Genomic DNA, 45744 nt, shown 5'->3' with positions numbered 1-45744 from the left:
GGAATAGCTCAGTTGGTAGAGCACGACCTTGCCAAGGTCGGGGTCGCGAGTTCGAGTCTCGTTTCCCGCTCCAATTTCACAAAAACGCCGATCAGTGATGATCGGCGTTTTTGTTTGTGCGCGTTTTGTGGCGGAAATAAAAAAGGACCTTTTCTCAGGTCCTTTTTATGGTGAGCCCGGTCATCGGTAACCGGGCTCGGGCCGTGCTTACAGCTTCGGCAACTGCCCGACACGCCCCATCATTTCCGTGACGATCTGCAGATCCAGCAGGAATTGGTCGACGGTCTTGAATTCACCATCGGTGTGGCCGGTGTATTTGGCTTCCGGTCGCGCCAGGCCGAATTGCACGCCGTTCGGCAATTCGTGAACCGAAGTCGCGCCAGCGGAAGTACCGAATTCCGACTTCATGCCGAGGTTTTCGCTGGCCACGGCGAGCAGCGCCTTGACCCACTCACCTTCGGGGTTGCGATACATCGGTTCTGCCACCGAGTAATCGAACGCCACGGCAACGTGAGTCTTCTTGCTCCAGGCGTCCAGCTTTTCGGCGATCTCAGCCTTGAGCTTCTCCGGAGATTTGCCCTTCGGCACCCGCAGGTTCACCGCCAGTTTGAAGGTTTTGTCATCCTCACCGACGTAGGTCAGCGAAGTGGTCAGCGGCCCCATGAACGAGTCGGAGAAGCCCACGCCGAGTTTTTTGCCCAGGTAGTCCAGGCCCCAGTTGTCATCGGCATAACGCGCGGCGTCGGTGAACTGGTTGTGCTTGAGTGCGACTTTGCCGTCCAGGCTGTTGATGAAACTCAGCATTCGTGCGACCGGGTTGACGCCGGACTCGGGCTCCGAGGAGTGCGCAGAAACACCGGTGACGGTCAGTTTGACGTCCTTGCCATCAACCTTTGCCGCGACTTCGAAATCGCCGCCGTTGGCCTTGGCATAAGCGTCGCCGGCTTTTTGCAGACTGGTGGCGAGCTCGGCAGGCTTGGCGGTTACCAGCGTGACCACCGAGGCCGATGGGATCTGGTTGGTCGCTTTGCCGCCGGTCATCGAAACGATTTCCGCGCCGTTGCCTTCGCCTTTGCGTTTGGCAAAGTTGGCCATGACGGTGCCATAACCTTTCTCGGCAATCACCACCGGATAACCGCCGTCCAGCGCCATGTTGTAGTTCGGCGTCGGGTTGCGCTCGAAGTAATAAGGAATAGCGTCGCCGCTGGTTTCCTCGGTGGTGTCGACCAGCAGTTTGAAGTTGCGCGCCAGTGGCAGTTTCTCGTCCTTGATCACTTTCATTGCGTATAGCGCGACGACAATGGCGTTTTTGTCATCCTCGGTGCCGCGGCCGTACATGCGATCACCGATCAGCGTAACTTTGAACGGGTCGAGTTTGGTGCCGTCCTTCAGCACCCAGTTTTCCGGCGTCACTGGCACCACATCGGCGTGCGCGTGGATACCGACGACTTCGTTGCCTTTGCCGTCCAGAGAAATTTCGTAGACACGGTTATCGATGTTGCGGAATTTCAAACCGAAGGATTCAGCGAGCTTTTGGATCTCGCCGGCGATCTTGATGAATTCCGGGTTGTCGTGTTGCTCCACGCCATCCTTACGGAAGGTCGGGATCTCGACGAGTTGGCGCAGGGTTTCGAGTGCAGCCTTGCCGTATTTCACCCGGGTATAAATGCCCAGCAGACGATGAATTTCGTTTTGCTGTTCGGCGTTCAGGGTCTTGTTGTCGAGGAAGGCGCTGATGGACGGGTTGAGATTATCCGTCTTGGCCAGATCACTTTTTGCCAGGCTGCCCAGGAAGCTGCGGAAATCCGTCAAGCTCTTGCCGTCGAAGGATTTCAGGATTGCCGCGCTTTGCTCGGCAGTGATGTTGGCTTGTGCGGCACTGGTAAACGCGGTGAGGCTGGCCATGACGAGCGTGGCAGCGGCCAGTTTTTTCAGGGAAAAGACCATGGAACAGGCATTCCTTTGCAAAGGATTGGGAAATTATTTCTGACGCTTGCGACAGAAACATTTTGTAAACCTAACACTGCAAGCGCTGGGAGAGGGAGTCGTAAACATGATCTGTCGCACAGAAATGCAAAAGAGGCGCACTAATGAAAAAGTCCCGGCAGCTGCCGCCGGGACTTTTTTGGTGGGCTTACATCGACAGCATCAGGCGGCCGGCAAACAGAATCAGGATGACGCCCATGCTGCGCTCGAACCAGTGTCCAAGGCGCATGAACAGCAGGCGCACTTTGTTGCTGGAGAAAAACAGCGCGACGATGACGAACCACAGCGCGTTGACGAAGCACATCCACAATCCGTAGAACGCCTGGATCTGCAGCGGCGTGCTGGCGCTGATGATCGTGGTGAAAATTGCCAGGAAAAACAGCGTGGCCTTGGGGTTGGTGGCGTTGGTCAGAAAACCGGTGCTGAATGCCTTGAACAATGACTGTTCAACCAGCGGCTCATCGGCGGTTTTTTCGCCTTCGACGCTGCTCTTGGGTTTGCTGCGAATCAGGCTGACGCCCAGATAGAGGATGTAGGCCCCGCCGACCACTTTGGCCACCGTCAGCAGCCACGGTGTGGTGTGCATCAAGGCGCCGACGCCAAGCAGGGTATACAGCACGTGCACGGAAATCCCCGCGCCGATGCCCAGCGCGGTGCAGATGCCGACGAGGCGACCGAAGCGCACGCTTTGGCGAATGGTCACGGCGAAGTCCGGGCCGGGTGCAACCACGGCGAGAAAGTGGATGGTGGCCAATGCGAGAAACTCGCCCAGGTAATTGGAAAGCATGTCAGCTCCAGAAAGTCAGAGGGGAAGCATTGCCGCGATAGCCGACAAAGAACGACAGGCTCAAACGCGGGTCGGCCACGCCCGGTGTAACCGAGTGCATGCGCCGCGAATTGAACATGATGAAATCGCCGGGCTGGGGTCGCACTTCAAGCGCCGGCGGCCCCAGCAGCGACGGCTCGATGCCATAACTGTCGCCGCGCATTTCGTCGAATTGATCCGGGGTAATGTGGTCATTCCACATCTGCAGGGCGCCACCCTCGATGGGCATGTTCAGGTAGACGTTGCAGGCGAATTGCGCCTCGAGGCTGCGCGCCTGAAAACTGTCCGGGGCGTCCTTGGCGAAGATGTCGTGGTGAGCGAGAAAGCACACGCCGGGTTTGACCACGCGCGACAAGCCGACATACATCTTGCGCCCGTAGAGGTTTTCCAGATGCGCTCCAGCGGGCCAGGATTCGTCGAGCATGCAGCGCAAGGTGTCGATCGGCGAGGAGTAGGGCGCGCAGCGCTGGCGCAATTCGTCGATGTTGCGGGTGGCGCGTTCGAAGTAGTCCTCGATCAACAGCGGCTGGTTTTCCGCCTCGTAAAAGGCCATGCCGATACGGCCGATGCTCGGCGCGTTGATGTAGCCCTCAAAGCCCGGAGCGAGGATCTTGTCACCAATTTCGATCGCCAGCGGCTCGGGCAGAAAGCGTTTGACGCGGATGGCGAGGACTTCTTCGTTGGCCAGTTTTTTTATGCACGTCTCATCGAGACGCTCGACGTCTAGCATCATTTGTTTTAGGTCCATCTATCGATAGTCAACGGAACCGGCGAGTGCGGTTCCCCGGCGTCGGACGCTGCGCGATGGCAACGTCCGAAATGCTCAATCCACGCTGTAGTGGACGGACAACGTGCCTTTCTTCTGCGAAAGCGACGCGATCGTGACTGTGCCCAGATCCTTCAGGCTGCGTACGTGGGTGCCACCGCAGCCGTAGGCTGGAAGTTCACCAAAACTGATTTCCCGCGCGCCTTCGCGCAGTGAAGTCAGGCGCGGCAGATCGTGTTCGATCCACCGCTCGATGCCGGTTTGTACGGTTGGTGCATCGACTTCTTCAGCGCCATCACTTGGCTTGAATTGCACTCGACCTTCGTCCGGCCAGTGGTGTGCCTTGATCGGCATCCAGCCCATGGCCTGAATGAAATGGCCGATCAGGTGCCCGGCCGAGTGCATGCGTGTGTTGAAGCGGCGGCGCTCTTCATCGATGCGGATAGCGGTCATGCCCAGCGGCAGCGGGCGGTCGACGAAATGAACAATGCGCTCCGGTTCCTGCACCACTCGCGACACCTGACTCTCACCGATCCAGCCGGTATCGCAAGGCTGACCGCCGCCCTGCGGGTGAAACAGGGTGGCGCGCAGCACTACGGCGAATTCGTTCTCGTGGGGTGTGCAGTCGAGGACTTCGACATTCGCCTTGAGGTCATCACTGTGAAAAAACAGGCGAAGCGTCATATTCCATGCCCTGATCGAAGTTCTGTTTTTATTATATGAATCGTGCAATAACGTGATAATCCATCCCAACATCAAAGGACTTGTGCGTTGTGAGCATCAATCTTCCGCTGCCGCTGCTGGGTGAAATGGCGATTTTCGTCAAGGTCGTCGAGACCGGCAGCTTCTCTGAAGCGGCCCGGCAGATGGGTTCGTCACCCTCGGCGGTCAGCCGTAGCATTTCCCGCCTGGAGAAGGCGTTGGCCACGCGTTTGCTGCAACGTACCACGCGCAAATTGCGCTTGAGTGATGGCGGCGAAGAGGTGTTCAAGCGTTGCCAGGAAATGGTCAGCGCGGCCAGGTCGGTGATGGAAATCAGCGGCCAGTTCACCCACGAAGCCGAAGGTCTGGTGCGGGTCAGCGTGCCGAAAGCGGTGGGGCGCTTTGTGATTCATCCGCACATGCCGGAGTTTTTGCGGCGTTATCCCAAGGTCGATGTCGAGTTGTTGCTGGAGGATCGTCAGGTCGATCTGATCGATGATCACGTTGATCTGGCGATACGCATCACTGATCGCCCGCCGGCGGGTCTGGTCGGGCGGCAGTTGCTGACCATCGATCATTTGCTTTGCGCCACGCCGCAATATCTGGCCGAACATGGCACGCCGACGCATCCTCACGATTTGCTCAATCACAGTTGTATTTATCTGGGCGAAACGCCGAGCGATGCGCGCTGGAAATTCAAGAAGGGCAGCAAGGCGGTGACGGTCGGTGTGCGTGGGCGCTATGCCGCCAATCACACCGGCGTGCGGTTGGGAGCGGTGTTGCAGCACATCGGGATTGGCAGTCTGCCGTATTTCACGGCGCGTTATGCGTTGGAGCAGAAGCTGATTGTGCAGGTGCTGCCGGACTGGACGTTTCTGGCTTCCTATCATGGTGGGTTGTGGTTGCTGCATTCGCCGACGCGTTATCTGCCGCCGAAGTTGCGGGTGTTTATTGATTATCTGGTGGAGTGTCTGCAGAAGGAGCCGACGTTGGGCAAGCCCGGGAAGTCGGTGGGCGGGAGCAATGCGGCTGTGGCGTATGAGCTGCCGGAGAGTGAGGGGTTGCTTTGAGGTTTTTTGGGGGGGCTTGGCGGCCTTTGGGCCGACCAGGCTCTTGGGGTTTTGGGTGAATATCCGTTTCTGCGGGTGATGCGGATTACGGTTCCGCTCTTACAGCGGGTCACTTTTGCAGACGCCCAAAAGTAACCAAAACGCTTCGCTCCTGCGTTCGGCCCTCGCAGGCTCGGGTTCCTTCGCTGCGGGATCGATCCGGGCGCAGCGGCTACGGTTTGCTTCGCTGCACCTCCTTCCGCTGTGTCTGGCTGCGCCAGACGGTCGCTGCGCTCCCACGCCCGGATCAATCCCTCCACTCAGCCTTCCGACGTCGCTGGTGGATCAAGATCAAGAGCGGTACTCGAGCTAACGCTCATTGTGTTGAGTGGTGAACAGCGTGCGATTGGCTTGGGTTTTGTATTGGATTCGCCCCTCATCGGAACGCCGCCCGCCCAGCCCTCTCCCGAGGTGGAGGGGGCCGGTTTGTGGGTTGTTCGTAATCTGCATTCGACTCGGTAATTCAGGTCGACGTACCTCGTCCAAACAGCGCGGTCAGTCCTCTCTCCCTCCGGGAGAGGGCTAGAGCTAGGGGGCTTTTGATCTTGAAAAAAAGGCCCGCATGGAATCACCAGTGCGGGCCTTTTGATTACCTGTCGAAAATCAGTGCTTGCTGTCCTGCGCAGACATGGCCAGCAGTTGTTTTTCCTGGTTCCAGTCGAACGGTTCGTCGTTCTGTTCGGCTTCGTAGCGGCGTTCTTCGAGGGCCTGGTACAGGTCGATTTCTTCGTCGGAGAGGTAGTGCAGGCAGTCGCCGGCGAAGAACCACAGCAGGTCGCGCGGGATCAGGTGGGCGATTTGCGGGTAGCGGCTGATGACTTGGGTGAGGATGTCCTGGCCCAGGTATTGGCTTTCGATAGGGTCGATCGGCAGGGAGGCCAGCAGTTCGTCGAAGCGCTCGAGGAACAGGGCATGGCTTTCTTCGGGCACTTGTTCGGCCTCACCTACGGCGACCAGGATACTGCGCAGGTGGTCGAGCAACACGAGATGATCGGCAACGACGTTGGACACGAGATAAGTCCTCAAGAGCAAAACGGGCGCGGGAGTATAAAGCCCTCGCGCCGTTTTTTCACATAAACCGGGATCAGCGGACTTTGCCCGCTGCCTGGGTCAGTTCCTCTTTGGCGAAATCATCGACGTCGATCACCTTGCGGCGGGCCGCTTCGGCGTCGCGCAGGCTTTGCGCTTCGACGGCTTGCAGCACGCCGGCTTCCAGCGCAGCGTCGATGGCGTGTTCGCCGGCTGCCGGTTTGACCTGGCCGCTTTTCAGTGCGGTGTGGAGTTTTTTGTGCAGCGGTTGCGCGGCGTTGAGCAGGTCGCTGGCGTGTTGCAGCGCGCCCACGGCATCGTCCGCCGATTGCGGGCGGTAGCAGCCGGCGAGCAGTTCTTCCAGCGCCGGATCGCCTTTGGCGCGACCGATGACCGCAGCGACCTCGGCCCCCAGTTTGTCCGATGGGCCTTTGTGACGGCGACCGAACGGGAAGACGATGACCCGCAGCAGGCAGCCGAAGACCTTGTTCGGGAAGTTGCTCAGCAGTTCATCCAGCGCACGCTCCGACTGGCCGAGGCTTTCTTCCATGGCCCAGCGGAACAGCGGCTCCATGTACGCCGGCGAATCCAGGTCGTGATAGCGCTTGAGCGCGGCGGAGGCCAGATACAGGTTGCTCAGTACATCGCCGAGGCGTGCCGACAGGCGTTCGCGGCGTTTCAGTTCGCCGCCCAGCAGCATCATGCTGAAGTCGGCGAGCATGGCGAATGCGGCGGCCTGACGGTTGAGCGCGCGGAAGTAGCCTTGGCTGATCCTGTCACCCGGCGCATGTTCGAAATGACCGAGCCCGAGGTTCAGCACCAGTGTGCTGGCGGCGTTGCTGACGGCAAAACCGATGTGCTTGAGCAACAGGCCGTCGAATTCCTTGAGTGCCTGATCCTTGTCGTCGCGACCGGCCAGGGCCATTTCCTTGAGTACGAACGGATGGCAGCGGATCGCGCCCTGACCGAAGATCATCAGGTTGCGCGACAGGATGTTCGCGCCTTCGACCGTGATGAAGATCGGCGCGCCGTTCCAGCTGCGGCCGAGGTAGTTGTTCGGCCCCATGATGATCGCTTTGCCGCCGTGCACATCCATGGCGTGGCTGATGCATTCGCGACCGCGTTCGGTGAGGTGATATTTGAGTATTGCCGACAGCACCGAAGGTTTTTCGCCGAGATCCACCGCATTGGCGGTGAGCATCCGTGCGGCGTCCATCATCCAGGCGTTGCCGCCGATGCGCGCCATGGCTTCCTGGATGCCTTCGAAAGCGGATAGCGGCACATTGAACTGCTCGCGAATCTGCGCGTACTGGCCGGTGACCAGACTGGTGAACTTGGCGGCGCCGGTGCCCACTGCTGGCAGCGAGATCGAACGCCCCACCGACAGGCAGTTCATCAGCATCATCCAGCCTTTGCCGAGCATTTCCTGACCGCCGATGAGGTAGTCCAGCGGAATGAACACATCCTTGCCGGAGTTCGGGCCGTTCATGAACGCGGCGCCCAGCGGCAGATGACGACGACCGATTTCCACACCTGCGGTATCGGTCGGGATCAGCGCCAGACTGATGCCGAGGTCTTCCTCTTCACCGAGCAGATGCTCCGGGTCATATGCCTTGAATGCCAGGCCAAGCAGAGTCGCGACCGGGCCGAGGGTGATGTAGCGCTTTTCCCAGTTCAGGCGCAGGCCGATAACTTCCTGTCCTTCCCACTGGCCTTTGCAGATGATCCCGGTGTCGGGCATTGCGCCGGCGTCGGAACCGGCCAGCGGACCGGTAAGGGCGAAGCATGGAATATCGTCGCCACGGGCCAGGCGCGGCAGGTAGTGATTGCGTTGTTCGTCGGTGCCGTAATGCAGCAGCAGCTCGGCCGGGCCGAGGGAGTTCGGGACCATCACGGTGGAGGCGAGGTCGCCGCTGCGCGTCGCCAGTTTCATTGCCACTTGGGAGTGGGCGTAGGCGGAGAAGCCTTTGCCGCCGTATTCCTTTGGAATGATCAGGGCGAAAAAGCCGTGTTCCTTGATGTGCGTCCAGGCCTCGGGCGGCAGGTCCATGGACTGGCCGATCTGCCAGTCGCTGACCATTGCGCAGAGTTCTTCGGTCGGGCCGTCGATGAAGGCTTGCTCTTCTTCGCTCAGCTGCACCTTGGGATAGGACAGCAGTTTGTCCCAGTCCGGACGGCCGCTGAACAGCTCGCCGTCCCACCACACGGTGCCGGCGTCGATCGCGTCGCGTTCGGTCTGCGACATGGGTGGCAGGGTTTTCTGGAACCAGTTGAACAGCGGCGCGGTGAAATGTTTACGGCGCAGGTCGGGCAGCAACAACGGCGCAGCGACCACCGCCAACAGGACCCAGAAGACAAACAGCAGCCAGCCCGGCGCGTGACTGAAAATCCCCATGGCGACCAGATAGGCCGCAACGATGCCCAACGCGGGCAGCGGGGCGATGCGTCGATGGGCGAGATACGCCACGCCGACGATCAAAACCAGTATCCACAACAACAGCATATTCAGTCCTCCGTGAACCAAGGCAAATCGACCCTCCAGAGCTTAGACGGCATCTGCAAACAAGGGTGGTCAGAGCATGGTGATTGAAATCGTGGGAAACCCCGGATGGTTTTCGTAGGTTCGGTGGGCAACACGTGTGGGAAATCGTTCGTTGCTGCGCAGCTTTGCTTTCAGGTTTGGCCGAAACGTCGTTATCTCTGTGCTCAGGCTGTCGCTAGACTCGTGACTCATCCAGGAGATTGCCGTCATGCACGAGTATCTGAGCCCCGGCCGCTTCATCGATAGTGACCACCCGGCGGTGGTGGAGTTCGCCGAGCGGCATCGCGGTGCCAGTAATGAGCCGCGCGAGCAGGCGGTCAGTCTGTATTACGCCGTGCGCGAGGCGGTGCGCTACAACCCATACACCTTCAGTCGTGATCCGCAAACCCTGTGCGGCAGTTACGCACTGGCAGCGGGGGAGAGTTACTGCGTGCCGAAAGCCACGCTGCTTGCCGGTTGTGCGCGGCATTGCGGGATCCCGGCGCGCATCGGTCTGGCCGATGTGCGCAATCATCTGTCGACGCCGCGTCTGCTCGAGTTGTTGAAAAGCGATGTGTTTGCCATGCATGGCTACACCGAGCTGTTTCTCGACGGCCGCTGGGTCAAGGCGACGCCAGCGTTCAACCAGCAACTGTGCGAGTTGTTCAACGTCGCAGCGCTGGAATTCGATGGCATCAATGACAGTGTTTTCCACCCGTTCAACCGTGACGGCGCGCAGTTGATGGAGTATCTGCTCGATCACGGCCAGTTCACCGACGTGCCGGAAACCTTCTTCTTCGAGCACCTGCAAAAGTGCTACCCGCATCTGTTCAGTGAGCAGTTGCCGATGCTGCTGGGCGACATGCAGACCGATTTGAGTCGCACCTGATCCGGCGTATGCTGGCCGTCCACTCACTTGCAAAGAGGCGGTCATGCTGAAGATCTGGGGACGGAAAAATTCATCGAATGTCAGAAAGCCCTTGTGGGCTGCCGAGGAGCTTGGCTTGGCGTATGAGGCCATCGATGCCGGCGGCGCGTTCGGGGTGGTCGATACGCCCGAGTACCGCGCGATGAACCCCAATGGCCGGGTACCGGTGATCGAGGATGACGGTTTCGTGCTGTGGGAATCCAACGCCATCGTTCGGTATCTGCTGGCCAAATACGCCCCGGACAGCGCCTGGTATCCGGCGGATGCGCAAGCCCGCGCCGCAGCGGACAAGTGGATGGACTGGACCACTTCCAGTTTCGCCGGGCCGTTTCGCACGGTGTTCTGGGGTGTGCTGCGTACGCCTGCAGAGAAGCAGGACTGGAAGGCGATCAACGCCGCGATCAAGGAATGCGATGAACTGTTGAACATGGTCGATCACGCCTTGATCAGCCAGCCTTACCTCTCCGGCAATGACATCGGCATGGGTGACATCCCTTTGGGCAGCTTCATTTATGCCTGGTTCGAAATGCCCATCGAGCGCGCCCCGCAACCGCATCTGCAAGCCTGGTATGAACGTTTGAAGCAGCGTGCGGCCTATCAGAAGGCGGTCATGACCGCGTTGACTTGATAATTACTATCGACACACTTGACTGTACTTGTGCGGCGGCGGCAAGCACCATTGCGAACTTGCGCTGCGGTTGTTTCCCTCGCCGCCCGCCCTTATCTATTCCTTTCCTTCCTTCTTGGTGCGTAAATCCGATATGAGTTCCGCTCTGTCCATCCGGCAGCTAACCAAAACCTACGGCAACGGGTTCCAGGCCTTGAGTGGTATCGATCTGGACGTCGCCGAAGGTGACTTTTTCGCCTTGCTCGGCCCCAACGGCGCCGGCAAATCCACCACCATCGGCATCCTCTCGACGCTGGTCAACAAGACCAGCGGCACCGTGAATATTTTCGGCAATGACCTGGACAAGAACCCGGCGGCGCTCAAGCGCTCGATCGGCGTGGTGCCGCAGGAATTCAACTTCAACCAGTTCGAAAAGACCTTCGACATCGTCGTGACCCAGGCCGGTTACTACGGCATTCCGGCGAAAGTCGCCAAGGAACGCGCCGAGCAGTACTTGACCCAGTTGGGCCTGTGGGACAAGCGCGATGTGCCGTCACGTTCGCTGTCCGGCGGCATGAAACGGCGTCTGATGATCGCCCGTGCGCTGGTGCATGAACCGCGCCTGCTGATCCTTGATGAGCCGACTGCGGGCGTCGATATCGAGCTGCGCCGTTCGATGTGGACCTTCCTCACCGAGCTGAATCAGAAGGGCATCACCATCATCCTGACCACGCATTACCTGGAAGAGGCCGAGCAGCTGTGCCGCAATATCGGCATCATCGACCACGGCACCATCGTCGAAAACACCAGCATGAAACAGTTGCTGGGCCAGTTGCATGTGGAAACCTTTTTGCTCGACCTGAAACACGACTTGCACGCGGCGCCGCAATTGCTCGGCTACCCGGCCCGCTTGCTCGACGGCCATACCCTCGAAGTCCAGGTCGACAAATCCATGGGCATCACGGCGTTATTCACCCAGTTGGCGCAGCAGAACATCGAAGTGCTGAGCCTGCGTAACAAAACCAATCGCCTCGAGGAGTTGTTCGTGTCCCTGGTGGAGAAAAATCTGTCGAAGGTGGCGGTATGAGTTCCGAGTTCGGTCCCAACCTCGTCGCGCTGCAAACCATCGTTTACCGCGAGGTCAAACGCTTCATGCGGATCTGGCCGCAGACGTTGCTGCCGCCGGCGATCACCATGGTTCTGTACTTCGTGATCTTCGGCAACCTGATCGGCCGACAGATCGGCGACATGGGTGGCTTCACCTACATGGAGTACATCGTGCCGGGGCTGATCATGATGTCGGTGATCACCAACTCCTACGGCAACGTGGTCTCGAGCTTCTTCGGCAGCAAGTTCCAGCGCTCGATCGAAGAGTTGATGGTTTCGCCGGTGTCACCGCACACGATCCTGATCGGCTTCACCATTGGTGGCGTATTGCGCGGTCTGGCGGTGGGGCTGATCGTGACGATCCTGTCGCTGTTCTTCACCCATCTGCAGGTGCATCACCTCGGCGTGACCATTCTGGTGGTGGTACTGACCGCGACGATCTTCTCGCTGCTGGGCTTCATCAACGCGGTGTTTGCGCGCAACTTCGATGATATTTCGATCATCCCGACCTTCGTGCTCACTCCGCTGACCTACCTGGGCGGCGTGTTCTACTCGATCACCTTGCTGCCACCGTTCTGGCAGACCGTGTCGATGGCCAACCCCGTGCTGCACATGGTCAACGCGTTCCGCTACGGCATCCTTGGTGTCTCGGATATCCGCATTGGCATCGCCATTACCTTCATGCTGGTGGCGACCGTGGTGCTGTATCTCGGCTGTGCGCGGTTGCTGGTGAGCGGGCGCGGGATGCGTACCTGAAGCACGCGATATCGTGTAGGTCGACGTCCGACAACAAAAAGCGGCCTCCCATCGCGGAGGCCGTTTTGCATTCATTTCTGCCGACTTTGCTTGCGCCGTCGCCATTGCCGCGCCACCCACCAGCGCCAGTACAACATCACCAGAAAGTACGCGAGCACGCCCAGCACCAGACCGACAACCACCGAGCCGAGCAGAAACGGCTGCCACAGCGTCGACAGTTCGCCGCTGATCCATTCCCAGGTCAGCTCGTCCGGCAGATGCCGCGCCGGCACGTCCATCAGGAATGCCCCGGCCTGGTAGGTACAGAAGAACACCGCCGGCATGGTGATCGGGTTGGTCAGCCAGACCAGACTCACCGCGATTGGCATGTTGCCGCGCACCATCACCGCCAATGCCGCCGCTACCAGCATTTGCGCCGGTATCGGCAGGAACGCCGCAAACAGGCCGACCGCCATCGCCCGGGCGACCGAGTGGCGATTGAGGTGCCAGAGGTTCGGGTCATGCAGCAACTTGCCGAGAAAGCGTAAGGATTTGTGTTCCCTGATGCTCGTCGGGTCGGGCATGTAACGTTTGAATAAGCGCCGGGGCATAAGGCTTCTCGGTCGGTTAAGGCGGCAAGTATGTCTGGATTCTACGAACCGCCCATTCAGACTTTGTGACAATTGTTGACGACGGTGGTGCCGCAACCCGCTATGCCTAAGGGAGGGACTCTCAAGGACGGGCATATGCGCACAGGGATGATGGCGCTGGCAGTCGGTCTGCTGGCTCCGGTTTTTTTGCCGGCCTTGCCGCCGGTCGGTTGGTTGCTGTTGCTGCCAATGGTGGCGCTGATGTTGCTGCCGTTTCGCAGCTATCCATTGGCGTTTTTGCTGTTCGGTTTCACATGGGCTTGTCTCAGTGCGCAGTGGGCTCTGATTGACCGCTTGCCACCGAGCCTGGACGGCGAAACCCGTTGGCTCGAAGGGCGGGTGGTCGGCTTGCCGCAGCACGGCGACGGCGTGGTGCGTTTCGAGCTGGCTGATGCGCTTTCTCGCCGCGAGAAACTGCCATCGCTGCTGCGTCTGGCCTGGTACGCCGGGCCACCGGTCAACAGCGGCGAACGTTGGCGTCTGGCGGTGAAATTGAAGCGCCCGAGTGGCTTGCTCAACCCGGACGCCTTCGACTACGAGGCCTGGCTGCTGGCGCAACGGATCGGTGCGACCGGCACGATCAAGGATGGCCAGCGTCTGACTGAGGCCCGGCATGCATGGCGCGACGGCGTACGGCAGCGCCTGCTGACGGTGGATGCGCAAGGACGAGAGGGCGCGTTGGCGGCACTGGTGCTCGGTGATGGTTCGGGTCTGAGTCGCGAGGACTGGGCGATTCTGCAAGACACCGGGACCGTGCATTTGCTGGTGATCTCCGGTCAGCACATCGGTTTGCTCGCCGCAGTAATGTATCTGCTGGTAGCCGGGCTGGCGCGTTTCGGAATCTGGCCGGTGCGCTGGCCGTGGTTGCCGTGGGCGTGTGGCCTGGCATTCGCGGCGGCGCTGGGTTACGGCTTGCTCGCCGGTTTCGATGTGCCTGTGCAGCGTGCCTGCGTGATGGTGGCGCTGGTGCTGCTGTGGCGTCTGCGTTTTCGCCATCTCGGGGCGTGGTGGCCATTGTTGCTGGCGTTCAATGGCGTGCTGTTGTTCGATCCGCTGGCCAGTTTGCGCCCGGGTTTCTGGCTATCCTTCGCGGCGGTGGCGATACTGATTTTCACCTTCGGCGGGCGGCTGGGGGCCTGGCGGTGGTGGCAGACCTGGACCCGCGCGCAGTGGCTGATCGCGATAGGCTTGTGTCCGGTGTTGCTGGCGCTGAGCTTGCCGATCAGCGTCAGCGGGCCTGTCGCCAATCTGTTGGCCGTACCGTGGGTCAGCCTCGTGGTGTTGCCGCCGGCGTTGCTCGGCACGCTATTGCTACCCGTGCCTCATGTCGGCGAAGGGCTGTTATGGCTGGCCGGTGGTTTGATTGACTGGCTGTTTATCGGGCTGGCGCTGATTGCCGGGCAATGGCCGGCGTGGATACCAGCCGCCATTCCATGGTGGGCGTTGGTCCTGGGCAGCCTTGGCGCGATTTTATTGCTGTTGCCCCGTGGCGTGCCAATGCGTCCGTTGGGCTGGCCGCTGCTGTTGCTTCTGGTGTTGCCGCCCCGAGAGCGAATAGAGGAAGGGCGGGCCGATGTCTGGCAACTGGATGTTGGCCAGGGCCTGGCCATCCTCATCCGCACCCGCTATCACACGTTGCTCTATGATGCCGGCCCGCGTTTCGGCGAGTTCGATCTTGGCGAGCGGGTGGTGCTGCCAGCGCTGCGCAAACTGAATGTGCAAGCGCTCGACCTGATGCTGCTCAGTCATGCCGACGCCGATCACGCTGGCGGCGCCCGGGCGATCATGCGTGGATTGAACGTGCACCGCGTGGTCAGCGGCGATCCGCCGAACCTGCCGCCGGAGTTGAACGCTGAAGCCTGCGCAAGCGGCGAACAGTGGCAGTGGGATGGTGTGCAGTTCCAGCTCTGGCAATGGTCGGCGGCCGATGACAGTAACCAGCGCTCCTGTGTATTGCAGGTCGAAGCCAACGGCGAACGCCTGCTGCTCACCGGCGATATCGACGCTCACGCCGAGCGCGTCCTGCTCGACAGCCCGCTGGCGGTGCCGACGCGGTGGCTGCAATCGCCCCATCACGGCAGTCGCAGTTCATCGTCGATGGCCCTGCTCAAAGCCTTGCAGCCCGAAGCGGTGCTGATCTCCCGTGGCCACGGCAACGCCTTCGGTCATCCGCACCCGACCGTGCTGGCGCGCTACCGCAAACAAGGTCTGCGCATCTACGACAGCGCCGAACAAGGTGCCATTCATTTGCGACTGGGCAGCTTCAAGCCGCCGTGGACGATGCATCAACAGCGGCGTTTCTGGCGCGAGCCGCCGGCGCCCGGCCGTTGATCGGTGCCAGCATGGTTGCCACCTCACGGTCGTCGGGGCGGCGGGTCTTAATCGCGGATCGGTATGGTAAAGTGGCGCACTTTTTCGAGGGGACTGTCACTGTGTGGGAATTGGTCAAATCCGGCGGCTGGATGATGTTGCCGATCATTCTGAGTTCCATCGCGGCCATGGCGATCGTCGCCGAACGCCTGTGGACACTGCGCGCTAGTCGCGTCACCCCCGAGCATTTGCTGGGTCAGGTCTGGGTCTGGATCAAGGACAAGCAGCTCAACAAGGAAAAACTCAAGGAATTGCGCGCCAATTCGCCGCTGGGGGAAATCCTCGCCGCAGGCCTGGCCAATTCCAAGCATGGTCGCGAGATCATGAAGGAGTGCATCGAAGAGGCCGCCGCGCGGGTCATTCATGAGCTCGAGCGCTATATCAATGCCCTGGGCACCATCGCTGCCATGGCGCCGTTGCTCGGCCTGCTCGGCACCGTGCTGGGCATGATCGACATTTTCAGCGCCTTCACCGGGTCCGGCATGACGACCAATGCTTCGGTGCTGGCCAGCGGCATTTCCAAAGCGCTGATCACTACCGCAGCGGGCCTGATGGTCGGGATTCCAGCGGTGTTCTTCCACCGGTTTTTGCAGCGCCGTATCGACGAGCTGGTGGTCGGCATGGAGCAGGAAGCGATCAAACTGGTGGAAGTGGTGCAGGGCGACCGTGATGTCGATCTGGCCGAGGGCAAAGCGTGAAATTCCGTCGCAAGCCCCGGGAAACCGTAGACATCAACCTCGCGTCGCTGATCGACGTGGTGTTTATCCTGCTGCTGTTTTTCGTGGTCACTACCACCTTCACCCGTGAAACCCAGTTACGCGTCGATTTGCCGGAAGCGGTCAGCGGTTCGCCTGCCGAAGATCAGCAGGTCAAACAGCTGGATGTCGCGATCAGTGCCGAAGGCGTGTTCTCGGTGAACAACAAGATTCTGCCGAAGAATGACCTGCCGACGCTGATGGAAGCCATGCAGAAAGAATCCAACGGTGACACCAACATGCCGTTGTCGATCAGTGCCGATGGCAAGGCCCAGCATCAATCGGTGATCACCGCCATGGACGCGGCCGGCAAGCTCGGTTTCAGCCACCTGCGCATGACCACGGTCGAGGCGGCGCCGAAATCCTGATGAGCCTGTCTGATCGCCTGCTCGCCGCGTGGTATCAGGGGCACCCGGCCCTGACGCTGCTGCGGCCACTGGAAATGCTGTATCGCCGCGTGGTGATCAACAAGCGTCAGCGCTTTCTCGATGGTGAAGGTGAGATCTACCAATCGCCCGTGCCGCTGATCGTGGTCGGCAATATCACCGTTGGCGGTACCGGCAAGACGCCGATGATTCTCTGGCTGATCGAACATTGCCGGCGCCGTGGACTGCGTGTCGGCGTGGTCAGTCGCGGTTACGGCGCCAAGCCGCCGCAATTGCCATGGCGAGTTGAGGCCGAGCACAGCGCCGAGATAGCGGGTGACGAGCCGTTGCTGATCGTCCAGCGCACCGGTGTGCCGCTGATGATCGACCCTGATCGCAGCGCCGCCGTCAAAGCCTTGATTGCCAGTGAACCGCTGGACCTGATTCTGTCTGACGACGGCATGCAGCATTATCGCCTCGCGCGGGATCTGGAACTGGTGCTGATCGACGCCGCACGGGGCCTGGGCAACCAGCGCTGTCTGCCGGCCGGGCCGTTGCGTGAGCCGGTCGAGCGCCTGCAAAGCGTTGACGGCGTATTGTTCAACGGTGCCTTGGCTGATCGCGACGATGGTTTCGCCTTTCGCCTGCAACCTACGGCGCTGGTCAATCTGCGCAGCGGCGAACGTCAGTCACTTGGGCATTTTCCGCCCGGACAAGCGCTGCATGCGGTGGCCGGCATCGGCAATCCACAACGTTTCTTCAATACCCTTGAAGCGCTAGACTGGCGGCCAGTCCCGCATGCGTTCGCCGACCACGCCGAGTACAGCGTGCAGGCGTTGAATTTCACCCCGTCATTGCCGTTGGTGATGACCGAAAAGGACGCGGTGAAGTGCCGTGCCTTCGCCACTGCCGACTGGTGGTACCTGGCGGTCGACGCCGTGCCGTCGCCGGCCTTCGTGGCCTGGTTCGACACCCAACTGATGCGCCTGTTGCCGGATCGTCTGCTGCCTTAACTCTTTTATTTCTGGGAATGTTCATGGACACCAAACTGCTCGACATCCTCGCTTGCCCCGTGTGCAAAGGCCCGCTCAAGCTCAGCGCCGACAAGACCGAACTGATCAGCAAGGGCGCCGGCCTGGCCTATCCGATCCGCGACGGCATCCCGGTGATGCTGGAAAGCGAAGCGCGCACCCTGACCACCGACGAGCGTCTGGATAAATGACTACAGCCTTCACCGTTGTCATCCCGTCGCGATTCGCCTCGACCCGTTTGCCGGGCAAGCCGTTGCTGGATATCGCCGGCAAGCCAATGATCCAGCATGTCTGGGAACAGGCGAGCAAAAGCAGCGCGACCCGCGTCGTTGTTGCAACTGACGATGCACGCATCGTCGAGGCATGCAAAAGCTTTGGCGCCGAAGTGGTGCTGACCCGTGAAGATCACAATTCCGGCACCGATCGTCTGGCCGAGGTCGCAGCCAAACTCGGTCTTGCGCCTGATGCGATCGTGGTCAATGTGCAGGGTGATGAGCCGCTGATTCCGCCGAGTGTGATCGATCAGGTCGCCGCTAACCTTGCCGCTCACACCGAAGCGCGCATGGCTACGCTGGCTGAGCCGATCGAAGACGTGGAAACCCTGTTCAATCCCAACGTGGTCAAGGTCGCCAGCGATATCAACGGCCTCGCGCTGACCTTCAGTCGAGCAACCTTGCCGTGGGCCCGCGATGCGTTCGCCAAGAGCCGCGAACAACTGCCGGAAGGCGTGCCCTATCGCCGCCACATCGGCATCTACGCCTACCGTGCCGGGTTCCTCCACGATTTCGTCAGCTGGGGCCCATGCTGGCTGGAAAACACCGAATCCCTCGAACAACTGCGTGCCTTGTGGCATGGCGTGCGCATCCATGTTGCTGATGCGCTGATCGCGCCGCCGACCGGTGTCGACACCGTTGAAGACCTTGAGCGGGTTCGTCGCCTGCTGGGGGCCTGATGCGCGTTCTGTTTGTGTGCCTGGGCAATATCTGTCGTTCGCCCACCGCCGAAGGCGTGTTGCGCCACAAGTTGCGTGAAGCCGGGCTGGCGGACGTGGTCGAAGTGGCCTCCGCCGGCACCGGTGACTGGCACGTCGGCAACCCGCCGGACAAGCGCAGCCAGGCGGCGGCGAAACTGCGCGGTTATGACCTGTCGACGCAACGCGCGCAGCAGGTCAGCCGGGCTGATTTCGCCAGCTATGACCTGATTCTCGCCATGGACAACAGCAACCTGCGCAACCTCAAGGCCTTGCAGCCGTCCACTGGCAGGGCCGAACTGGATCTGTTTCTGCGCCGTTATGCCGGGCTGGTCGATGAAGTGCCGGACCCGTATTACGACGGTGATCAGGGTTTCGAGCAGGTGCTGGATCTGATCGAAGCGGCCTGCGACCAATTGCTGATCGAAGTGAAGGGGCGCTTATGAGTCTGCTGGTCCAACCGCAGGTATCACTAAAAGCCTTCAACACTTTCGGCGTTGATGTGCGCGCGCAGCTGTTTGCCGAAGCCCACAGCGATGACGATGTCCGCGAAGCGCTGGCCTATGCCGCCTCCCATGACGTGCCGTTGCTGGTGATCGGCGGCGGCAGCAACTTGCTGCTGACGGCAGATGTTCCGGCGTTGGTGTTGCGCATGGCTACACGCGGGATCCGCGTGCTCAGCGACGATGGCAGTCGCGTGGTTGTCGAGGCGCAAGCGGGCGAACCGTGGCATCCGTTCGTGCAGCACACGCTGGCCCAGGGTTTTGCCGGGCTGGAAAACCTCAGCCTGATTCCCGGCACCGTCGGCGCCGCGCCGATGCAGAACATCGGCGCCTATGGTGTCGAGATCAAGGACGTGTTTGCCGGCCTCACTGCGCTGGATCGTGAGAGCGGCGAGTTGCGGGATTTCAGCCTGGAAGAATGCAACTTCGGCTATCGCGACAGCCTGTTCAAGCAGCAGCCGGGACGTTGGCTGATCCTGCGGGTGCGCTTCAAGCTGGATCGCGCAGCGCACCTGCATCTGGAATACGGCCCGGTGCGTCAGCGCCTGAGCGAGCAGGGCATCGAGCAGCCGACGCCCAGCGACGTCAGCCGCGCCATCTGCAGCATCCGCAGCGAGAAACTGCCGGACCCGGCGCTGCTCGGCAATGCCGGCAGCTTCTTCAAGAATCCGCTGGTGCCTGCCGCTGTGGTCACCCGGATCAAAGCGCAGCACCCGGATCTGGTGGCTTACCCGCAAGCGGACGGGCAGATGAAACTGGCCGCTGGCTGGCTGATCGAACGCGCTGGCTGGAAGGGTTTTCGCGACGGCGATGCCGGCGTGCACAAGTTGCAGGCGCTGGTGCTGGTCAACTACGGCACGGCCACCGGCCTGCAACTGCTCGACCTGGCGCAACGGATCCAGAAAGACATCGCCGAGCGCTTCCATGTCGAACTGGAAATGGAGCCCAATCGTTATTGAGGCAGCTGCAAGTTTCAAGCTTCGAGCGGCAAGCTGCACTGCGCCAGAAGCTACTTGCCGCTTTTACTTGCAGCTCGTAGCTCGAAACTTGCAGCTGAAAAGCCCTGTATAAGCAGGGCTTTTTTGTTAATGCTGGGTTAACTTAGCCACCTAACGATACCAATCATTTGCTCCACCCAAGGCGCGGTTACGAGCTGCAAGCGAATCGTACGCGCCTTCACTTGCAGCTTGCAGCTTGCCGCTAAGATGTACCCCATAACCACTAAAAAATATGCGGGCGTGCCCATGATTACCCTGAAACTCAACGGTCAAGACCACTCCCTCGACGTCACCGAAGACATGCCGCTGCTTTGGGCGATTCGTGACGTCGCCGGTTACAACGGCACCAAATTCGGTTGCGGCATGGGCCTGTGCGGCGCCTGCACCATCCATATCGACGGTTTGCCGGCTCGCAGTTGCATCACGCCGATCGGCTCGGTGATCGGCCAGAACGTCACCACTATCGATAATCTCCACGCCGACCCGGTAGGCAAGGTCGTGCAGCAAGCCTGGCTCGACAGCGCCGTGGCCCAATGTGGTTATTGCCAGGGCGGGCAGATCATGTCGGCCACCGCTCTGTTGAAAACCAACCCCAACCCGAGCGACGAGCAGATCGAAGAAGCCATGGTCGGCAACATCTGCCGCTGCGGCACCTACAACCGAATCAAAACCGCGATCCGCCAGGCCTCCACCCACCTGAAGGAGGTGAAGGCATGAGCCGCGTCCCGAATGATTTCGCCCTGAGCAATCTCAGCCGCCGTGGTTTTCTCAAAGGCGTCGGCGCTACCAGTGCGCTGGTCCTCGCCGCGAGCTGGGGCTGGCAGGATGCGCTGGCCGATGACAAGAAGTTTGGCGCCGACGGCATGCCCAATGGCTGGATCGACGATCCCAAGGTCTACGTGAGCATTGCTGCCGATGGCAGTGTCACCGTGGTGTGCAACCGTTCGGAAATGGGCCAGGGCGTGCGCACCAGTCTGAGCATGGTCGTTGCCGATGAGCTGGAAGCCGATTGGGCGCAGGTCAAAGTGCAGCAGGCGCCGGGTGACGAAGTGCGCTTCGGCAACCAGGATACCGACGGTTCGCGCAGCATGCGTCACTGGTACGAACCGATGCGTCGTTGCGGCGCCGCCGCGCGGACCATGCTCGAACAGGCGGCCGCTGCGCAGTGGAAAGTGCCAGTCGGCGAATGCCATGCGCAACTGCACAAGGTCATTCACAAACCGTCCGGCCGTGAACTGGGCTACGGCGAACTCGCCGCTGCGGCCAGTGCGCTGGCAGTACCGGCGCGTGACAGCCTCCGTCTCAAGCAGCCGTCGGAATTTCGCTACATCGGCAAGGAAGGCACCAAGGCCATCGACGGTGCCGATATCGTCAATGGCCGCGCAGTGTACGGCGCCGACGTGCATTTCGACGGCATGCTCTACGCCACCATCGCCCGCCCGGCGGTGTATGGCGGCAAGGTCAAAAGCCTCGATGACAGCGCCGCGCTGAAAGTCCCCGGCGTGCTGAAAGTCATGCAGATCGAAGGCCGGCCATTGCCATCGGAGTTCCAGCCGCTGGGCGGCGTCGCGGTTGTGGCCAGCAACACTTGGGCGGCGATCAAGGGCCGCGAGGCGCTGAAGATCGAGTGGGATGACGGCCCGAATGCCAGTTATGACTCGATTGCCTATCGCAAAGAGCTTGAAGCCGCGTCGCTGAAGGCCGGCAAAGTGGTGCGCAACACCGGTGATATCGACAAGGCCTTGAGCGGCGCCGCCAGCACCCTCGAAGCGTCGTATTACCTGCCGCACCTGGCGCAGGCGCCGATGGAACCGATGGTGGCCATCGCGCGATTCAAGGACGGCGTCTGCGAAGCCTGGGCGCCGAGCCAGGCACCGCAGGTCACCCGTGAGCGCATCGCCGAGCGTCTGGGCGTGCCGTTCGAAAAGGTCACCGTCAACGTAACGCTGCTGGGCGGTGGGTTCGGGCGCAAGTCGAAACCAGACTTCGTCGTTGAAGCGGCGATTCTCGCCAAGGAGTTTCCGGGCAAGGCAGTACGGGTGCAATGGATGCGCGAAGACGACATCCACAATTCGTATTTCCACACCGTGTCGGCGGAATATCTGAAGGCGGGCATCGACAAGAACGGCATGCCGTCCGGTTGGCTGCATCGCACCGTGGCGCCGAGCATCACCGCGTTGTTTGCGCCGGATATGAACCATGAGGCGGCGTTCGAGCTGGGCATGGGCTTCACCAACATGGCCTACGCGATTCCCAACGTGCGCCTGGAAAACCCTGAAGCCAAGGTACACACGCGGGTCGGCTGGTATCGCTCGGTCTCGAACATTCCCCACGGCTTTGCGATTCAGAGCTTCGTCGACGAACTGGCGCACAAGGCCGGTGAAGATCCGCTCAAGTACCAGATCAAACTGCTCGGCCCGGACCGGCAGATCGATCCACGCACCTTGAGCGAAGAGTGGAACTACGGCGAGTCGCCCGAGCGTTACCCGATCGACACCGGGCGCATGCGCTCGGTGCTGGAAACTGCCGCCCAGGCCGCCGGTTGGGGGCGAAAATTGCCCAAGGGCCGTGGCCTCGGTCTGGCGGTGCATTACAGCTTCGTCACCTATGTGGCGGCAGTGATCGAAGTCGAGGTCAAGGACGACGGTTCGCTGATCGTGCACAAGGCCGACATCGCCGTGGACTGCGGGCCGCAGATCAACCCTGAGCGTATCCGTTCGCAGTTCGAAGGCGCCTGCGTCATGGGCCTGGGCAACGCCGTGCTCGGCGAGATCAGCTTCAAGGATGGCAAGGTGCAGCAGGACAACTTCCATATGTACGAAGTCGCGCGCATGTCGCTGGCGCCGAAGGAAGTTGCGGTGCATCTGGTCACGCCGCCGGGTGACGTGCCGTTGGGTGGCGTTGGTGAGCCGGGTGTGCCGCCGATTGCCCCGGCGCTGTGCAATGCGATCTTCGCCGCCACCGGCAAGCGCATTCGCAATCTGCCGGTGCGGTATCAGTTGCAAGGCTGGCAGAAGGCGCAAGCGTAATGGACAGCGTCGATCTCAACGTCCTGCGCAGCGTCCTCGAGTGGCGCCGCGCCGGACAGCGGGTGGTGCTGTTCAGCGTGGTGCAGACCTGGGGCACCGCGCCGCGCTCGCCCGGCGCCATGCTTGCCTTGCGCGAGGACGGCGTGGTGATCGGTTCGGTGTCGGGCGGCTGTGTCGAGGATGACTTGATCGCGCGGCTGCACGACGGTCGCATCGCCGCCGATGGTCCACCAGTGCAGATGATTACCTACGGCGTGACCCGTGAGGAGGCCGCGCGTTTCGGTCTGCCTTGCGGCGGCACTTTGCGCCTGACCGAAGAGCGCGTCGGTGACCCGGCGTGGGTGGCCGAGCTGCTGCAGCGTTGCGAAAACCACGAAATCGTTGCCCGGGAATTGAACATCGAAACCGGCGCGGTACTGCTGGCACCGGCCACTAAATCCGACTCGCTGGTATTCGACGGCAACGTCCTGCGAGCGATTTACGGCCCGCGCTGGCGCCTGTTGTTGATCGGCGCCGGGCAGTTGTCGCGCTACGTTGCCGACATGGCGCGGCTGCTGGATTTTGAAGTGCTGATCTGCGATCCGCGCACCGAATTCGTTTACGGCTGGGAAGAGCAGCATGGCCGTTTCGTTCCCGGTATGCCGGACGAGGCGGTGTTGAACATCCAGACCGACGAACGCACGGCGATTGTCGCCTTGACCCACGATCCTCGCCTGGATGACATGGCTTTGCTCACCGCGCTCGACTCGCCGGCGTTTTACGTCGGCGCGCTTGGCTCGCGCGTCAACAGTCAGAAGCGCCGGGAAAACCTCGCTCAGCTAGGCTTGTCGCAAGCGTCGATTGATCGCTTGCACGGGCCGATCGGCCTGCACATCGGTAGTCATTCGCCGGCAGAGATCGCCTTGTCCTTGCTGGCGGAAATTGTTGCGATCAAGAACGGTGTGGAGTTGAAGCAGAAAAAACCGCTGGAGGGTGCATGAGCCAATCCATCGCAGTGATCGTGCTGGCGGCGGGCGAGGGCAATCGTTTTCGCCAGATCGCCGGGCCAGACAAAGACAAATTGCTCGCTGATTGCACCGGGCGCGACGGCGCGGTTCGCTCGGTAGTCGAGCAGGTGCTGGTGAACCTGCCGGCCAGTCTCGACAAACGTGTACTGGTCACCACCGAAGTGCGACCGCAGGCGATGCGCATGGCCCTGGCTTACGGCTGCGACGTGGTGTCGATCGAATCGACCGGCATGGGCGACAGCATTGCCGCAGGTGTTGCCGCTTGCCCAGACGCTGATGGCTGGTTGATTGTGCTCGGCGATATGCCGTTTATCCTGCCATCGAGTTTCGAACGAGTGGTCGCGGCGATGGCTGATGACGCGGTGAGCGTGCCGGTGCTGGATGGCGAGTTTGGCCATCCGGTAGGGTTTGGTCGTTCGTTTGGCGCGCAGTTGCAGGCGCTGACCGGTGATCGTGGTGCACGGCCGTTGTTTGCGCAGGGACGGGTGGTGGAAGTGGCGGTGGATGATCCTGGTGTGTTGTGGGATATCGATGTGCCTGAATCTCTGGTATTTCCTCAGCCCTGAGCCGTGTTGAAATGCCTTGTGGGAGCGAGCAGGTTTGCTCCCACAAAGGTTCCGGATGATGCTGGAATTTCATGCATAAAAAAGCCCCGCCAGGCTTTCACCAGGCGGGGCTTTTTAATGGCTTCAGGAATTACACGAGTGGTTTAGGCTCGTGTTCTTTTTCCTGAGCTTCTTCACGCTGCTCTACCGCGTCCTGAACGGAGCGTGGTGCTTCAGCGATCACCGCTTCAACCGATGCTTCTTCAGCGACCGGGGCAGGGGCTGCCTCGACCACTTCAGCCGCAGGGGCTGGTTCGGCAGCCACAGGGGCCGCAGCGGCAGCCAGTTCGGCTTCCTTCTGCAGACGCTCGGCTTCACGCTTGCGACGACGCACTTCACGCGGGTCGTTTGGCGCGCGGCCGTTTGGCGTCAGGGCGCTGACCGGAGCCGGTGCTTCAACCACAGGGGCTGGCGCTTCGACTGCGGCTGGCGCTTCTTCAACCTGAGCTTCAACCACAGGTGTCGGCGCCGGCTCTGCTGCTGCAACTACTGGCTCGGAAACCATGGCTTGCGGCACTTCGGCTTCAGCGACTGGCGCTGGAGCTTCGTTCACAGCCGGCTCGGCAACCCAGTTGAACGCTGTCTGCTCTTCGCGAACTTCACGTACGGTTTTGGTCACGTTTTCGCTGACGGTTTCGGTCGCTGGTTCGGATGCAGCAGCTGACGCTTCCACGACAGCTTCTGGTTCGGCAGCCGCTTCAACCTGAGGCTGAGCTTCGCGGACCGGGGCGACTTCGATTTCCGGTGCAGCAGTCACTTCCACAGGAGTGGAGGCTTCGACAACCGGCGCTTCGACTGGAGCAGTTTCCAGTGTGGTAGCGGTGGCGCGTTCAGCCTGCTCGTGGGCTTGGGCTTCTGCCGGAGCGCTGATGGTGCTGCTGGCAACGGCGGCGGTGACCGCCAGGCCAGCGGCCAGATCGGCAGTGCTTGGCTCGCCAGCGTTTTCAGCGGACTCGGATTCTTCCGAACCTTCGATCACGTTGCCGTTGGCATCACGCTGACGCTCGCGACGGTTGCTGCGACGACGCTGACCACGGGAGCGACGACGTGGACGATCGCCTTCGGCGTTGTCCTGACCGTCTTCCGGCAGTTGCTCTTCGTTGTTGCTGTTCACTTCTTCTTCAGCAACGGTAGCAGCGGCCTGCTCGGCACGTGGTTGACGCTCTTCACGCGGCGGACGCGGAGCGCGTTCTTCGCGTGGCTGACGGGCCGGACGCTCTTCAGCGGTCACGGCTGCAGCGGCTGCAGCGGCTGCGACTGGCGCGGCGTCCAGTGGCTCGCGCAGTTCACGCACGCGCTCTTCACGCTCGCCGCGCGGCTTGCGATCTTCACGCGGTGCGCGCGGTGCACGTTCTTCACGCGGGGCGCGTGGTGCGCGCTCTTCGCGGGCTACCGGCGCTTCGCTGCGAGTTTCACGCGGCTCACGGGCTTCACGTGGCTGACGCTCTTCGCGCGGCTCGCGTGGGGCGCGTTCTTCTCGTGGCGCACGCTCTTCGCGCGGCTTGCGTTCTTCATCGCGGCGACCGTTACGGTTGCGGCTCTGCTGACGACCGTTGCGGCGCTCTTCGTTGCGGGCAGGACGCTCGGTGGCAGCCGGTTTCGCAACAGCGACCGGTGCGGCTGGCTCTTCCTTGGTGGCGAACAGGCTGACCAGCGACTTCACCAGCCCCTTGAACAGGCTTGGCTCAGGTGCGGCAACCGGTGCCGGAGCAGGCGCGGCAGGTGCAACTTCGGTCGGCACCGGTGCGTTGGCACGGGCCGGCGCAGTTTTCACTGCAGCTTCCTGGCGAACCAGAGTGCGGGTCGCAGCAGCTGGCTGGACTTCTTCGACTTCGGCAGCGGCGGCAGCGATTTCGTAGCTGGACTGGTTGGTCGCAGCTTCCGGGCTGTCGTCACGCAGACGCTGAACTTCGAAGTGCGGCGTTTCGAGGTGATCGTTCGGCAGAATGACGATACGGGCACGGGTGCGCAGTTCGATCTTGGTGATCGAGTTGCGTTTTTCGTTGAGCAGGAACGCAGCGACCGGGATCGGCACTTGCGCGCGAACTTCGGCGGTACGGTCTTTCAGGGCTTCTTCTTCGATCAGGCGCAGGATGGCCAGCGACAGCGATTCGACGTCACGGATAATGCCGGTGCCGTTGCAACGCGGGCAGACGATGCCGCTGCTTTCGCCCAGAGATGGACGCAGGCGCTGACGGGACATTTCCAGCAGGCCGAAACGCGAGATGCGACCGATCTGCACGCGGGCGCGGTCAGCTTCCAGGCATTCGCGGACTTTTTCTTCCACGGCGCGCTGGTTCTTGGCCGGAGTCATGTCGATGAAGTCGATGACGATCAGGCCGCCGATGTCGCGCAGGCGCAACTGACGGGCGATTTCTTCGGCGGCTTCAAGGTTGGTCTGCAGGGCGGTTTCTTCGATGTCGCTGCCTTTGGTGGCGCGCGCCGAGTTGATGTCGATGGACACCAGGGCTTCGGTCGGATCGATGACGATGGAGCCGCCGGAAGGCAGTTCGACGACGCGCTGGAATGCGGTCTCGATCTGGCTTTCGATCTGGAAACGGTTGAACAGCGGCACGCTGTCTTCGTACAGCTTGATCTTGCTGGCGTACTGCGGCATCACCTGGCGAATGAAGGTCAGGGCTTCGTCCTGGGCTTCAACGCTGTCGATCAGCACTTCGCCGATGTCCTGGCGCAGGTAATCGCGGATGGCGCGGATGATCACGTTGCTTTCCTGGTAGATCAGGAAAGGCGCGGAGCGATCCAGCGAGGCTTCTTTGATGGCGGTCCACAATTGCAGCAGGTAGTCGAGGTCCCACTGCATTTCTTCGCTGCTGCGGCCCAGGCCAGCAGTGCGCACGATCAGGCCCATGTCGGCCGGAGCGACCAGACCGTTCAGCGCTTCACGCAGTTCGTTGCGCTCTTCGCCTTCGATGCGACGGGAGATGCCGCCGGCACGCGGGTTGTTCGGCATCAGTACCAGGTAACGACCGGCCAGGCTGATGAAGGTGGTCAGGGCGGCGCCCTTGTTGCCACGTTCTTCTTTTTCGACCTGAACGATGACTTCCTGGCCTTCGCTCAGGACGTCCTTGATGTTGACGCGGCCTTCGGGGGCTTTCTTGAAGTATTCGCGGGAGATTTCTTTGAGGGGCAGGAAGCCGTGGCGCTCGGAGCCGAAATCGACAAAGGCAGCCTCAAGGCTTGGTTCGATGCGAGTGATACGGCCTTTATAGATGTTGGCCTTCTTCTGCTCGCGTGCACCGGATTCGATATCCAGGTCGTAGAGGCGCTGGCCGTCTACCAGTGCAACACGCAACTCTTCGGGTTGAGTTGCGTTAATCAGCATTCTTTTCATGTAGTACCGTCGGTTTCCGGGCTGCCGGAAACGGCGTTCGGCACACACGACTTCTCACGGTCGGTGTCAGGTGCGTCGGGAGTGGTTGGCCATTCCCGTGTCCAGCGATGTGCGGCCAATTGGGCCGATACCGCGACGTACGCGTCCTGCTTGCTGTGGCTACTTAAGCACTCAGTCAGGAGGAGGAATCAACCAGCGGCTGTGGACGAGATGAAGCGTCTTGATCAAAGCTTGTTGCTACACAGTCCGGCGGTTGTGCATCTCCACCCTACACGTATCCCTGATAATTCGGGTGCTGCCGCGCGCAGAATCCGCAGCGGGTTGGCATTTACCGTGAGCTCCGAAAGGGGAGGTCACGCATCATGGCTAATTCAGGCGATGTTTCCGAAGCAATCGCTCGGGGTCATTCGCAGTCGACTGCACTTTGTGAACTGGCCTTGAATGTTGCCTGCCGGGCGAGTGATAACTCTGCTCGGCGGTGTAATTCAGGCCTCATGTCACCTGCGCTCGTTACAACCGCAAACTCCACCGTTACGTAGCGAAAGCCCCGTAGGACGGCCTCGCGCCCTGGTGAATTGCGTTGGTCAGGGCCGGTCGTTGACCGTGGTTCCGCTGTCCAGGCCGCTTTTGGCGGCGTTCGCGACTATAGCAGCAATGATTAAGTGCTTCAATTCCATAAAAATTGTTATCATCTGCGGCATGACAACTACTGCCCCTTCGACTCCAGGCGTTCAACTGCTTGAAGTCTCGCCGGAGTATGCCGGCCAACGAATCGACAACTTTCTCCTCGCCCGGCTCAAAGGCGTGCCCAAGACCTTGATTTACCGCATTTTGCGCAAAGGCGAAGTGCGCGTGAACAAAGGTCGGATCAAGCCCGAATACAAGCTGCAGGCCGGCGACATCGTGCGCGTGCCGCCGGTTCGCGTGCCTGAGCGCGACGAACCGGTGCCGCTGGCCCAGGGGCTGTTGCAGCGCCTGGAGGCCTCGATCGTCTTCGAAGACAAGGCCCTGATCGTGATCAACAAGCCCGCCGGCATTGCGGTTCATGGCGGTAGCGGGCTGAATTTCGGCGTGATCGAAGCCTTTCGTCAGTTGCGTCCCGATGCCAAGGAGCTGGAGCTGGTTCACCGTCTCGACCGCGACACCTCCGGTCTGCTGATGATCGCCAAGAAGCGCAGCATGTTGCGCCACCTGCACGAGCAACTGCGCGGCGATGGCGTCGACAAGCGCTACATGGCGCTGGTCCGGGGCAATTGGGCAACCTCGATCAAGCAGGTTCGTGCACCGTTGCTCAAGAGCAATCTGCGTTCCGGCGAGCGCATGGTCGAAGTCAATGACGAGGGCAAAGAAGCCCTGACGATGTTCAAGGTGCTGCGCCGCTTCGGTGATTTTGCCACCATGGTCGAAGCTAAACCGGTTACCGGTCGTACCCACCAGATTCGCGTGCACACCTTGCATGCTGGCCATTGCATTGCGGGTGACAGCAAGTATGGCGACGAGGATTTCACCAAGGAAATCCGCGATCTGGGCGGTAAGCGCCTGTTCCTGCACGCTTACATGCTGACGGTGCCGCTGCCCGACGGCGGCAAGCTGAATTTGCAAGCGCCCGTGGACGAAATGTGGGCCAAAACCGTGGAGCGATTGAGTGCGCCCATCTGATTACAAGCTGCTGATTTTCGACTGGGACGGCACCCTCGCCGATTCCATCCATCGGATCGTCGAGGCCATGCATTCGGCGTCCGGACGTTCCGGCTTCGAGCTGCGCGATGACTTCGCCGTCAAAGGCATCATCGGTCTCGGCTTGCCGGAAGCGATTCGCACCCTGTATCCCGAAATCAGCGACGCAGAAATGCTCGCGTTTCGCGAGTACTACGCCGATCACTACATCGCTGCCGAAGCCGTGCCTTCGCCGCTGTTCGAAGGCGTGGTCGAGTCGATGGCGTCGTTTCGCGAGCAGGGTTATCACCTGGCGGTTGCGACGGGCAAAAACCGTCGCGGGCTGGATCGCGTGCTCAAGGCCAATGGCTGGGAAGATTATTTCGATATCACCCGCGCCGCCGATGAAACTGCCAGCAAGCCACACCCTCTGATGCTTGAGCAGATCGTCAGTCACTGCGGCGTACGTCCGCAGCAGGCGTTGATGGTCGGTGATTCGTCGTTCGATCTGCTGATGGCACGCAACGCGGGGATGGATTCGGTGGCGGTCAGTTATGGCGCGCAATCGATCGAGTCCCTGCAGCAGTTCGAGCCACGCCTGTCGATCGACCGTTTTTCTGAATTGCACGCCTGGCTGGGTCAGCGGGCTTAATACGTTTTTGCTGGGGTAGATGGCATGACCGACGAATGGAAAGCACCGGCCAAGGCAAGTGCCGACGACGGTGACGCGAAAAGCTGGAAGCTGTTGGAAAAGACTTTGCTGGCCGGTGTGCAGGAACAACGCCGTTCGCGGCGCTGGGGGATTTTCTTCAAGCTGCTGACGTTTGTTTATCTTTTTGTTGCGCTGCTGCTGTTCACGCCGCTGATGGACATGGAAAAAAGCGCCACTCGCGGCCCGAACTACACGGCGTTGATCGAGATCGACGGCGTGATCGCCGACAAGGAACCGGCCAGCGCCGACAATATCGTTGGCAGCCTGCGTGCGGCATTCGAAGACAAAAAGGTCAAGGGCGTAGTCCTGCGCATCAACAGTCCGGGCGGCAGTCCGGTGCAGTCCGGTTATGTCTATGACGAGATCAAGCGTCTGCGAGCTTTGCACCCGGAGATCAAGCTCTACGCAGTGATTTCCGATCTTGGTGCTTCGGGCGCCTATTACATCGCCAGCGCGGCGGATCAGATCTACGCCGACAAGGCCAGTCTGGTCGGCTCGATCGGCGTGACGGCGGCGGGTTACGGTTTCGTCGGCACCATGGAGAAACTCGGCGTTGAGCGTCGCACCTACACCTCGGGCGAGCACAAGGCGTTCCTTGATCCGTTCCAGCCGCAAAAGCCTGAAGAAACCGCATTCTGGCAAAGCGTGCTCGACACCACGCACAAGCAGTTCATCAACAGCGTCAAGCAGGGCCGTGGCGATCGTCTGAAGGACAAGGAGCATCCGGAGCTGTTTTCCGGACTGGTCTGGTCGGGTGAGCAGGCGCTGCCGCTGGGCCTGATCGATGGCTTGGGCAGTGCCAGTTCGGTGGCGCGTGATGTGATTGGCGAGAAGGAACTGGTGGACTTCACCGTGCAGGAATCGCCGTTCGATCGCTTCTCGAAAAAGCTCGGTGCCAGCGTGGCTGAGCAGTTGGCGATGTGGATGGGTTTCCACGGGCCTTCGTTGCGGTAAATTTTTCAAGGACAGAAGATCGCAGTTTGCCGCAGCTCTTGCACAATCGGTGTGGGAGCTGCCAAAGGCTGCGATCTTTTGCTTTTAAGGGATTTGCACGCCTTCGACCAGCAACATATCGATCAGGCGAATCAGCGGCAGGCCAATCAGGCTGGTGGCGTCCGGGCCTTCGGTCGATTGAAACAGGCTCACACCCAATCCTTCGGCCTTGAAGCTGCCGGCGCAGTCGTACGGCTGCTCGATGCGCAGATAGCGCTCGATGTGCGCCTGATCCAGCTGGCGCATGTGCACGGTGAAGGGCACGCAGTCGACCTGGCATTGGCCGGTCTGGCTATTGAGCAGCGCCAGGCCGGTCAGGAAGGTCACGCTCGCGCCACTGGCCGCCATCAATTGCTCGCGGGCCTTTTCGAAGGTGTGCGGTTTGCCGATGATCTGTTCACCCAGGACGGCAGCCTGGTCAGAACCAATGATCAGGTGAGCAGGGTGGCTGTCCGCCAGGGCTCGGGCCTTTTCTTCAGCGAGGCGTTTGACCAACTCGATTGCGGACTCGCCTGGGCGGTGACTTTCGTCGATGTCGGGCGAGCTGCAGACGAACGGCAAGTGCAGGCGGGCGAGCAATTCGCGGCGATAAGTCGAGCTTGAAGCGAGTAATAAAGGCAGCATGGACGTCTCCTGAGGCAAGTGCGGATTCTAGCGGAGGCGCGCAAGTGACGGACAGGGCACAATTTCCTTTGACATGGGTGGGTGCATCCCTATAATGCTGCGCCTATGTTGAATGACCCGATTCCACCTCACGTTGACCCGCGCAAATTGGCTGACCGTGGCACCACCCTTCAAGGTGAACTGCTGCTGGCCGATTTGAAGAGACTCTGCGACCCGCTTTCCGACGATGTCGGTACGGTGCAGGCCAAATTCGTTTTTGAACGAGATGAACGTAAGTCTGTGGTGATCCACAGCTTTATCGACACCGAAGTCAAAATGGTTTGCCAGCGTTGTCTTGAGCTGGTCACCCTGCCGATCCACAGCGAATGCAGTTACGCGGTGGTGAAGGAGGGTGCGAATACCCAGTCGTTGCCGAAAGGTTATGACGTGCTGGAACTGGGCGAAGATCCATTGGATCTGCAGTCACTGATCGAGGAGGAGCTTCTGCTCGCCTTGCCCATTGTGCCTGCTCATCATCCGGAAGAATGCCAGCAGCCGGCGGGAGCAGATGAGCCCGAACCGAGCGAGGACGAGGTAACGCGGTCCAACCCGTTCAGTGTATTGGCGCAGTTAAAGCGTGACCCAAACGTTTAGGAGTTAATCAATTATGGCTGTTCAGCAGAACAAAAAATCCCGCTCTGCCCGTGACATGCGCCGTTCGCACGACGCTCTCGAGGCTAGCACCCTGTCTGTAGAAAAAACCACTGGTGAAGTTCACCTGCGTCACCACGTATCGCCAGAAGGCGTATACCGTGGCCGTAAAGTGATCGACAAGGGCGCTGACGAGTAATCACTTGTCTGCTCAAGTCATCGCGATTGACGCAATGGGCGGGGACTTCGGTCCCCGCAGCATTGTTCAGGCCAGTCTTGCTTGCCTGTCTGCTACACCCTCGCTGCATCTGACCCTCGTCGGTCAACCCTCCCTTCTTGAAGAACTGATCCACGGCCAGTCGGCTGCCGATCGCGCGCGCCTGACAATTGTTGCGGCCAGCGAAGTCATCACCATGGACGAAAAACCCGCCCAGGCCCTGCGTGGCAAGCCGGATTCGTCGATGCGTGTCGCCCTGGAACTCCTGCGCGATGGCAAGGTGCAGGCCTGTGTCAGTGCCGGCAATACCGGTGCGTTGATGGCCTTGTCGCGATTCGTGCTCAAGACGCTGCCCGGTATTGATCGTCCGGCCATGGTCGCGGCCATTCCGACGCAGACCGGTTATTGCCAGTTGCTCGATCTTGGCGCCAACGTCGATTGCAGCGCCGAGCATCTGTTGCAGTTTGCTGTGATGGGTTCGGTGGCCGCGCAGACCTTGGGCATTGCCCGTCCGCGTGTGGCGCTGCTGAACATCGGCACCGAAGACATCAAGGGCAATCAGCAGGTCAAACTGGCCGCAACGCTGTTGCAGGCTGCGCGCGGGATCAACTACATCGGTTTTATCGAAGGCGACGGCTTGTATCGCGGTGAGGCCGACGTGGTGGTGTGTGACGGCTTCGTCGGCAATATCCTGCTCAAGTCCAGCGAAGGTCTGGCGACGATGATTGCGGCGCGCATCGAGGCGTTGTTCAAGAAAAACTTCGCTTCGCGTGCTGTCGGCGCTCTCGCGCTGCCGTTGATGAAGCGTCTGCAGGCCGACCTGGCCCCGGCGCGACATAATGGCGCAAGCTTTCTCGGTTTGCAGGGCATCGTCGTGAAAAGCCACGGATCGGCCGGCGTGCAGGGCTTTCAGAGTGCGATTCAGCGGGCGCTGATCGAGATTCAGGAGAACCTGCCCGAGCGTCTCCACGGTCGTCTGGAGGAACTGTTGTCTTAGGCGTTTTCGTCGGACAATGCTTAAATGTGACCGCCCGGTTCAAAGGGCCATCCAAACTGTCAGTTTCTGGCGTCCCCAACGGGGCGTTATTTTCCGACGACAAGATCATTAGGGGCTTGTTACATGTCTGCTTCCCTCGCATTCGTCTTTCCAGGACAGGGTTCGCAGTCCCTCGGCATGCTGGCCGAGCTGGGCGCGCAACATCCGCTGATCCTCGAAACCTTTCAAGAAGCCTCTGCTGCGCTGGGCTACGACCTGTGGGCACTGACCCAGCAGGGCCCGGAAGAGCTGCTCAATCAAACCGACAAAACCCAACCGGCCATTCTGACCGCATCGATCGCCCTGTGGCGTCTGTGGCTGGCCGAAGGCGGCGCGCGTCCAGCGTTTGTCGCCGGCCATAGCCTGGGTGAATACAGCGCGCTGGTCGCTGCCGGCAGCCTGACACTGGCTGACGCGGTCAAGCTCGTTGAGCGCCGTGGTCAGTTGATGCAGGAAGCGGTGCCGGCCGGGCAGGGCGGCATGGCCGCGATCCTCGGCCTGGAAGATGCCGACGTGCTGGCTGCCTGCGCCGAAGCGGCGCAAGGCGAAGTCGTCAGCGCAGTGAATTTCAACTCGCCGGGCCAAGTAGTGATCGCCGGTACCAAGGCGGCTGTCGAGCGCGCCATCGAAGGCTGCAAGGCCCGTGGTGCCAAACGCGCCATGCCGTTGCCGGTGAGCGTGCCGTCGCACTGCGAGCTGATGCGTCCGGCTGCCGAGCGCTTCGCCGAATCCATCGCCGCCATCGACTGGCAGGCGCCGCAGATCCCGGTAGTGCAGAACGTCAGCGCTCAAGTGCCGGTCGATCTGGAAACCCTCAAGCGTGATCTGCTCGAACAGCTCTACAAGCCAGTGCGCTGGGTTGAATCGGTGCAGACTTTGGCCGCCAAGGGCGCGACCAATCTGGTCGAATGCGGCCCGGGCAAAGTCCTCGCTGGTCTGAACAAGCGTTGCGCCGAAGGCGTTTCGACTTCCAATCTCAATACCCCAGACGCCTTCGCTGCCGCTCGCGCAGCGCAGGCCTGAATCAGGAGAAACTTGCATGAGTCTGCAAGGTAAAGTTGCACTGGTCACCGGTGCAAGCCGCGGTATCGGCCAGGCCATCGCGCTGGAACTGGGTCGTCAAGGCGCCATCGTTGTCGGCACCGCGACCTCCGCGTCGGGCGCCGAGCGCATTGCCGCGACCCTGAAGGAAAACGGTATCCAGGGTGCCGGTTTCGAACTCAATGTCACCAGCGACGAATCGGTCAGCGCGGTACTGGCGGGCATTCAGGAGCAGTTCGGTGCGCCGGTGGCGATTCTGGTCAATAATGCCGGTATCACCCGCGATAACCTGATGATGCGCATGAAAGACGACGAGTGGTACGACGTGATCGATACCAACCTGAACAGTCTGTATCGCCTGTCCAAAGGCGTTTTGCGTGGCATGACCAAAGCGCGTTGGGGTCGGATTATCAGTATTGGTTCGGTGGTGGGTGCCATGGGCAACGCCGGCCAAGTAAACTATGCAGCCGCCAAGGCCGGTCTGGAAGGTTTCAGTCGGGCGATGGCGCGTGAAGTCGGTTCGCGTTCGATTACGGTCAACTCGGTAACCCCAGGGTTCATCGACACCGATATGACCCGCGAACTGCCTGAAGCACAGCGTGAAGCCTTGCAGACGCAGATTCCGCTGGGTCGTCTGGGGCAAGCTCAAGAGATCGCGTCCGTGGTCGCTTTTCTTGCATCCGACGGTGCGGCATACGTTACCGGGGCTACAATCCCGGTGAACGGTGGGATGTACATGTAAGTAAAATGTGACGGATTGCTTCAAAAAAATGTCATACGAGCTGTCTAAAATCCGTTATAAAGCTGCAATCTATTTATAGGCAGAGGGTCGCAGGGTTTGAGGAGTGAAGCTTTCAGTTGAAAAACTGAAAAGGCTTTCTATACACTTACCCACTGGCCAGCTGCCTGAATTTGTCCATTAGGAGTGAAAACAAGGTATGAGCACCATCGAAGAGCGCGTCAAGAAAATCGTTGCCGAGCAACTGGGTGTTAAAGAAGAAGAAGTGGTCAACACCGCTTCCTTCGTAGAAGACCTGGGTGCCGACTCCCTTGACACCGTTGAGCTGGTGATGGCTCTGGAAGAGGAATTCGAGACCGAAATCCCTGACGAAGAAGCTGAAAAGATCACTACTGTACAAGCTGCAATCGACTACGTTACCAGCCACCAGGCGTAATAGTTTGTAATCGTTGCTTGCTGTCATGGAAAAACCGCACTGCCATCATGGCGTGCGGTTTTTTCTTTAGGCCTGATGCAAAGTCGTCATTTGAAAAAGGAGAGTGCTGTGTCGCGTAGACGCGTCGTAGTCACCGGTATGGGTATGTTGTCGCCACTGGGCACGGATGTGCCGAGCAGTTGGCAGGGCATTCTGGCTGGCCGCAGTGGCATTGGTCTGATCGAACACACCGACCTTTCTGCCTATTCGACCCGCTTTGGCGGTTCGGTCAAAGGCTTCAATGTCGAGGAATACCTGTCGGTCAAGGAAGCGCGCAAGCTCGACCTGTTCATTCAGTACGGCCTCGCCGCAGGCTTTCAAGCCGTGCGCAACGCCGGTCTGGAAGTCACCGATGCCAACCGTGAGCGCATTGGCGTGGCCATGGGTTCGGGGATTGGCGGTCTGACCAACATCGAAGAGACCAGCCGCACCCTGCACGAGACCGGTCCGCGACGGATCTCTCCGTTCTTTGTGCCTGGCTCGATCATCAATATGATTTCCGGCTTCCTGTCGATCCATCTGGGCGCACAGGGACCCAACTACGCCATCGCCACCGCATGCACCACCGGCACGCACTGCATCGGCATGGCGGCGCGCAACATCATGTACGACGAAGCCGACGTGATGATTGCCGGCGGTGCAGAAATGGCCGCCTGCGGCCTGGGCATGGGCGGCTTCGGGGCGTCCCGTGCGCTGTCGACGCGCAACGACGAGCCGACCCGCGCCAGCCGTCCGTGGGACAAGGGTCGTGATGGCTTCGTTCTGTCCGACGGTGCTGGAGCTCTGGTTCTCGAAGAGCTCGAACACGCCAAGGCCCGTGGTGCAACGATCTACGCCGAACTGATCGGTTTCGGCACCAGTGGCGATGCATTCCACATGACCTCGCCACCCGCCGACGGCGCCGGTGCCGCGCGCTGCATCACCAATGCCTTGCGTGACGCGAAGATCAATGTCGATCAAGTGCAGTACATCAACGCCCACGGCACTTCGACCCCGGCCGGCGACCTTGCCGAAGCCAATGCGATCAAGTCGGTGTTCGGCGATCACGCCTACAAGCTGGCGGTCAGCTCGACCAAGTCGATGACCGGTCACCTGTTGGGTGCAGCGGGCGCAGTCGAGGCGATCTTCAGCGTGCTGGCGATCAACAGCCAAGTGGCGCCGCCGACCATCAACCTCGATGAGCCGGATGAAGGCTGCGATCTCGATTTCGTTGCGCACACTGCGCGCAACATGGACATCGATGTCGTGCTGTCCAACTCATTCGGTTTTGGCGGCACCAACGGTACGCTGGCGTTCCGCCGGTTCGCCGGCTGATGGACAGCTGGGTCGACGGTCAACCGGCTGACGCGCTGTCGCTGAAAGATCGCGGCCTGGCTTACGGCGATGGTCTGTTCGAGACCATTGCTGTGCACAATGGTCAGCCGATCCTGCTGGATCGGCATCTGGCGCGTCTGGCTGATGGCTGCGCGCGTCTGGCCATCGCGACCGATCTCGAGCTGATTCGCCGTGAGCTGCTCAGCTACGCGGCAGCGATGGAGGAGGGCGTACTCAAGCTCATCCTCACTCGCGGCGATGGCTTGCGCGGTTATGCGCCCGACCCTGCGGCGCAGGGCCGACGCATTCTGCAAGGCAGCCCGCCGGCGGCTTATCCTGCTGCTCACGCCGAGCATGGCATCCGCCTGTTTCCCTGCACCACCCGCTTGTCCACGCAACCTCTGCTGGCCGGGCTCAAACATCTGAATCGACTGGAACAGGTGCTCGCCCGCGCCGAATGGCAGGACAGCGAGCATGCCGAAGGCTTGATGCTCGATCAGGCCGGGCGCGTCGTCGAAGGCGTGTTCAGCAATATTTTCCTGGTGCGTGACGGCGGGCTGATGACGCCTGACTTGAAGCGCTGCGGCGTTGCCGGGGTGATGCGCGCGGAAATATTGTTTCAGGCCGAGTCACTGGCCATCCCCACCCAAATTGCCGATATCAGCCTCGAACAGCTGCAATGGGCTGATGAAGTGTTTGTCTGCAACAGCGTTTATGGCGTCTGGCCGGTACGCGCCTGTGCTGCACTGAGCTGGCCGGTTGGCCCGCTCACCCGTAAACTGCAAACCATTGCCCGCGCGCTACTGGATGCTTGATTCGTGAGACGTAAACTTTTGCTGCTGCTGGAAACCGGACTGGTTCTGGCAGGGCTGCTGTTGGGCGCCAGCGCCTGGAAAATTCATTCGGCGCTGGAACAGCCCCTGAACATCCCGCAGGAACAACTGCTGGATGTACCGAAAGGCTCTACACCGACCCGTACCTTCCTTGAACTCGAAACCGATGGCGTCATCAAGGACGCGTTCTGGCTGCGCGTCTACTGGCGCTTCAATCTTGCCGGCACACCGATTCACAGCGGCGAGTACCGCATGCAGCCGGGTATGACCGTCAACGGTCTGATTGATTCGTGGAAGCGTGGCGACGTGGTTCAGTACAGTCTGACCCTGGTCGAAGGCTGGACTTTCCATCAAGTGCGTGCCGCTTTGGCCAAGGATGAAAAGCTGGAGCAGACCCTCAATGGTCTGAGCGACAGCGACGTCATGGCGAAGATTGGCCACAAGGGCTTGTTCCCCGAAGGCCGGTTTTTCCCGGACACCTATCGTTTCGTACGCGGCATGTCCGATGCCGAGCTGCTGAAGAAAGCCTTTGACCGTCTCGACGAGGTGCTCGCCAAAGAGTGGGCGCAGCGTTCTGCCGATGTGCCTTACAGCGAACCTTATCAAGCGCTGATCATGGCCTCGTTGGTCGAAAAAGAGACCGGCGTTCCGCAGGAGCGCGGGCAGATTGCCGGTGTGTTCGTACGGCGCATGGCGCTGGGCATGCAGTTGCAGACCGATCCGACGGTGATTTATGGCCTCGGCGACCGCTACACGGGCAAACTGACCCGCGCCCACCTGAAAGAGCCGACGCCCTATAACACCTACGTTATTCCCGGTTTGCCACCTACCCCGATTGCGATGGTCGGGCGCGAAGCGATTCATGCTGCGCTCAACCCGGTGGAAGGCAGCAGCCTGTATTTCGTTGCCCGTGGCGATGGCAGCCATGTGTTTTCCGATGATCTGGATGCGCACAACAACGCGGTGCGCGAATACCAGCTCAAGCGCCGTGCCGATTACCGTTCCAGCCCGGCACCAGTAACCGCGCCGGCCACCGATGAGGCGATTCCGGCGGCCTCGCCGAACACCGCGCCCGAGGCGCTGCCGCAAGTGCCGCCGCAAGAACCTGCGCCAGCCCCGGAACCGGACGCCGCTGCACCACAGAACGCGCAATGACTTTGATGAAGGACTGCCTGTGACTGGCTTGTTTATTACCCTGGAAGGCCCGGAAGGCGCGGGCAAGAGCACCAACCGCGAATACCTCGCCGAGCGCCTGCGCGCCGCCGGTATCGAAGTGCTGCTGACCCGTGAGCCTGGCGGTACGCCACTGGCCGAGCGGATTCGTGACGTGTTGCTGACCCCGGCCGACGAAGTGATGCACCCGGACGCCGAGCTGCTGCTGGTGTTCGCCGCACGCGCCCAGCATCTGGCAGAGGTGATTCGCCCGGCGCTGGCCCGTGGCGCAGTGGTGCTGTGTGACCGTTTCACCGACTCGACATACGCCTATCAGGGCGGCGGTCGTGGCTTGTCGCTGGAGCGCATCGCCGCCCTGGAAACGTTCGTGCAGGGCGACTTGCGGCCCGATCTGACACTGATTTTCGATCTGCCCGTAGAGATCGGTCTGGCCCGCGCCAGTGCCCGTGGTCGCCTGGACCGTTTCGAACTCGAAGGCCGGGCGTTTTTCGAGAACGTGCGCAATGCGTTCCTGAAGCGCGCTGAAGCCGACCCGGCGCGCTACGTGCGCATTGATGCCGGTCAATCATTGGACAAGGTTCAGCAGTCGCTGGATACCTTGTTGCCCAACCTGCTGGAGCTGGCCCGTGGCTGAGGCCTATCCATGGCAGGACAGCCTTTGGCAGCAACTGGCCGGACGCAGTCAGCATGCCCACGCGTATCTGCTGCACGGTCCGGCCGGTATCGGCAAACGTGCGCTTGCCGAGCGCTTGATGGCCAGCCTGCTGTGTCAGCGCCCCACGCCTGAGGCGTGCGGCGAGTGCAAATCCTGTCTGCTGCTCAAGGCCGGCAGTCATCCGGACAATTACATTCTCGAGCCGGAAGAGGCGGACAAGGCGATCAAGGTCGATCAGGTTCGTGATCTGGTCAGTTTCGTCGTGCAGACCGCGCAGCTTGGCGGGCGCAAAGTGGTGTTGATCGAGCCGGTCGAGTCGATGAATATCAATGCTGCCAACGCCTTGCTCAAAAGTCTTGAAGAGCCGTCCGGCGACACGGTTCTGCTGTTGGTCAGTCACCAGCCGAGCCGTTTGTTGCCAACCATCAAGAGCCGCTGCGTACAGCAGGCCTGCCCGCTGCCGGGCGAGGCGATGAGTCTGCAATGGCTGGCCCAGGCGCTGCCGGATTGCGCGGAAGAAGAGCGCGTCGAACTGCTGACGCTGGCCGCCGGTTCGCCGCTGATGGCGGTCAGCCTGCAATCCCAGGGCGTACGTGAACAGCGTGCAAAAGTGGTCGAAGGCGTAAAAAAGTTGCTCAAGGGCCAGCAATCGCCGACGCAATTGGCCGAAGAGTGGAAAAGCATTCCGATGCTGCGCCTGTTCGATTGGTTCTGCGACTGGTCGAGCCTGATCCTGCGTTATCAACTGACTCAGGACGAAGCCGGCCTCGGCTTGGCCGATATGCGCAAGGTCGTGCAGTACCTGGCGCAGAAAAGCGCGCAGGGCAAAGTGCTGGATATTCAGGACTGGATTCTCGCCCAACGGCAGAAAGTGTTGAGCAAGGCCAACCTCAATCCGGCCTTGCTGCTGGAAGCATTGTTGGTGCAATGGGTGGGATTGCCTGGTCAAAGATAAGAATGTGTACCTAGACTCTGAAGATCAGCAGTGGAGGTGAACATGATTGAGCCTGTTAGCCCGGGGCCGCGTAACGGCATCTTGTCCCTGACCATCAAGGACAAGTCGGTGCTTTACGCCGCCTACATGCCGTTCATCAGGAATGGTGGTCTGTTCATCCCGACCAACAAAAGCTACCGGTTGGGCGACGAGGTGTTCATGCTTTTGCACCTGATGGATGAAGCGGAAAAAATTCCCGTCGCCGGCAAAGTTGCCTGGATCACTCCCAAAGGCGCACAAGGCAATCGCGCCGCCGGTGTCGGTGTGCAATTCAACGACGGCGACGACACTGCGCGCAGTCGCATAGAAACTCATCTGGCCGGAGCGCTGAAATCCGACCGTCCCACTCATACGATGTAAGTTGCAGTCCTTTTTATGCTCGTAGATTCCCATTGTCACCTTGATCGTCTCGACCTCGCCGCCCATGACGGCTCGCTGGATGCCGCACTCGCTGCGGCTCGCGAGCGCGGGGTCGGACACTTTCTGTGCATCGGCGTCAGTGCCGACAACGCCGCCGACGTCAAAGCCCTCGCCGAGCGGTATGCCGACGTTGATTGCTCGGTCGGCGTGCATCCGCTGGATGTGCAGCCGGGCGCGGCACCGGCGCTGGACTGGCTGCTGCACGAACTCAATCACCCGAAAGTGGTGGCGATCGGCGAAACCGGCCTCGATTATCACTACGAGCCGGAAGCCGCCGAGTTGCAGCAGGAATCGTTTCGCCTGCACCTGCAAGCGGCGCAGCAGACCGGCAAACCGGTGATCATCCACACTCGCGGCGCCCGTGCCGACACCCTTGAACTGTTGCGCGAAGCGGCGCTGCCTCAGGCCGGCGTGTTGCATTGCTTCACCGAAGACTGGGACATGGCCAAAGCGGCGCTGGACATGGGGTATTACATTTCCCTGTCGGGCATCGTCACGTTCCGCAATGCCGACGCCCTGCGTGATGTGGCGAGTAAAGTGCCGGCCGATCGCCTGCTGGTGGAAACCGACTCGCCGTACCTGGCGCCGATCCCGTATCGCGGCAAGCCGAACCTGCCGCAGTACGTGCGCGAAGTGGCGGAGTTTCTGGCGATGCTGCGTGGTGAGAACTACGAGCGCTTTGCCGAGCAGACCACGGAAAACTTCAAGCGCTTGTTCCCGCTGGCGAGTGTTAAATCTGCCCTGTGACGGCTGGCCAAATCGCAGGCAAAAAAAACCCGGGTTCTGGGGGGTGAATCCGGGTTAAGACCATTAGGAGTAAAACAAAGGCACGCGGTCCGTTGGTACCTTTACCGGCACGACACTTGGGGGAGATGTCGCCCGACAGTTCAAGTATTGATCAGTCTGGCGTGCAGTCCAGTGAGCCGGTCGGGGTTTTTAAACAAATTTGGAATACGTTTGCTTCAGTTGAGTTCTCATTGCACTCCAATCGTTCTCAAAATGAACAAGAAACACAGATTTGGTCGATGAACCGTGCTTTTTTGTGCAAGTTAGGCATAATACGCGGCTTCGAATTTTGACCCTTCAGACCTTTTTCTTATGCATAAAGAACCTCGTAAGGTCCGTGAATTTCGTCGCCGCGAGCAGGAAATTCTCGATACCGCGCTCAAGCTGTTCCTCGACCAGGGTGAAGACAGTGTCACCGTCGAGATGATTGCTGATGCCGTGGGTATCGGCAAAGGCACGATCTACAAGCACTTCAAATCCAAGGCCGAGATCTACTTGCGCCTGATGCTCGACTACGAGCGCGATCTGAACGAGCTGCTGCATTCGGCGGATGTCGACAAGGACAAGGAAGCGCTGTCGCGCGCCTACTTCGAATTCCGCATGCGCGACCCGCAGCGCTATCGTCTGTTCGACCGCCTCGAAGAGAAAGTGGTCAAGGGCAATCAGGTGCCGGAGATGGTCGAGGAGCTGCACAAGATCCGTGCCTCGAACTTCGAACGCCTGACGCTGCTGATCAAGGGCCGCATCAGCGAAGGCAAGCTCGAAGACGTGCCGCCGTACTTCCACTACTGCGCATCCTGGGCGCTGGTGCATGGCGCGGTGGCGCTGTATCACTCGCCGTTCTGGAGCAATGTGCTGGAAGATCAGGAAGGTTTCTTCCAGTTCCTGATGGACATCGGCGTGCGCATGGGCAACAAGCGCAAGCGCGACCCGGAAACGCCGAGCACATAAGTCATTCAGCGGGCTGATTGCGCCGTGTTTTCGCAACATGGCGCAATAGCACAGGAATATACTCAGGCTTAGGGCTTGCTAAAACCTGATTTCTCAGTCAAGTTTTGCTCGCTCGATTTTCTTTCGCCGGAGTGTTTCATGATCGTTGACCGTCAAGGCAGGCGTTTTCGCAATTTGCGCATCAGCCTGACCTCTGCCTGCAATTACGCCTGTACCTATTGCGTGCCCAACGGCAAACGGTTGGTGGCTGCGCAGGATGAACTGTCGGCCGAAGCCATGGCACGCGGCGTCGAATACCTGATCGAAGCGGCCGGCATCGAGCGCCTGCGCATCACTGGCGGCGAGCCACTGGTCAGCCCCAAACTCGAATCGTTCATGACTGCCGTCGGCCAGATGGGCCTCGACGACATCAGCCTGACCACCAACGGTCAACTCCTCGCGAAAAAACTCCCGTTGCTGGTGGATGCCGGTCTGCGTCGGATCAACGTTTCCCTCGATACGCTTGATGCCGCTGCTTTCCGCAGCATCGCTCGTGGCGGCGATCTGGCCAGCGTGCTCGATGGCATGGATCAGGCTGCCGCCGCCGGGATGAAGATCAAGGTCAACATGGTGCCGTTGCGCGGGCAAAACCTCGATCAGGTCATGCCGTTGCTTGATTACTGTCTGGAGCGCGGCTTCGAACTGCGCTTCATCGAGCTGATGCGCATGGGCCACCTGGCCAAGGATTCCAATGCCTTCCTGCAGCAGTTCGTCAGCCTTGAGCAGTTGCTCGGCCTGATTGGCGAGCGCTATGAATACGCCCAGACCGACGCACCGGTGGACGCCACGGCGGTACGCTACGCGATTCCCGGTCGCGGCACTTTCGGGGTGATCGCCAACGAAAGCGTGCCGTTCTGCCGCACCTGCTCGCGCCTGCGCCTGTCCTCGACCGGTTGGCTGCATGGCTGCCTGTCGTCGAGCAACCGCCACTATGTCGGCGATCTGCTCGACAAGCCGCGCCATCAGGCGTTGCCGGCGCTGCAACGTTTGCTGGTCAAGGCGTTGGGTGACAAGCAGGAGGTGGCGTTCTCTGGCGGCGCTACTGTCATGAAGATCATTGGCGGCTGATTAACCGCCTTCGCGAGCAGGTCGAATCGTCGCACCGTCGCTCCCACCTTTGGAATGCATTTCAATTGTGGGAGCGAGCCTGCTCGCGAATGCCTCTATCACTGAATTTGCCGAGCTGGCGCAAAAGCTGCATCCAACGGCCATTCGCCGGTTTTCCGACACCGGCTTCTGGAGGAATAGGATGCGTAGCCTGGTTTTGCTGCTGGCCGTTTTGGCACTTGGCGGCTGCATGAATGTCAGCGATATGGCCGAAGGCACTCGCTATCACATGAGCGATGCGGGGTTTCTGGACCACAGCGACAGCCGCCGGGTGAACAATATCCGCATTCAGCCGGACTCGTTCATCTTCATCGCCCAGGGCGCGTTCGCGCCACCGGGTGGTTCCTATCCACGGCCGAACGTGGTCGCCGAAGAAGCCTTCAAGGGCTTTGTCGAATACTTCCCGATGGTCCGCCGTGCCCGTGCGCCGGAAGGCCTCGACCAAGCCATGGGCGAAGCCCGGGATGCCGGCGCGCATTACCTGCTCTACACACGTTTCGCCAAGGCTGACGACCGCATTGGCAACTCCGACGAGTGGCTGGATCAGGAAGCCGTGGATCGCCTCGGTATCGATGGCGGCGTGATTCAGATCATGTTGATCGAGACCAGCACCCAGTATTTGATTGATACTGCACGGATCAAGAGTCGTGGCGGTTTACTGACGTTCCATGACTCCAAACCCGAAGACCTCATCGGTCCGCCGCTGGCGCAATACGCACGCAGCCTGCTGGGGATCGGCGACCAGTAATCAAGGAGTACGCCATGAGTGACCCGCAAACAGCCAATGACCTGCTGGGGCAGATCCCCAAGACCAAAGGCCTGCCACCGGTGCATTTGTGGAACCCGGATTTCTGCGGCGACATTGACATGCGCATCGCCCGCGACGGCACCTGGTATTACCTGGGTACGCCGATCGGGCGCAAGCCGATGGTCAAACTGTTCTCCACCATCATCCGCCGCGACGGCGATGATTACTTCCTGATCACCCCGGTCGAGAAGGTCGGGATCAAGGTCGATGACGCGCCGTTCATAGCGGTTGCCGTAGAAGTGGAAGGCGAGGGCCAGGCGCAGGTTCTGCGCTTTACCACCAACGTCGATGAAACCGCCGAGGCGGGGGCTGAGCATCCGATCCGTGTCGAGATAGATCCTCAGACCCAGGAGCCTGCGCCTTATGTGCATGTGCGCAGCAACCTTGAAGCACTGATTCACCGCAATGTGTTTTACCAGTTGGTGGAACTGGCGGTGAGCCGCGAGATCGATGGCCAGCGCTGGTTGGGCGTGTGGAGTGGCGGCGAGTTCTTTCGCATCGGGCTGGAACCCTGACACAGCATCAAAATGTGGGAGCGGGCTTGCTCGCGAATGCGGTGGTTCAGTCAAATAGTTTGCTGACTGACACGC

Annotated in this window: 46 protein-coding genes; 37 read left to right on the top strand and 9 right to left on the bottom strand. The window is 60.5% G+C overall.

Annotation, left to right across the window (positions count from 1 at the left end; genetic code table 11):
• Nucleotides 1-207: 207 nt before the first annotated feature.
• The 4 genes from AC4IHP_RS25605 to AC4IHP_RS25590 all read right to left on the bottom strand — a co-directional run bounded on the left by AC4IHP_RS25605 (nt 208) and on the right by AC4IHP_RS25590 (nt 4262).
• A complete protein-coding gene (locus tag AC4IHP_RS25605) occupies nt 208-1947 on the bottom strand; it encodes a dipeptidase (protein ID WP_490833049.1) in 1740 nt (579 codons plus the stop codon).
• A gap of 187 nt (nt 1948-2134) precedes the next feature.
• Nucleotides 2135-2773, bottom strand: a complete 639-nt coding sequence (locus AC4IHP_RS25600) for a LysE family translocator (RefSeq protein ID WP_016773667.1) — start codon at nt 2771-2773, stop codon at nt 2135-2137.
• Nucleotide 2774: 1 nt separating this feature from the next.
• Nucleotides 2775-3545 (bottom strand): 2OG-Fe(II) oxygenase, encoded by a 771-nt coding sequence (locus tag AC4IHP_RS25595; RefSeq protein WP_490833048.1) that lies wholly within the window; start codon nt 3543-3545, stop codon nt 2775-2777.
• A gap of 90 nt (nt 3546-3635) precedes the next feature.
• A complete protein-coding gene (locus AC4IHP_RS25590) occupies nt 3636-4262 on the bottom strand; it encodes an alanyl-tRNA editing protein (RefSeq protein ID WP_490833047.1) in 627 nt (208 codons plus the stop codon).
• A gap of 89 nt (nt 4263-4351) precedes the next feature.
• Here AC4IHP_RS25590 and AC4IHP_RS25585 point away from each other — a divergent pair, with 89 nt between their 5' ends.
• Nucleotides 4352-5350: a LysR family transcriptional regulator gene (locus tag AC4IHP_RS25585; protein WP_460120764.1), complete on the top strand. Its 999-nt coding sequence runs from the start codon at nt 4352-4354 to the stop codon at nt 5348-5350.
• Between the two features lie 642 nt (nt 5351-5992).
• Here AC4IHP_RS25585 and AC4IHP_RS25580 read toward each other — a convergent pair.
• Both AC4IHP_RS25580 and AC4IHP_RS25575 read right to left on the bottom strand, forming a co-directional pair.
• On the bottom strand, nt 5993-6400 hold the full coding sequence (locus AC4IHP_RS25580) for a PA2817 family protein (protein ID WP_039760212.1): 408 nt from the start codon (nt 6398-6400) through the stop codon (nt 5993-5995).
• A 73-nt stretch (nt 6401-6473) separates the two neighbouring features.
• Complete coding sequence (locus AC4IHP_RS25575; RefSeq protein ID WP_490833046.1) at nt 6474-8921, bottom strand: acyl-CoA dehydrogenase; 2448 nt, start codon at nt 8919-8921, stop codon at nt 6474-6476.
• Between the two features lie 247 nt (nt 8922-9168).
• Between AC4IHP_RS25575 and AC4IHP_RS25570 the strand changes: the two genes are divergently transcribed.
• From AC4IHP_RS25570 to AC4IHP_RS25555, 4 genes are all read left to right on the top strand, one after another.
• Nucleotides 9169-9828, top strand: coding sequence for a transglutaminase-like domain-containing protein (locus tag AC4IHP_RS25570; protein ID WP_460120760.1), 660 nt, complete (start codon nt 9169-9171; stop codon nt 9826-9828).
• Nucleotides 9829-9871: 43 nt separating this feature from the next.
• Nucleotides 9872-10495, top strand: coding sequence for a glutathione S-transferase family protein (locus tag AC4IHP_RS25565; RefSeq protein WP_490833045.1), 624 nt, complete (start codon nt 9872-9874; stop codon nt 10493-10495).
• Nucleotides 10496-10628: 133 nt separating this feature from the next.
• Complete coding sequence (locus tag AC4IHP_RS25560) at nt 10629-11561, top strand: ABC transporter ATP-binding protein (RefSeq protein WP_041479460.1); 933 nt, start codon at nt 10629-10631, stop codon at nt 11559-11561.
• Nucleotides 11558-12337 (top strand): ABC transporter permease, encoded by a 780-nt coding sequence (locus AC4IHP_RS25555; protein WP_460120756.1) that lies wholly within the window; start codon nt 11558-11560, stop codon nt 12335-12337. The genes AC4IHP_RS25560 and AC4IHP_RS25555 overlap by 4 nt, the downstream gene beginning before the upstream one ends.
• Nucleotides 12338-12408: 71 nt before the next feature.
• On the opposite strand, the gene AC4IHP_RS25550 is transcribed toward AC4IHP_RS25555, so the two are convergent.
• Entirely contained in the window at nt 12409-12927 is a 519-nt protein-coding gene (locus tag AC4IHP_RS25550; RefSeq protein WP_434766380.1) for a DUF2062 domain-containing protein, read from the bottom strand.
• Between the two features lie 135 nt (nt 12928-13062).
• Between AC4IHP_RS25550 and AC4IHP_RS25545 the strand changes: the two genes are divergently transcribed.
• From AC4IHP_RS25545 to AC4IHP_RS25490, 12 genes are all read left to right on the top strand, one after another.
• Nucleotides 13063-15297: a DNA internalization-related competence protein ComEC/Rec2 gene (locus tag AC4IHP_RS25545; protein ID WP_490833044.1), complete on the top strand. Its 2235-nt coding sequence runs from the start codon at nt 13063-13065 to the stop codon at nt 15295-15297.
• A 101-nt stretch (nt 15298-15398) separates the two neighbouring features.
• The gene (locus tag AC4IHP_RS25540) at nt 15399-16034 is read left to right on the top strand and encodes a MotA/TolQ/ExbB proton channel family protein (protein WP_217862812.1); all 636 of its coding nucleotides are present in this window, start codon (nt 15399-15401) and stop codon (nt 16032-16034) included.
• Nucleotides 16031-16459 carry an ExbD/TolR family protein gene (locus AC4IHP_RS25535; RefSeq protein WP_041479458.1) on the top strand — a complete coding sequence of 143 codons (429 nt, stop codon included), beginning with the start codon at nt 16031-16033 and terminating at the stop codon, nt 16457-16459. Before AC4IHP_RS25540 ends, AC4IHP_RS25535 begins: the two co-directional genes overlap by 4 nt.
• Entirely contained in the window at nt 16459-17469 is a 1011-nt protein-coding gene (gene lpxK, locus AC4IHP_RS25530) for a tetraacyldisaccharide 4'-kinase (RefSeq protein WP_460120752.1), read from the top strand. The genes AC4IHP_RS25535 and lpxK overlap by 1 nt, the downstream gene beginning before the upstream one ends.
• Nucleotides 17470-17492: 23 nt before the next feature.
• Entirely contained in the window at nt 17493-17678 is a 186-nt protein-coding gene (locus AC4IHP_RS25525; protein ID WP_003179363.1) for a Trm112 family protein, read from the top strand.
• Nucleotides 17675-18439 carry a 3-deoxy-manno-octulosonate cytidylyltransferase gene (gene kdsB / locus AC4IHP_RS25520; protein ID WP_024013932.1) on the top strand — a complete coding sequence of 255 codons (765 nt, stop codon included), beginning with the start codon at nt 17675-17677 and terminating at the stop codon, nt 18437-18439. The genes AC4IHP_RS25525 and kdsB overlap by 4 nt, the downstream gene beginning before the upstream one ends.
• On the top strand, nt 18439-18903 hold the full coding sequence (locus AC4IHP_RS25515; RefSeq protein WP_076563814.1) for a low molecular weight protein-tyrosine-phosphatase: 465 nt from the start codon (nt 18439-18441) through the stop codon (nt 18901-18903). The genes kdsB and AC4IHP_RS25515 overlap by 1 nt, the downstream gene beginning before the upstream one ends.
• The gene (murB, locus tag AC4IHP_RS25510) at nt 18900-19919 is read left to right on the top strand and encodes a UDP-N-acetylmuramate dehydrogenase (protein ID WP_490833043.1); all 1020 of its coding nucleotides are present in this window, start codon (nt 18900-18902) and stop codon (nt 19917-19919) included. Before AC4IHP_RS25515 ends, murB begins: the two co-directional genes overlap by 4 nt.
• 285 nt (nt 19920-20204) lie before the next feature.
• Nucleotides 20205-20675 (top strand): (2Fe-2S)-binding protein, encoded by a 471-nt coding sequence (locus AC4IHP_RS25505; protein ID WP_016771000.1) that lies wholly within the window; start codon nt 20205-20207, stop codon nt 20673-20675.
• A complete protein-coding gene (locus AC4IHP_RS25500; protein ID WP_490833042.1) occupies nt 20672-22987 on the top strand; it encodes a xanthine dehydrogenase family protein molybdopterin-binding subunit in 2316 nt (771 codons plus the stop codon). Before AC4IHP_RS25505 ends, AC4IHP_RS25500 begins: the two co-directional genes overlap by 4 nt.
• Complete coding sequence (locus AC4IHP_RS25495; protein ID WP_490833041.1) at nt 22987-23967, top strand: XdhC family protein; 981 nt, start codon at nt 22987-22989, stop codon at nt 23965-23967. Before AC4IHP_RS25500 ends, AC4IHP_RS25495 begins: the two co-directional genes overlap by 1 nt.
• Nucleotides 23964-24560, top strand: coding sequence for a nucleotidyltransferase family protein (locus AC4IHP_RS25490; RefSeq protein ID WP_490833040.1), 597 nt, complete (start codon nt 23964-23966; stop codon nt 24558-24560). The genes AC4IHP_RS25495 and AC4IHP_RS25490 overlap by 4 nt, the downstream gene beginning before the upstream one ends.
• A gap of 130 nt (nt 24561-24690) precedes the next feature.
• Here AC4IHP_RS25490 and rne read toward each other — a convergent pair whose 3' ends face one another.
• Nucleotides 24691-27951, bottom strand: coding sequence for a ribonuclease E (rne, locus tag AC4IHP_RS25485; RefSeq protein WP_490833039.1), 3261 nt, complete (start codon nt 27949-27951; stop codon nt 24691-24693).
• Nucleotides 27952-28650: 699 nt separating this feature from the next.
• On the opposite strand from rne, the gene rluC reads away from it, so the two are divergent.
• Genes rluC through sppA form a run of 3 tightly spaced genes read left to right on the top strand, consistent with a single transcriptional unit; the run spans nt 28651 to nt 31273 of the window.
• Entirely contained in the window at nt 28651-29610 is a 960-nt protein-coding gene (rluC, locus tag AC4IHP_RS25480) for a 23S rRNA pseudouridine(955/2504/2580) synthase RluC (RefSeq protein WP_415761807.1), read from the top strand.
• Nucleotides 29597-30259, top strand: a complete 663-nt coding sequence (locus tag AC4IHP_RS25475; RefSeq protein ID WP_217862820.1) for an HAD-IA family hydrolase — start codon at nt 29597-29599, stop codon at nt 30257-30259. Before rluC ends, AC4IHP_RS25475 begins: the two co-directional genes overlap by 14 nt.
• 24 nt (nt 30260-30283) lie before the next feature.
• Entirely contained in the window at nt 30284-31273 is a 990-nt protein-coding gene (gene sppA / locus AC4IHP_RS25470; protein WP_076563808.1) for a signal peptide peptidase SppA, read from the top strand.
• Between the two features lie 84 nt (nt 31274-31357).
• On the opposite strand, the gene AC4IHP_RS25465 is transcribed toward sppA, so the two are convergent.
• The gene (locus AC4IHP_RS25465; RefSeq protein ID WP_490833038.1) at nt 31358-31936 is read right to left on the bottom strand and encodes a Maf family protein; all 579 of its coding nucleotides are present in this window, start codon (nt 31934-31936) and stop codon (nt 31358-31360) included.
• A gap of 105 nt (nt 31937-32041) precedes the next feature.
• On the opposite strand from AC4IHP_RS25465, the gene AC4IHP_RS25460 reads away from it, so the two are divergent.
• The 17 genes from AC4IHP_RS25460 (at nt 32042) to AC4IHP_RS25380 (ending at nt 45669) form a co-directional block, all read left to right on the top strand.
• On the top strand, nt 32042-32569 hold the full coding sequence (locus tag AC4IHP_RS25460; RefSeq protein WP_003204262.1) for a YceD family protein: 528 nt from the start codon (nt 32042-32044) through the stop codon (nt 32567-32569).
• A gap of 13 nt (nt 32570-32582) precedes the next feature.
• Nucleotides 32583-32765, top strand: a complete 183-nt coding sequence (gene rpmF, locus AC4IHP_RS25455) for a 50S ribosomal protein L32 (RefSeq protein ID WP_003179396.1) — start codon at nt 32583-32585, stop codon at nt 32763-32765.
• A gap of 4 nt (nt 32766-32769) precedes the next feature.
• On the top strand, nt 32770-33780 hold the full coding sequence (gene plsX, locus AC4IHP_RS25450; RefSeq protein WP_081932528.1) for a phosphate acyltransferase PlsX: 1011 nt from the start codon (nt 32770-32772) through the stop codon (nt 33778-33780).
• 123 nt (nt 33781-33903) lie between these two features.
• Complete coding sequence (gene fabD, locus AC4IHP_RS25445) at nt 33904-34842, top strand: ACP S-malonyltransferase (protein WP_490833037.1); 939 nt, start codon at nt 33904-33906, stop codon at nt 34840-34842.
• Between the two features lie 16 nt (nt 34843-34858).
• Nucleotides 34859-35602 (top strand): 3-oxoacyl-ACP reductase FabG, encoded by a 744-nt coding sequence (gene fabG, locus AC4IHP_RS25440; RefSeq protein WP_016770989.1) that lies wholly within the window; start codon nt 34859-34861, stop codon nt 35600-35602.
• 196 nt (nt 35603-35798) lie between these two features.
• Nucleotides 35799-36035 carry an acyl carrier protein gene (gene acpP / locus AC4IHP_RS25435; RefSeq protein WP_003175607.1) on the top strand — a complete coding sequence of 79 codons (237 nt, stop codon included), beginning with the start codon at nt 35799-35801 and terminating at the stop codon, nt 36033-36035.
• Nucleotides 36036-36143: 108 nt separating this feature from the next.
• Nucleotides 36144-37388, top strand: a complete 1245-nt coding sequence (fabF, locus tag AC4IHP_RS25430; protein WP_038860467.1) for a beta-ketoacyl-ACP synthase II — start codon at nt 36144-36146, stop codon at nt 37386-37388.
• On the top strand, nt 37388-38203 hold the full coding sequence (pabC, locus tag AC4IHP_RS25425) for an aminodeoxychorismate lyase (RefSeq protein WP_460120732.1): 816 nt from the start codon (nt 37388-37390) through the stop codon (nt 38201-38203). The genes fabF and pabC overlap by 1 nt, the downstream gene beginning before the upstream one ends.
• Before the next feature lie 3 nt (nt 38204-38206).
• Nucleotides 38207-39376, top strand: a complete 1170-nt coding sequence (gene mltG / locus AC4IHP_RS25420) for an endolytic transglycosylase MltG (protein ID WP_460120730.1) — start codon at nt 38207-38209, stop codon at nt 39374-39376.
• Between the two features lie 19 nt (nt 39377-39395).
• Nucleotides 39396-40028: a dTMP kinase gene (gene tmk / locus AC4IHP_RS25415; protein WP_490833036.1), complete on the top strand. Its 633-nt coding sequence runs from the start codon at nt 39396-39398 to the stop codon at nt 40026-40028.
• Entirely contained in the window at nt 40021-41004 is a 984-nt protein-coding gene (locus tag AC4IHP_RS25410; RefSeq protein ID WP_460120726.1) for a DNA polymerase III subunit delta', read from the top strand. The genes tmk and AC4IHP_RS25410 overlap by 8 nt, the downstream gene beginning before the upstream one ends.
• Before the next feature lie 42 nt (nt 41005-41046).
• Nucleotides 41047-41403, top strand: a complete 357-nt coding sequence (locus tag AC4IHP_RS25405; RefSeq protein ID WP_129997381.1) for a PilZ domain-containing protein — start codon at nt 41047-41049, stop codon at nt 41401-41403.
• Between the two features lie 15 nt (nt 41404-41418).
• The gene (locus AC4IHP_RS25400; protein ID WP_116658525.1) at nt 41419-42210 is read left to right on the top strand and encodes a TatD family hydrolase; all 792 of its coding nucleotides are present in this window, start codon (nt 41419-41421) and stop codon (nt 42208-42210) included.
• A gap of 351 nt (nt 42211-42561) precedes the next feature.
• A complete protein-coding gene (locus AC4IHP_RS25395; RefSeq protein ID WP_016770981.1) occupies nt 42562-43200 on the top strand; it encodes a TetR/AcrR family transcriptional regulator in 639 nt (212 codons plus the stop codon).
• A gap of 138 nt (nt 43201-43338) precedes the next feature.
• On the top strand, nt 43339-44307 hold the full coding sequence (locus AC4IHP_RS25390) for a GTP 3',8-cyclase MoaA (protein ID WP_041479439.1): 969 nt from the start codon (nt 43339-43341) through the stop codon (nt 44305-44307).
• A 181-nt stretch (nt 44308-44488) separates the two neighbouring features.
• Nucleotides 44489-45094, top strand: a complete 606-nt coding sequence (locus tag AC4IHP_RS25385; protein WP_490833035.1) for a DUF4823 domain-containing protein — start codon at nt 44489-44491, stop codon at nt 45092-45094.
• Nucleotides 45095-45108: 14 nt separating this feature from the next.
• The gene (locus AC4IHP_RS25380) at nt 45109-45669 is read left to right on the top strand and encodes a DUF1285 domain-containing protein (RefSeq protein WP_490833034.1); all 561 of its coding nucleotides are present in this window, start codon (nt 45109-45111) and stop codon (nt 45667-45669) included.
• Nucleotides 45670-45744: the final 75 nt, after the last annotated feature.

The sequence above is a fragment of the Pseudomonas sp. UF-293 genome (genome assembly GCF_058245595.1).
The sequence above is the reverse complement of the archived record's forward strand: the minus strand, read 5'-3'. Positions and strand labels throughout refer to the sequence as shown.

What these genes read in the sequence shown, in the direction of transcription:
- fabG (WP_016770989.1), top strand. Translation starts at nt 34,859, where the DNA reads ATGAGTCTGCAAGGTAAAGTTGCACTGGTCACCGGTGCAAGCCGCGGT.
- AC4IHP_RS25495 (WP_490833041.1), top strand. Translation starts at nt 22,987, where the DNA reads ATGGACAGCGTCGATCTCAACGTCCTGCGCAGCGTCCTCGAGTGGCGC.
- lpxK (WP_460120752.1), top strand. Translation starts at nt 16,459, where the DNA reads ATGAGCCTGTCTGATCGCCTGCTCGCCGCGTGGTATCAGGGGCACCCG.
- AC4IHP_RS25575 (WP_490833046.1), bottom strand. Translation starts at nt 8,921, where the DNA reads ATGCTGTTGTTGTGGATACTGGTTTTGATCGTCGGCGTGGCGTATCTC.
- AC4IHP_RS25595 (WP_490833048.1), bottom strand. Translation starts at nt 3,545, where the DNA reads ATGATGCTAGACGTCGAGCGTCTCGATGAGACGTGCATAAAAAAACTG.
- AC4IHP_RS25405 (WP_129997381.1), top strand. Translation starts at nt 41,047, where the DNA reads ATGATTGAGCCTGTTAGCCCGGGGCCGCGTAACGGCATCTTGTCCCTG.
- AC4IHP_RS25590 (WP_490833047.1), bottom strand. Translation starts at nt 4,262, where the DNA reads ATGACGCTTCGCCTGTTTTTTCACAGTGATGACCTCAAGGCGAATGTC.
- AC4IHP_RS25605 (WP_490833049.1), bottom strand. Translation starts at nt 1,947, where the DNA reads ATGGTCTTTTCCCTGAAAAAACTGGCCGCTGCCACGCTCGTCATGGCC.
- AC4IHP_RS25505 (WP_016771000.1), top strand. Translation starts at nt 20,205, where the DNA reads ATGATTACCCTGAAACTCAACGGTCAAGACCACTCCCTCGACGTCACC.
- acpP (WP_003175607.1), top strand. Translation starts at nt 35,799, where the DNA reads ATGAGCACCATCGAAGAGCGCGTCAAGAAAATCGTTGCCGAGCAACTG.
- pabC (WP_460120732.1), top strand. Translation starts at nt 37,388, where the DNA reads ATGGACAGCTGGGTCGACGGTCAACCGGCTGACGCGCTGTCGCTGAAA.
- AC4IHP_RS25545 (WP_490833044.1), top strand. Translation starts at nt 13,063, where the DNA reads ATGCGCACAGGGATGATGGCGCTGGCAGTCGGTCTGCTGGCTCCGGTT.
- AC4IHP_RS25565 (WP_490833045.1), top strand. Translation starts at nt 9,872, where the DNA reads ATGCTGAAGATCTGGGGACGGAAAAATTCATCGAATGTCAGAAAGCCC.
- AC4IHP_RS25465 (WP_490833038.1), bottom strand. Translation starts at nt 31,936, where the DNA reads ATGCTGCCTTTATTACTCGCTTCAAGCTCGACTTATCGCCGCGAATTG.
- AC4IHP_RS25390 (WP_041479439.1), top strand. Translation starts at nt 43,339, where the DNA reads ATGATCGTTGACCGTCAAGGCAGGCGTTTTCGCAATTTGCGCATCAGC.
- AC4IHP_RS25400 (WP_116658525.1), top strand. Translation starts at nt 41,419, where the DNA reads ATGCTCGTAGATTCCCATTGTCACCTTGATCGTCTCGACCTCGCCGCC.
- AC4IHP_RS25550 (WP_434766380.1), bottom strand. Translation starts at nt 12,927, where the DNA reads ATGCCCCGGCGCTTATTCAAACGTTACATGCCCGACCCGACGAGCATC.
- AC4IHP_RS25490 (WP_490833040.1), top strand. Translation starts at nt 23,964, where the DNA reads ATGAGCCAATCCATCGCAGTGATCGTGCTGGCGGCGGGCGAGGGCAAT.
- AC4IHP_RS25515 (WP_076563814.1), top strand. Translation starts at nt 18,439, where the DNA reads ATGCGCGTTCTGTTTGTGTGCCTGGGCAATATCTGTCGTTCGCCCACC.
- sppA (WP_076563808.1), top strand. Translation starts at nt 30,284, where the DNA reads ATGACCGACGAATGGAAAGCACCGGCCAAGGCAAGTGCCGACGACGGT.
- AC4IHP_RS25570 (WP_460120760.1), top strand. Translation starts at nt 9,169, where the DNA reads ATGCACGAGTATCTGAGCCCCGGCCGCTTCATCGATAGTGACCACCCG.
- murB (WP_490833043.1), top strand. Translation starts at nt 18,900, where the DNA reads ATGAGTCTGCTGGTCCAACCGCAGGTATCACTAAAAGCCTTCAACACT.
- AC4IHP_RS25560 (WP_041479460.1), top strand. Translation starts at nt 10,629, where the DNA reads ATGAGTTCCGCTCTGTCCATCCGGCAGCTAACCAAAACCTACGGCAAC.
- kdsB (WP_024013932.1), top strand. Translation starts at nt 17,675, where the DNA reads ATGACTACAGCCTTCACCGTTGTCATCCCGTCGCGATTCGCCTCGACC.
- AC4IHP_RS25395 (WP_016770981.1), top strand. Translation starts at nt 42,562, where the DNA reads ATGCATAAAGAACCTCGTAAGGTCCGTGAATTTCGTCGCCGCGAGCAG.
- AC4IHP_RS25525 (WP_003179363.1), top strand. Translation starts at nt 17,493, where the DNA reads ATGGACACCAAACTGCTCGACATCCTCGCTTGCCCCGTGTGCAAAGGC.
- AC4IHP_RS25600 (WP_016773667.1), bottom strand. Translation starts at nt 2,773, where the DNA reads ATGCTTTCCAATTACCTGGGCGAGTTTCTCGCATTGGCCACCATCCAC.
- rpmF (WP_003179396.1), top strand. Translation starts at nt 32,583, where the DNA reads ATGGCTGTTCAGCAGAACAAAAAATCCCGCTCTGCCCGTGACATGCGC.
- AC4IHP_RS25460 (WP_003204262.1), top strand. Translation starts at nt 32,042, where the DNA reads ATGTTGAATGACCCGATTCCACCTCACGTTGACCCGCGCAAATTGGCT.
- AC4IHP_RS25500 (WP_490833042.1), top strand. Translation starts at nt 20,672, where the DNA reads ATGAGCCGCGTCCCGAATGATTTCGCCCTGAGCAATCTCAGCCGCCGT.
- rne (WP_490833039.1), bottom strand. Translation starts at nt 27,951, where the DNA reads ATGAAAAGAATGCTGATTAACGCAACTCAACCCGAAGAGTTGCGTGTT.
- fabD (WP_490833037.1), top strand. Translation starts at nt 33,904, where the DNA reads ATGTCTGCTTCCCTCGCATTCGTCTTTCCAGGACAGGGTTCGCAGTCC.
- AC4IHP_RS25555 (WP_460120756.1), top strand. Translation starts at nt 11,558, where the DNA reads ATGAGTTCCGAGTTCGGTCCCAACCTCGTCGCGCTGCAAACCATCGTT.
- rluC (WP_415761807.1), top strand. Translation starts at nt 28,651, where the DNA reads ATGACAACTACTGCCCCTTCGACTCCAGGCGTTCAACTGCTTGAAGTC.
- AC4IHP_RS25385 (WP_490833035.1), top strand. Translation starts at nt 44,489, where the DNA reads ATGCGTAGCCTGGTTTTGCTGCTGGCCGTTTTGGCACTTGGCGGCTGC.
- AC4IHP_RS25380 (WP_490833034.1), top strand. Translation starts at nt 45,109, where the DNA reads ATGAGTGACCCGCAAACAGCCAATGACCTGCTGGGGCAGATCCCCAAG.